Here is a 56,392-nt window from a genome sequence, read left to right as displayed (position 1 = left end):
TGGTCGTGCTGTACCCGTGGGGCAAGGCGTCGCCGACGAGTGTGGTGCCGCAGGGCACGCCGGTGCAGGCGTTGATCACGGCGACCGTCACGGGGCCGTGCCTCGCGAACGGCCAGGTGCAGGTCGGGGCCGACACCGACCCCGACCAGAAGCCGTGCCTCACCGTCGACCTGACGATGACCGACGGCCCGGGCGACGGGAAACCCCTGCAGCTCATCGTGCCGATCGAGCCGAGCACGCCGCGCTTCTCCACCGGCGACAAGGTGGTCCTCGCCTACAACGGCGGCAACGCCACCGACCCGGCGTCGTTCCAGCTCGTCGATTTCCAGCGCGGCACGCCGCTCGTGCTGCTGGCCGCGCTGTTCGCCCTCGCGGTGCTGGTGCTCGGTCGCTGGCAGGGGCTCGCGGCGCTCGTCGCGCTGGTGCTGAGCTTCGTGGTGATCGTGCTGTTCGTGCTCCCCTCGATCCTCGCCGGCGAGAACCCGCTCCTGGTCGCGATCGCGGGCGCCGGCGCGATCATGTTCGTCGCGCTGTACCTGACGCACGGGCTGTCGGCGAGAACGTCGGTGGCTGTGCTCGGCACATTGGTCAGCCTCGCGCTGATCGGGATCCTGTCGGCGATCTTCTCCGTGGGTGCCTCGCTCACCGGCCTCGACGACAGCACGTCCACGCTCATCGGCTCACTCGGCCACGGCATCGACGCGCGCGGCCTGCTGCTCGCCGGCGTCGTGATCGGCGCGCTCGGTGTGCTCGACGACGTGACGGTGACGCAGACCAGCGCCGTCTGGGAGCTGCGGCGCGCGAACCCTTCGCTGGGGTGGCGGGAACTCTATCGCTCGGGCCTGCGCATCGGCCGCGACCACGTGGGCTCGGCCGTGAACACCCTCGTGATGGCCTACGCCGGCGCCGCGCTGCCGGTGCTGCTGTACTCGTCGATCTCCGGCGTCGGGCTCGGCGCGCTGCTCGGCAGCGAGGACATCGCGTCGGAGATCATCCGCACGCTCGCGGGGTCCGTGGGCATCGTCGCGGCGGTCCCCGTGACGACGGTCCTGGCGGCGCTGATCGCGGCGCGCGAGCCGGTCGACCACCTCTTGAGCACCACGGATGGCCCCTCGGCACACCAGTAACACGAGCGAGCCCCGGCGGGAACCGGACCCGGTGGCTGCGGTACGAAGTCCGCGACCGAGGCGAGTACGTCCGTACCCGAGGAGGGGTCGTGTTCTCAGCCGTACTGGTGGGACCGCGGGTCACCATGCACCTGGTCCGGCGGTTGTTGGCGGCCTTGCCGGAAGCGGCCGAGGCCGTCCCGCGGATCGCGAGCGCGCTCGACGACGTGCGGGCGACGCTGCGCCATCTCGAGCGACTGCTCGCCTACGTCGCCGAAGAACTGCCGGACCTCGCCGACCAGGTGGAGCAGATCCGCGCTCGCGTCGACGGCATGGACGAAGTCCCGAAGGACGGCGTCACTCCAGCGTCGCGACGAAGCGGCTGACGGCCTCCATCGGGAACCGCTGGATGTAGCGCCCGGCCGGGGCGGCCGACGCGAGCCGGTACAGCGGCCGCTCGGCCACGGCGTCGCCCCGCGCTTCCGACCGCAGCTCCGCCACCAGCAGCTCGGAGAACACCAGCCCGTTGGCCTCGGTGTTGTTCAGCAGCGCGTCGGCGACCCGGCGCAGCTGCAGCGCGCCCAGCTCGCGCCCGCCCGTGCCGGCGAACACGGCGAGGTCGACCTTCACCGTCTTGCGCCGCTTGCCCGCGTTCACGAGCAGACTCACCGTGCGGGTGCCGCGCACGTCGCCGATGACGATGTCGAGCCGCTCCGCCTCGACGAGCCCGATGCGCCGGATGCCCCACGTACGCACGACCAATGTCGTGCCTTCGAGCCAGATCCGGCGCCGCAGTGTGTAAAGGACGATGTACAGCAAGGGAAGCGCCACGATCACCGCGACGATCAGCCCCACCAGCTGCCCGCCGATCAGCCCTGCGATGCCACCGAACGCCGCGGCCACGATCACCGCGCCGACGAAACCGGACCATGCGCGCCGGCGCGTGAGCTTCGCGTCCTCGGCGAACAGCGGCAGCCGTTCCGGTGCGCCCTTGACGCCGTCCTGCTCGGTCATGCCCGTCACGCCTCCGCCGCCGTGAGCGCGGGGTTGGTCGCGCGTTCGCGCCCGATGGTCGTGGCGGGCCCGTGGCCCGGCAGCACGACGGTGTCGTCGGGCAGGGTCAGCAGCTTCGTGCGCAACGATCTCTCCAGTTCGGCGCCGGAGCCGTCGGAGCGCCCGATCGACCCGGCGAACAGCGTGTCCCCCGTGAGCACCAGCCTGCCACCTTCGCTCGCCTGCACGGCGAAAGCCACCGACCCCGGCGTGTGGCCGGGCACGGCCACGACCTCGAGCGCCAGGCCCGCCTCTTCGAGCGGGCCTTCGGCCAGCGGCACCGACGGTCCCGCGAACCACTCGTGGTCGGCCGGGTGCAGGTGCAGTGGGAGATCGTGGCCGGCAGCGCCGGCGACGTGGTCGGGGTGACCGTGGGTGGCGAGCAGCGCGACCGGCGTGAGCCCGTGCTCGGCCAGCGCGGCCGCGAGCGGTGGGGCGGACTCCTGCCCGGGGTCCACCACCACGCACCCGCCGCCGGGTGCCGGGGCGAGCAGGTAGCAGTTCGCGCGCAGCGGCCCCGCGGCGAATCCGACGACGAGCACCAAACCCCTCCTGTCCCGGCGTTGGCGAAGCGGCGCCGATCACGATCGGATCGAGACTAGCGGCCCCTGTACAGAGTCCTCACAGGCTGTGCCCATACACTGCCGCTACCTCAGACGTGTGACATCGAGCCTGAACTGGAGGGCGGGTGGCGACCAACCAGCAGCGCCGTGAAGCCGCTAAGCGGAAACTCGAGCGGCAGATCGAGCGCCGGCGGGACCGGGCCAAGCGACGCAAGATCGTGGGCGCTGGAGTGGTCGGCGGTGTTGTTCTCATCGTGGCCGGGGTAGTCGTGTGGGTTGTGAACAGCGGCGGTGGCGACGACAGCACGGCGGCCGCCAGCCCGCCGCCGTCGAGTTCGGCCCCGCCGGTGCCGACCGTCGGCCAGATCCCGACGCAGCGCACCGCGCTGCCGACGCGGCCGAAGGCCCTGCCGAACCCGACCACGTGCACGTACCCGGCCGACACGAACAGCGCGCCGCCGCCGAAGAAGACCACGCCGCCGGACGGCAAGAACGTGGCGTCGCAGGGCAAGGTCGACATCACGATGAAGACCACCGCCGGCGACATCCCGATCACGCTCGACCGCGCACTCGCGCCGTGCACCGTCGAGGCCTTCGTGAGCCTGGCGAAGCAGGGTTTCTACACCGACACGATCTGCCACCGCCTCGGCGTCACCGACCTGCAGATGCTGCAGTGCGGCGACCCGAACGCCAAGGGCGACGTGACGACCGACGGCACCGGCGGCCCCGGCTTCACCATCCCGGACGAGTTCATCGACGGCGAGAAGTACGGCCGCGGCATTCTCGCCATGGCGAACACGGGCCAGCCCAACTCGGGCGGCAGCCAGTTCTTCATGGTCTACGGCACCGCCGAGCTGCCCCCGAACTACACCATCTTCGGCAGTATTTCCGACGAAGGCCTCAAGGTCCTGGACTCGATCGCCAAGACGGGCATCGGCACCGTCGGCCAGGACGGCGCGACCGGTGAGCCGAAGAAGCAGGTCAAGTTCACGGCCGTGAACGTCGCGGCCTGAGTGTTTTTCCCGTTCGAGCTGAACGGCGCCGAACCCGGCGCCGTTCAGCTCGCTCGCGTTCTGGGCGGCTACAGCCACTTCACCGCGATGCAGGTCCGCGACGGCCGGGTCCGCGGCCTCGCCCTCCACCTCACGCGGCTGGCCACGAGCACCCGGCTGCTGTTCGACAGCGAACTCGACCTCGACCGGGTCCGCGGCTACGTCCGCAAGCTCGTCGCCGGGCGGGGCGCGCTGTCGGTGCGCGTGCTCATCTCTTCCCGCTCCAACGAAGAAGATCCGGTCATGGAGCCCGAAATCCTCGTGCGCACCGGTCCCCCGCGTGAGCACGTCGCCGACCCGATCCGGCTGAGGTCCGTGCGGTACCAGCGCGACCTGCCCGAGGTGAAGCACACCGGCACGTTCGGCCTGATCCACCACTCGCGCCAGGCCGTGCTCGCGGGCTACGACGACGCGGTGTTCATCGACCACAGTGGACACCTCAGCGAAGCGTCCGTCTGGAACCTCGGGTTCCTCGAAGGCGACACCGTGGTGTGGCCCGAAGCAGCGGTGCTGCCGGGCATCACCTACCTCCTGCTGAAGAAACGGCTGGCCGTCGCCGGGGTCGCGCAGGTGACCCGCCGGGTCCGCCCCCACGAGCTGCCCGGCTTCGACGCCGGGTTCCTCACCAACTCCGAGACCGTGGGCCGGCCGGTCGCGTCCGTCGACGGTGTGGTGCTGCGCAACGACCCCGCGGCCGCACGGCTGCTCACCGAGGCGTACGAAAGCACGCCGTGGGACGAGATCTGAGTGTCCGTCACCGGTGCGTGAACTTCGGCGGCCGGCGGTTCAGGAACGCGTCGACGCCCTCCGCGTAGTCCTCGCCGTGCAGTGCGGCCAGGCGGATGGCGTCCACTTCGTCGTCCGGGTGTTGCTGCCCGCCGGCGATCTTCTCGATGATGCGGTTCATTCCGCGAATCGAGGCCTGCGAGCGGGAGCAGAGGGTGCCCACGAAGGCCGCGGTGGCTGCGGCGAGGCCTTCCCCCGAGTGGAGGTCGTTGACGAGGCCGATCTCGCGGGCGCGCACGGCGTCGACGAGCTCGCCCGACAGCAGGAGGTACTTGGCGTTCGCGGGGCCGACCAGGGAGACCAGCAGGCGCGTCGAGTCGAAGTGGAAGACGATGCCCAGCTTGGCGGGCGTGATGCCGAAGCGCGCGTCTTCTGAGGCGAAGCGGAAGTCGCACGCCACGGACAGCTGGCAACCGCCGCCGATGCAGTTGCCCTGGATCATGGCGACCGACGGTTTGCGCATCGAGGTCAGGGCGGCCACGGCGCCGTCGACGGCCTTGTCGTAGGTGGCCGCGCCGTCGGCGGTGGAGCGCAGATCGCGGAACTCGCTGATGTCGGCGCCGGCTGAGAAGTGCTTGCCCGCGCCCGTGAGCACGAGGACCTTGAGCGCCGGGTCGTCCTCGACCTCGGCCACGACGTCCGGGATCGCCGACCACATGCCGTAGGTGATGGCGTTCATCTTCTCCGGCCGGGCGAACGTCAGGCGCGCGACTTCGCCGTCGCGCGTGAACTCGAATCCGTCGGTCATGCCAGCACCCTAGCGGGATCGCCCTGCGCGAAACCCGCGTCTGTGACCAGCTCCCCGCGCTAGCGGGACGCCCATGGGGATGATCGAGGTCGACGGCGTGCGGTTCGGCTACGACGAGGCCGGCCAAGGCCCGCCCGTGGTGCTCCTGCACGCCGGGCTCGCCGATCGGCGCATGTGGGACCACCAGTTCGCGGCCTTGGCCGAGCACCATCGCGTGATCCGCTACGACCGCCGCGGCCACGGCGACTCGCAGGCGGCCGAAGGCACCGTTTCCCACCACCGTGACCTGCTCGCGGTCATGTCCGCGCTCGGCATCGACCGGGCCGCGCTCGCCGGCTCGTCGATGGGCGGCGCCTACGCGCTCGACGCCGCACTGGCCGCGCCCGACCGCGTCACCCGTCTCGTGCTCATCGGCGCCGGACTGTCCGGGCACGAGTGGCCCGAACCGATCGCCTCGGAAAGCCGCGAGGCCATGCTCGCCGCTGTACCGCTGGAGAAGCTCGCGCGCTACCTGGCCCACACCGCCGAACGCATCGACGAGGAGGACGTCCGGGCGATCGCCGACGCCAACGTCCGCTACCTCGTCGTTGGTCCACATCGGACACGAACAGACGTCGACCAGGACTTCTACGCCCGAGCCCTCGAACTGTGCGAGAGCGTCCACCGCCGCGAGTGGAGTAATCCTAAGTGGACGGAGGACATCCCCGACACCCGCCACCGCCTCGGCGAAATCACCGCACCCACGCTGGTGATCATCGGCCGGGAAGACGGCTCGGGACTGCTCGAACTCGCCGACAAGTTCGAGCGGGAAATCCCCGGGGCGACCCGGTTCGACCTGCCCGGCACCGGCCACCTGCCCCCGATGGAGCGCCCCGCCGAAGTGACCGAGGCGCTCCGCTCGTGGTTTCGGGGTCAGGAAGCCGACGTGACCCGGTAGACGTCGTACACGCCCTCGACGCCCCGCACCACCTTCAGCACGTGGCCGAGGTGCTTCGGGTCGCCCATCTCGAACGAGAACCGGCTCACGGCCACGCGGTCACGCGAGGTCGTGACCGACGCCGAGAGGATGTTGACCTTCTCGTCGGCCAGCACCTTGGTGACGTCGGACAGCAGCCGGTGCCGGTCGAGCGCCTCGACCTGGATGGCCACCAGGAACACCGACGAGGACGACGGCGCCCACTCCACCTCGACCAGCCGCTCGGGCTGGGTGCGCAGGTCGTCGGCGTTGGTGCAGTCCGTGCGGTGCACGCTCACCCCGCCGCCGCGCGTGACGAACCCGAGGATCTCGTCGCCCGGCACCGGGGTGCAGCAACGCGCGAGCTTCGCCCACACGTCGCTGGCGCCCTTCACGATCACGCCGACGTCGTTGGACCCGCGTCGCCGCGTGACCGTGGACGGGGTGGCCCGCTCGGCGAGCTCCTCCTCCGCCTCGTCGACACCGCCGATGAGCGCCACCAGCCGCTGCACCACGTGCTTCGCGCTGGTGTGGCCCTCCCCCACGGCCGCGTACAGCGAGGAGATGTCGCCGTGGCGCAGCTCCTTGGCCACCGAGCCCATGGACTCCGCCGAGACGAGCCGCTGGATGGGCAGCCCGACCTTGCGGATCTCCTTGGTGATGGCCTCCTTGCCCGCGTCGATCGCCTCGTCGCGGCGCTCCTTCGCGAACCACTGGCGGATCTTCGCGCGCGCCTTCGGCGAACCGGCGAACTGCAGCCAGTCGCGGCTCGGGCCGGCGTTCTCCGCCTTCGAAGTGAAGATCTCGACGTTCTCGCCGTTCTCCAGCTTGCGCTCGAGAGCCACGAGACGGCCGTTCACGCGGGCGCCGATGCAGCGGTGGCCCACCTCGGTGTGCACGGCGTAGGCGAAGTCGACCGGGGTCGAGTCCGCCGGCAGGGTGATCACGTCGCCCTTGGGCGTGAACACGAAGATCTCGCGTGCGGCCAGCTCGTAGCGCAGCGACTCGAGGAAGTCACCCGGGTCCGCGGCCTCACGCTGCCAGTCGAGCAGCTGGCGCATCCACGCGATCTCGTCGACGTCCATCGAGTTGCCGCTGTGGGTGCCCTTGGTTTCCTTGTACCGCCAGTGTGCCGCGATGCCGTACTCGGCCGTGCGGTGCATCTCGTAGGTGCGGATCTGCACTTCCAGCGGCTTGCCGTCCGGGCCGATCACGGTGGTGTGCAGCGACTGGTACACGCCGAACCGCGGCTGGGCGATGTAGTCCTTGAACCGGCCGGGCACGGGCTGCCACAGCGCGTGGACGACACCCATGGCGGCGTAGCAGTCGCGCACGTCCTCCACGAGGATCCGCACGCCCACCAGATCGTGGATGTCGTCGAGGTCGCGCCCGCGCACGATCATCTTCTGGTGGATCGAGTAGTAGTGCTTCGGCCTGCCCTCGACCTTGGCGGTGATCCGCGACGACACGAGGTTGCTCGTGAGGTCGGCGATCACCTTGCGCAGGTACGTGTCACGCGAGGGCGCGCGGTCGGCGACCAGGCGCACGATCTCGTCGTACTTCTTCGGCTGCAGGATCGCGAACGCGAGGTCTTCGAGCTCCCACTTCACCGTCGCCATGCCGAGGCGGTGGGCCAGCGGGGCGAGCACCTCCAGCGTCTCGCGGGCCTTGCGAGCCTGCTTCTCCGGCGGGAGGAAGCGCATGGTGCGCATGTTGTGCAGCCGGTCGGCCAGCTTGATCACGAGCACCCGCGGGTCCTTCGCCATGGCGATGACCATCTTGCGGATCGTCTCGGCCTCGGCCGACATGCCGAGCTTCACCTTGTCCAGCTTGGTGACGCCGTCGACGAGCTCGCCGACCTTGTCGCCGAAGTCGGCCTTCAGCTGGTCGAGCGAGAAGCCCGTGTCCTCCACGGTGTCGTGCAGCAGCGCCGCCACCAGCGTGGTGGTGTCCATGCCCAGCTCGGCGAGGATCGTGGCCACGGCGAGGGGGTGCGTGATGTACGGGTCACCGGACTTGCGCCGCTGGTCGCGGTGCAGCTCCTCCGCGACGTCGTAGGCACGTTGCAGCAGCGCGAGGTCCGCATTGGGGTGCAGCTCGCGGTGGATGACGGCGAGCGGCTCGAGCACCTGCTTCACGGGCGCGGCCCGCTGGGCCGTGATGCGGCGGGCCAGACGGGCCCGCACCCGGCGGGTCGCCGACGGGTTGGGCGCGGCCCCGTTTGCCTTCGGCGGCGGCACCGACTGCGCACCGCGCGCACCGGAGCCATCCTTCGCGGGCACCGGCTTGGCGGGCACCCCGGCGTCGAGCTCTTGGCTCACCCGCACCTCCTGCTGCTCGTGCGGCCTTCGAACCCCCAGGGTAGCCGTTCGACCGCGTGGCCTCGCCGCCTACGTCCGATCGGCAGACGGCGCGCCGCCGAACACCGGCGGAGCCACGTTTTCTTCAACGCCGCGCGAGCGCCCCGGCTTCCCGGCCGTTCGTGCTGGTGACGCGGGGTCAGACGACCTGCAGCGCCTCGACCCGGCGACCCGCCAGCACGCCACGACCGCCCAGCGCCGCGAGCTCCAGCACCACCGACACGCCGTCGACCACGGCACCGACGTCTTCGAGCAGCTTGGCCGTCGCGGCGACCGTCCCGCCGGTGGCGAGTACGTCGTCGATCACGCCGACTCGCCGGCCGGGGTGCACGACGTCGGCCGGCAGCTCGACGCTCGCCGTGCCGTACTCGAGGGCGTAGTCGACCCGGCCGGCCACCGACGGCAGCTTGCCGGGCTTGCGGATGAGCACCACGCCGAGGCCGCGGGCGTACCCGACGGCCGCGGCGAGCAGGAACCCGCGGGCCTCGACGCCGGCCAGCAGCTCGACCCCGGGGCCGAGCGTGCCGGCCAATGCGTCGACGACCGTGGCGAACCCGGGGCCGTCCGCGAAGAGCGGGCTCAGATCGCGGAACAGCACGCCGGGCTCGGGAAAGTCCGGCACCTCGGCGATCAGGCCGAGGGCCTTTTCCAGCTCCATCCGGGTCAGCGCTTCCGCTTCCCCGACGACACGCCGCCACCGGTGCGGCGCGGCTTGTTCTGCGGGCGCGCCTTCGGGGTGCGGGCCGGAACGCCGGCCGCCGCGGCCATCGCCTTCTCCTTGCGAAGCTCGGCGGCCAGGGCGTCATCGTCCGCCGCGTCGAAGTTCTCGCCCTCGGCGTCGCGAGCGGCGGCCTTGGCTCGGCGGACCGCGACGCGCTGCGCCTGCTGCTGGTACTTCGGTTCCCGCATCTTGAAGTCGACCAGCAGCGGTGTCGCGAGCGCGACCGACGACAGCACGCCGACCAGGGTGCCCGTGAGCTGCACGAGTGCCAGGTCCTGCAGCGTGCCCGAGCCGAGCAGGATGTACCCGACGACGAGGAGGCCGAGGATCGGCAGCAGGGCGATGAACGCCGTGTTGAACGACCGCATCAGCGTCTGGTTCAGCGCCAGGTTGGCCGCCTCGGCGTACGTGCGGCGGGTGAGGCCGAGCAGGCCGCGCGTGTTCTCGCGGACCTTGTCGAACACCACCACCGTGTCGTACAGCGAGAACCCGAGGATCGTCAGCAGGCCGATCACCGTCGCCGGCGTGACCTCGAAGCCGACGAGCGAGTACACGCCCGCCGTGACCACGATGTCGTGGATCAGCGAGATCAGTGCCGCCGCGGCCATTCGCGTGTCGAAGTAGATCGCCAGGAAGATCACCACGGCGACGAGGAAGACCGCGAGCGCGATCAGCGCCTGGCGCGAGATCTCCCCGCCCCACGACGCGCTCACCGCGCTGTCGCTGATGGCCTGCACGCTCGGCTGGTTGTTGGCCCCGATGGGCGCCCAGTCGGTGAACAGCTGCTGCTTCACCTTGGCCACCTGGTCGGCCGGCAACGCCTCCGAGCGGATCTGGAGGGTCGCCGCGTTGCCGGTGCCGACGCGCTGCGTCTCGGACGGCTGCTCACCCAGCGCCTTGGTGAACGACTGCGCCACCTGCGAAGTGGTGATCTCGCCGCGCGCGCCGTGCGCGGGCAGCTGGATCTGCGTGCCGCCCTCGAATTCGATGCCGATGTTGAAGCCGCGGATGAACATCGAAAGGATGCAGACGAGCACCAGCGCCGCGAAGAAGATGTACCAGCGCTTGCGCGCGCCGACGATGTCGAACGCGCCCGTGCCGACGTAGAGCCGGTGGAAGACGCTTTCCTTCTTGCCGGACGGGGTGGCCTTGCCGGCGCCCGCCTCGGCGTCCGTGCCCAGGTCTTCGACGCCCACGTCAGGCCTCCTTCACGTTCGTGCGACCGACGGCGGGACGGGACGACCTGCGTTCCGAGGCCAGGCGCTGGACGGCACCGAGGCCGAGGTTGCGGGGGTTGGACAGGAACGCCGACTTCGACGTGGACACCATCGCCACCAGCGGGTGCGTGACGAGGTAGACCACCACGAGGTCGAGCACCGTCGACATGCCGAGGGTGAACGCGAAGCCCTGCACGTCGCCGACCGCGATCACGTACAGGATCGCCGCGGCGAGGAAGCTCACGGCGTCGGACGCCAGGATCGTGCGCCGGGCACGGGCCCAGCCGCGCGGCACCGCCGAGCGGAACGTGCGCCCTTCGCGGATCTCGTCCTTGAGCCGTTCGAAGTAGATGACGAACGAGTCCGCCGTGATGCCGATGGCGATGATCAGGCCGGCGATGCCGGCGAGGTCGAGCGTGTACCCGATCCACCGGCCGAGCAGCACGAGCACCGCATAGACCAGCAGGCCGGACAAGGCCAGCGACAGGATCGTGAGGATGCCGAGCAGGCGGTAGTAGATCAGGCAGTAGATGAAGACCACGATCAAGCCGATCGCGCCGGCGAGCAGGCCCGCCTGCAGCGATGCGGAGCCGAGCGTCGCCGACACGGTGGTGGCGTCGGACGAGTCGAACGACAGCGGCAGCGAGCCGTACTTCAGGACGTCGGCGAGGTTCTTCGCGTCGGCCTGCGTGAACTGGCCGGTGATCTGCGTGTTGCCGCCGAGGATGGCCGACTGGATGGTCGGCGCGGACACGACCTGCGTGTCGAGCACGAACGCGGCCTGCGAGCCGACGTTGGCGGAGGTGAAGTCACCCCAGGTCTTGCTGCCCGTGCCGTTGAAGGTCAGGTCGACGACCCACTGGCCACGCTGCTGGTCGTAGCCCGAGGACGCGGTGGAGATCTCGGTGCCGGGCAGGAACTGGGGGCCCAGCACGTACTTCGTGGCGTCCTTGTCACCGCACGCGACCAGCGGCTTGTCCGAGAGGTCGTTGCCCTCGAGCGGGTCGGCGACGTTCGGGGCGCAGGTGAGCGAGGCCAGAGCGGCCTGCTGCGCGGCCTGCGCCTTCGCCTGGTCGTCCGAGGCCAGGTCCGGGTTCTGCCGGATCGCCTGCGCCTGCTGGATCGGCGTCATCGCCTGGCCACCGGCCGCCGGCGTGTTCGAGGCCGGCGGAGCCGACGGCGTGGTGCTCGGCGGCTGCTGGGCCGGGGCACCGGCCGCGCCACCGCCGCCGTTCGGCGTGCTCGAGGGCGCGCCCGTGGCGGACGGCGGGGCCGAGGGCGCACCGGAGGACGGCGGCGTGGAGGGGGTGCCCGAAGCCGGCGGGGCCGCCGGGTTGCCCGAGGCAGGCGGCGCGGCCGGGGTGTTCGGCTGCGAGGTGATCACCTTGCGGAAGCCGAGCTTCGCGGTCTGGCCGAGGGACTTCGCCTGGTCACCCTGCGCGCCCGGAACGGTGATGACGACGTTGTTGCCGTCGAGCACGACCTCCGTGCCGGCGACACCGATGCCGTTCACGCGGGTTTCGATGATCTGTCGCGCCTGGTTCAGCGAGTCTCGCGTGGGCTGGCCGCCGTCCGGCGTCCGCGCGGTGAGCGTGACCCGGGTGCCGCCCTGCAGATCGATGCCGAGCTTCGGCGTGGGCTTGCCGCCGCCGGTGAAGAACACCAGGGCGTAGAGCACGACCACGATCAAGGCGAAGAAGGCGAGATAGCGTCCCGGGCGGAGATGCCCGGCCGATGGTGCCACGGTGCTTCGGTCTCCTCGGACTGGGTGGACCCCAACTGGTTCGGTGAGCGAGCCGGGAAGGTGCTCCCGGCACGCTGCTGGGCATGACTATGGCGGCGGACACGCACGCAGCACCGAGACAGTACTCGGTGCTGCGTGAGCCCTGCGTTCGCCCGTACCGACTTTCGTCGGCTACGCGCGTGTCACTGCCCGGGGAAGAAGCAGGTCACTTCTTGCCGTGCTCCAGCGGGGGCGCGATCTGCGCACCGGACTTCTCGCCCGCGTCCTCGATGGACTCGTGGGCGGGCGCCGCGGCGGTGGTCGAAGCGACGCCGCCGACGGTGTCGTCGGAGTCCGTCTCCACCTCGGTCTCGTCGGTCTCGACGGCCGGCTGCACCTTCTCGCGGACCGCGATGCGCAGCCACGTGGTGACGACGCCCGGGGCGATTTCGATGTCGATCGTGTCGTCACCGGAAGCGTCGGCGACGGTGCCGTAGAGGCCCGAGGTGGTCATCACGCGGTCACCGGGAGCGATGCTCTTCTGCAGGTCCTGCTGGGCTGCCTGCTGCTTCTTCTGCTTGCGGGTACCGAGGACGAGCGGCACGGCCACCACGACCAGCAGCAGCAACGGCAGCAGTAAGTTGTTCATGACTCTCCATTCGACGGACGTCGCGTCGTCGGTGCTTACGTCCGGTTTTGACGGATGTGCTGTCTTCGAGTGTGCCAGGTGCTCACGAAATCGCCAGCACCCACCGTCCGTTGCGCTCCCGCCGGCCGGTGTCCGACGTCCCCGTCAGCCCTGGTCGAACAACGTGGGACCGCCCTGGTCCGGCCGCCCTGCCTCAGGTGGCGCCACCAAGCCGAGGTGCTCCCACGCGGCCGCGGTCGCGACCCGGCCACGCGGAGTGCGGGCGAGCATACCCGCGCGGACCAGGTAGGGCTCGCACACCTCTTCCACCGTGGTCGCCTCCTCACCCACGGCGACGGCGAGTGTGGAGATGCCGACCGGTCCCCCGCCGAACGAGCGGGTCAGCGCGCTGAGCACGGCCCGGTCCAGCCGGTCGAGGCCCAGTTCGTCCACGTCGTAGACCTTGAGCGCCGCCCGGGCGACGTCCCTGGTCACGATGCCGTCGGCGCGGACCTCGGCGTAGTCGCGGACGCGGCGCAGCAGGCGGTTCGCGATCCGGGGCGTGCCGCGGGAGCGGCGGGCGATCTCCGAGCAGCCTTCCCGGTCGATGGGGATGTCGAGGATCGTCGCGGCGCGGCGCACGACGAGTTCCAGTTCGGCATCGGAGTAGAACTCCATCTGCCCGGTGAAACCGAAGCGGTCGCGCAGCGGTCCGGTGAGCGAGCCGGAGCGTGTGGTGGCCCCGACCAGCGTGAACGGCGCGATCTCGAGCGGAATGCTCGTCGCGCCCGGCCCCTTGCCGACCACGACGTCGACGCGGAAGTCCTCCATCGCGAGGTACAGCATCTCCTCGGCGGGGCGGGCGATGCGGTGGATCTCGTCGATGAACAGCACGTCGCCGGGCGCGAGGTTGGACAGCATCGCGGCCAGGTCGCCCGCGCGTTCCAGCGCCGGGCCGGACGTGATGCGGATGGCCGCGCCGAGCTCGGCGGCCACGATCATCGCCATGCTCGTCTTGCCGAGGCCCGGAGGGCCGGACAGCAGCACGTGGTCGGGCGGCACGCCGCGGCGCCGGGCGCTCTCCAGCACCAGCTCCAGCTGTTCGCGCACGCGCGGCTGGCCCACGAACTCGTCGAGCTTGCGCGGCCGCAGGGTCGTCTCGACCTCGCGTTCGCCGTTCTGCGAGAGCGCGGAGAGCGTCTCATCGGAGTCGCTGTCCGCTTCGAACTCGGTCACCTCGTGGTCCATCGGTTACCGCTTGCGCCCGAGGGTGGCCAGCGCCGAGCGCAGCACCGTCGCGGTGGTGTGCCCGTCGCCCTCGGCCAGCACGCGGTCCACCGCCTGCTCGGCCTGCTTGGCCGGGAAACCCAGTCCTGCCAACGCTTCCACGACTTCGGCGCGCAGCGCACCGGGTGCGGACACGGCCGGCACCTCGCCGGTGCCGCCGAGCGCGGTGACCTTGTCGCGCAGCTCGAGGCTGAGCCGTTCGGCGCCCTTGCGGCCGATGCCGGGCACCTGCGTGAGGACCGTGATGTTGCCTTCGACGAGCGCGGCGCGCAGCTTGTCGGGCTCCAGCACGGCGAGTGTGGCGAGCGCGAGCCGCGGGCCGATGCCCGACACGGTCTGCAGCAGGCCGAACAGCTCGCGCGCATCTTCGTCGGCGAACCCGAACAGGGTCAGCGAGTCCTCGCGCACGACCAGCGCGGTGTGCAGCCGCACCTGCTCGCCGCGGCGCAGCGTCGCAAGCGTCGCCGGGGTGGCTTGCACGGCGAAGCCCACGCCGCCGACCTCGACCACGACGTGGTCCAGGCCGACGGACAGCACTTCACCGCGTACGGAGGAGATCATCGGGGTGCTCCAGTGTCGTCCAGCTTGCTCGGGGTGCGGCGGACCGCGCGTCGCACCGGGGTGCGGGTGGCGGCGCCCGCCTGTTTCGCGGCGGCCGCCAGCTTGGCCTTGTGCGCGCGGGCCAGCTCGGCCGCGCGCGCCTCGGCCTCGGCGAGGCGAACGCGCATCGGCTCGCGCCAGAGGTGGCAGATGGCCAGCGCCAGCGCGTCGGCCGCGTCGGCGGGATGCGGTTTCACCTCGAGGTTGAGCAGACGCATCACCATACCGGTGACCTGCGCCTTGTCCGCGCGGCCGGACCCGGTGACCGCGGCCTTGACCTCGCTCGGGGTGTGGAACACGACCGGCAGCCCGCGCCGGGCCGCGGCCAGCGCGACGACGCCGCCCGCCTGCGCAGTGCCCATGGCCGTGCGGACGTTGTGCTGTGCGAACACGCGCTCGACGGCGATCGCCTCGGGCCGGTAGCGGTCCAGCCAGACCTCGACCTCGTCGGCGATGCCGAGGAGCCGGTGGGCGAGATCGTCCTCCGCCGGGGTGCGCACGACGCCGACGGCCACCGCGCGGACGACCCGGCCCTTGCCACCGTCGACCACGCCGAGACCGCACCTGGTCAGACCGGGGTCGACCCCGAGCACCCGCACACCTTCTCCTTCGCCCGCGCGAACATCCGTTCGAGGTGCAGGCTACTGGGCGGGGGCGCGGCAGGATGGTCGCCATGCCGCAGCCACCGGAATTCATCCGCCACCTGGGTCTGTCGCCGCTGCCCGTCGAAGGCGGCCGCTTCGCGCAGAGCTGGCGCTCCGAGGAGGGGTCCGCGATCTACTACCTGCTGGTGGCGCCGCAGACCTCCGCGCCGCACCGCCTGGATCGCGTCGAAGTCTTCGTGCACCACGCCGGGGCGCCGGCGCGGATGCTCCTCCTGCACCCGGACGGCACGATCACGCGGCCGGTGCTGGGCACCGACGTCGCCGCGGGCGAACGGCCGCAGGTCGTGGTGCCCGCCGGGACGTGGCAGGCGACGGTACCGCTGGGCGAGTGGTCCTTGCTCGGCACCGTGGTGGTGCCGCCCTACACCGACGACTGCGTGGAGTTCGCCGACGTCGAGACGCTCGCCGCGCGGTTTCCCGCCGCGGCGGCGGATCTCAGGGCACTGCCGCGGTGATCAACGGCCGTCGGTGATCAGGGCCCGTCGACGCCCGGGGTCCAGCTCTCCGGCACTCCGCTTTCGGTGAGCACCGGCTGCCACTCGGCGAAGCCTTCGGGAGCCGTGTCCTGCCAGGGGAAGTGCCCGTCGGCGGTGGCGACGAGGACCTGCAGCGCCGGGAAGTCGCCGTCGGGGTAGACGAGGAACGCCGAGCCGAAGTACTCCGGGTAGTGGCCCTTGGCGACGCGTTCGAAAACGACGGCGCTGCCCTGGAAGAAATCGTCGTAGCGCTTGCCGACCTCGAAGATCTCGCCGTTGGCCGCGCGGTCGACGTATGCGTCGAGCAGGATCGGGCCCAGGTCGCCGGGGAGGCCGACGACCACGGCCTCCGGCACGTTGTGCAGCGCCCACGCGCAGGCGGTGAAGCAGAAGCCGGCACCCTGATCGTCCTGCGGGACGGCGATGACCGCGTTGCCCCGTTCCTTGGCCTGGGACTCGATCCAGTCGATCAGGCGCTGCTCTTCGGCGGTGAGGGCTGAGGTCGTCACGGCGGCCATTGTGCCGCACCCGCGCGGCTGAGCCCAGTACCGACAGCCGCGAATTTCCGCGCACAGCAAGGAATCCGACTACGCTCCGCTGATCACCACGGCAACGGCCCCGGCCGGACGCGGGTTCTCCCGCACTCGACCGGGGCCGTTCGCCGGCACACTCCACTCTCGGTGTGCCGCCGAATTCCCTGCCATGGCGGGAGACACCCGCCATGGCCGACGTCAGCCGACCGAAGCCATGACCTTGCCGGACACACGGAATTCGACACAGTGCATAGACGTTCCGCGCCGCACCAACGTCGTCAGTCGACGAACGCCATGGCCTCGCCGGACACACGGAACCCGACACAGTGCATAGACGTTCCGCGCCGCAACAACGTCATCAGCCGACCGAAACCATGGCCTCGCCGGACACACGGAACCCGACACAGTGCATAGACGTTCCGCGCCGCACCAGCATCATCAGTCGACGGACGCCATGACCTCGTCGGACACACGGAACCCGACACAGTGCATAGACGTTCCGCGCCGCACCAGCATCATCAGTCGACGGACGCCATGACCTCGTCGGACACGTCGAAGTTCGCATAGACGTTCTGCACGTCGTCGCAGTCCTCGAGCGCGTCGATCAGCTTGAAGACCTTCTTCGCGCCGTCGACGTCCAGCGGCACCGAAACCGTCGGGAGGAACGTGAGCTCCGCCGACTCGTACTCGAACCCGGCCTCCTGCAGTGCCTTGCGCACCGGCACCAGGTCGCCGCCCTCGGAGACGATCTCGAAGCTCTCGTCGAGGTCGTTGACCTCTTCGGCGCCCGCGTCGAGCACGGCCATGAGCACGTCGTCCTCGGTCGCCTCGCCCTTGGGCATGATCACGACGCCCTTGCGGTTGAACATGTAGGCGACGGAGCCCGGGTCGGCCAGCGAGCCGTTGTTGCGCGTGAGCGCGGTCCGGACCTCCATGGCGGCTCGGTTCTTGTTGTCGGTGAGGCACTCGATCAGCACCGCGACGCCGTTGGGCCCGTAGCCCTCGTACGTGATGTTCTGCCAGTCGGCGCCACCGGCCTCTTCACCGGCGCCGCGCTTGCGCGCGCGCTCGATGTTGTCCTGCGGGACCGAGTTCTTCTTCGCCTTCTGGATGGCGTCGTAGAGGGTGGGGTTGCCGTCGGGGTCCCCACCTCCGGTGCCGGTCCGGGCGGCCACCTCGATGTTCTTGATCAGCCGGGCGAAGAGCTTGCCACGCTTCGCGTCGAGGTTGGCCTTCTTGTGCTTCGTCGTGGCCCACTTGGAGTGGCCGCTCATCTTTCCTCCATTTGTTCCGCGTGCCCCCGACTCGCGTCGCGCGCACGCCGCAATCCCTGCTCAGGCTTCTCGCACGAGCTCGACGAACAACCGGTGCACCCGCTCGTCCCCGGTGATCTCCGGGTGGAACGCCGTGGCCAGCACCGACCCCTGCCGGACCGCGACGATCCTAGCCTCGGGCTCGCCGGCCGCGGGGTCTTCGGGCACTGAGTCTCCGGACACGAGCGCCGCCGGGACGGTGGCCAGCACCTCGACCCCCGCCCCCGCCTTCTCGACCCACGGGGCCCGGATGAAGACCGCGTGCACGGGTCCGCCTTCGACACCCGCGAAGTCGAGGTCCACCTCGAACGAGTCGACTTGCCGACCGAACGCGTTGCGCCGGACGACCACGTCGAGCCCGCCGAGCTGCTGCTGGTCCGGGCGTCCGTCGAGCGCCTGGCGCGCCAGGAGGATCAGCCCGGCGCACGAGCCGAAGGCGGGCATCCCGTCCGCGATCCGCGCCCGCAGCGGCTCGAGCAGCTCGAAGCTCTCCAGCAGCCGCGACATGGTGGTGGACTCCCCGCCGGGGAGCACGAGGCCGTCCACTTGGGACAGTTCCGCCTCACGGCGCACAGGCACGGCGTGCGCGCCCGCGCGCTCCAGCATCGCGACGTGCTCACGCACGGCGCCCTGCAAGGCGAGCACACCGACCGTCGGCCGTGCTCCCGAAGCTGTCGCCACCCGACCTCCCGAAAGACGTTCTGCTCAGCTTAGGGGGACACCCCGCGGGCCTTCCGGCCAGGTCAGCGGGCGGCCGGCCGGCTGTCACCCACCCGAGGGACCGCGCCGGCCACCTGACCCGGCGCCGGCAAGTGGCCTTCCCGAAACGTCGCCGAGTGGCACCCTCGAGGGGGATCTTGCCGAAGCTCACGACGCCCGCGGGCCGGACAACGACGGGAATCCGCGTGGTCGTCCCCCACCGGTACCGCCAGGATACCCCGCCGGTCCCGGTGCAGGTCAGCGTCGATCCGGCGGCACGTGACGCGGCCGACACCGCCCCGCGACGGCCGGAACCGCAGGTGGCGGCCACCCGAAAAGTGGACTGCCGAGATAGCCGGGCACTGGCCTGGTTCACCGGTCCACCGCGCCCCTACGCTCGGAACCGCAGGAGTTCCGTCCCCGAGAAAGGCCCCGAGGTGTCCGAGCAGCAGACCACCCCCGAACCCCAGTCCGTCACCGGCACCGCCAAGGTCAAGCGCGGCATGGCGGAGATGCTCAAGGGCGGCGTGATCATGGACGTGGTCACCGCCGAGCAGGCGAAGATCGCCGAGGACGCCGGCGCGGTCGCGGTGATGGCGCTCGAACGCGTGCCCGCGGACATCCGCGCCCAGGGCGGCGTCGCGCGCATGAGCGACCCGGACCTGATCGACGGCATCATCGAGGCCGTCTCGATCCCCGTCATGGCGAAGGCCCGCATCGGCCACTTCGTCGAGGCGCAGGTGCTGCAGTCGCTCGGCGTCGACTACATCGACGAGTCGGAGGTGCTCACGCCCGCCGACTACGCCAACCACATCGACAAGTGGGCCTTCACCGTCCCCTTCGTCTGCGGCGCGACCAACCTGGGCGAGGCGCTGCGCCGGATCACCGAGGGCGCGGCCATGATCCGCTCCAAGGGCGAGGCCGGTACCGGCGACGTCTCCAACGCCACGACGCACATGCGCCAGATCCGCGCCGAGATCCGCAAGCTGTCCTCCCTGCCCGAGGACGAGCTGTTCGTCGCGGCCAAGGAACTGCAGGCGCCGTACGAGCTGGTGAAGGAGGTCGCCCAGAACGGCAAACTGCCGGTCGTGCTGTTCACCGCGGGCGGCATCGCGACCCCGGCCGACGCGGCGATGATGATGCAGCTCGGCGCCGAAGGCGTGTTCGTCGGTTCGGGCATCTTCAAGTCCGGCAACCCCGCGCAGCGCGCCGAGGCCATCGTCAAGGCGACGACCTTCTACGACGACCCCGACGTGCTGGCCAAGGTCTCACGCGGCCTGGGCGAGGCGATGGTGGGCATCAACGTCGAGGAGCTGCCGGAGCCGCACCGCCTCGCCGAGCGCGGCTGGTAAGCCCGGGGATCTCACCACCGATTTTTCACGAGTACTCGGAGATCTCCACCCCGAACGTGCCGCGCTCCAGCGCCTCGAAGATGTGCGGCACGTCCCCGGGGTAGCAGATGTAGTCGCCGGGCAGCAGCTCGACCGGGTCGTCGCGCACGCCGACGCGGGCCCGTCCGGCGCAGATCACGATGTGCTCGACCACGCCGTTCATGTGCGGGTCCGACCTGCGCGGAGTGCCCGGCTCCGCGCGGATCACGTACATGTCCCGGCGCGCCGAGGGCGGGCACGCGGACAACAGCGTGCACGCGTAGTCGGCGTGCTCGGCGAACACCGTCGGCCCCTTGCCCGCGCGGATCACGCGGACCTGGGGCCGTTCGGGTTCCACGAGCCGGGAGAACGGCACGTCGAGCGCCACGCCGAGCGCCCACAGCGTCTCCACGCTCGGGTTGCCCGAGCCGGATTCCAGCTGCGAGAGCGTCGACTTCGCCAGGCCGGCGCGGCGCGCGACCTCGGTGAGCGACAGGCCCGCGCGGGTGCGCTCGCGCCGCAGCGACGCGGCGATGATCTCCAGCGGCGCACCGCTGGTCTCCTGCGACATCTGTGTTCGCTCCATCAGTCTTTTCGTTCGCCTTGACGAACACCGGGTCCTGTGTTCAGCATAAGGCACTATGCGTTCGATTTGGCGAACACTCGACCGGGAGCTGACCCGGGACGTCGCACTCGTCTGCGTGGCCGACGGCCTCGTGGGCGTCTCCTACGGCGCCATCGCGGTGAGCTCGGGCTTCCCGCTGTGGGCGCCGATGCTGCTGTCGGTGCTGGTCTTCGCGGGTGCTTCGCAGTTCATGCTGGTGGGCATCATCGCCGGCGGCGGCAACCCGCTGGCCGCGGTGGTCGCGGGCCTGCTGGTGAACGCGCGGCACCTACCTTTCGGCTTCGCGATCGGCGACGTCTTCGGCTCGAAGTGGGCCGCCCGCGTCGCCGGCAGCCACCTGATGATCGACGAGTCGGTGGCTTTCGCCCTGGGCCAGCGTGATTCCGGGCGTCGCCGCGCCGCCTACTGGGCGTGCGGCGCCGGCCTGTTCATCGCGTGGAACGCCGGCTGCGTCGCGGGCGCCTTCGCCGGCACCGCGATCAGCGACACCGCCGCGTTCGGTCTGGACGCCGCGTTCCCGGCGGTGCTGCTGGCCCTCGTGCTGCCGTCGTTGCGCGAACGCGCCACCCGGCTGCCCGTCACCGTGGGCGTGGTGGTCGCCCTGGTGGCGACCCCGTTCCTGCCCGCGGGCCTCCCGGTGTTGTTGGCGCTGGCCGGCGTGCTCGTCGGCGTGGCGGCCAAGGAACCGAAAACGCAGGAAGGAGCCCGCTGATGGACGGCGTCGAACTCCTGATCGCCACGGTGGTCCTCGCGGCGGGCACATTCGCCTTCCGCTTCGCCGGGCCGGTGCTGCGCACGCGCGTGCACCTCTCCGCTCGCGCCGAGCGGCTCATGGCGCTGTCGGCCGTCGTCCTGCTCGCCGCGCTGGTCGCGACGAGCGCGCTGACGGAAGGGCACACTTTCGCCGGGATCGCCCGGCCGGCCGGGGTGCTGGTCGGCGGTGTGCTGGCGTGGCGCAAGGCCCCGTTCGTGGCCGTGGTCGTGGCCGCCGCGGCGACGGCGGCACTGCTGCGGCTGGTCGGGGTGCCCTGAGCGCCTCAGTCGTCGGCCGCGGTCACCATGGCGTCGGCGGCGACCGTGCGGCAGTGGACGCCGTCGGGGGCCGCCGCGACCAAGCCCGCGGCGCGCAGGAGCTGAAGGTGCTTCGCGACGACGCCCTGCTTCAGGCCCGTGCGGCGCGCCAGCTCGTCGACGCCGGCCGGCGTCGTCAGTGAAGTGAGGAGCGTGCTGCGGCTGCGCCCGAGCACCCCGCGCAGGGCGGCCGACGACGAGGTACCGCCGGTTTCCCACAGGCCGGCGACGCCGCGGGCCGGGTAGCGCAGCACGGGCTGGCGACCCGCGTGGGTCCGCGAGATCACGCGCGGCCAGACGAACACCGACGGCGCGAGCACGAGCCCGTGGCCGTGCGGCGCGCCGGTGGCGGGCACGTGCCGCTGCGCGACGATCAGCGCGCCCTCGGCCCAGTGGACGGCGGGCGCCAGATCGTGGAACAGGTCCTCCGGCGCGCCGGCGGCGAGCAGGCGCGAGCGGTGCAGCACGTCGCCTTCCAGCAGGGCCCGCATGCGCGGCCACGCGGGCGCCAGCGCCACCGCCCAATACCGCTCCATCAGTCCCGCGAGCCGGTCGAGCCCCGTCTCCGGGTGGCGATGCAGGCGGGTCAGCGCGGCCGAGCGCGGCGGGTCCATCGCCTCCAGCTCGCGCCGCACCGCGCGCGGGACGACGTCGCGCAGGTCCGCGAGTTCGTCGGCTAGCTGCGGCACGGGCGAAGCCGGAGTGGGCGTGAGGAAACGCGGCACCGAACGGCCGGCGACGAGATCGGCGAGCGGCGTGACGTCGATCCCCGCGTCGGCCAGCGCGCCCGACGCCTTGCGCACCCACGGCAAGTGGAGCGCGTGTTCCCCCGGCCGGGCCAGCACCCGGACGCTCGCCACGATTTCCCACAACGGGGAGAACGCGAGCCGCGTTCGCGCCAATTCGTCCGCCGACCACGCCAGCTCCAGCACGTTCCTCCTCCTCGAAAACGGGAATCGGAGAATTGTCAAACAATCCGTTGTGGACAGTCAGGCCGGGGTTACCCCTTGGGGGAAGGCGAACACGCGGTCCGGATCGTAGCGACGGGCGAGGGCACGCAGCCGGGGCAGGTTCCCGCCGTAATACGCCTGACCCCAGTCCGGCATTTCCGGATCGAGGTAGTTGCCGTAACCGGTTGTGCCGAATTCCGGCCCGAGCCGGTCGCGAATTCGCCCGATCGCGCGCCTCGCCGCGGTTTCGGTCGCGTGCTCCAGCCCGTGGGTGAACTGGAAGCTCGCGAGCGCCCGGCGGTGCGGGAAAGCCGAGTCGCCGCGCACGATCGCGCCGCCGCCACCGTCCACGAGGTGTAAGACTCCGGATCCTCACTCAGCAGCGCGACGACCGCGGCCGGATCCCGCGCCGGGCGCATCAGCATCCGTGACGTCGCCACGTACGCCGCGGTCCCGATCTTGCCGGTGCCGCACGCCGGACCCGCGAGGTCCGTGCAGCCGGCGAAGTACCGCATCGCGCCGAGAAAATCGGTCTCCGGCTCCTCACGCTTCACCGGTGCCGCACCCACCCGGCGGACGAAGTCGTCCAGGATCGCCTTCAGCCGGCTGCGAGGCCCCACGAAGCAGCCGCCGAAGTTCGCCGCCGTGGCGCCGAGCCCGAGGTCGGACCAGAGCTCGTCGGGCATCCGCGGCTGCCAGTCCTGCCACTCGGCGAACAGCGTCGCGGCCGTCTCGGGCGGGAACTGCAGGCTGAACGACGTGAGGTCCGGCGCCTCGGCGGTCCGGAAGGTGAACGACGTGACGATGACGAAGCTACCGCCCCCGCCGCCGCGCAACGCCCAGAACAGGTCTGCGTGCTGGTGCGCGGACACCGTGCGCGCCACCCCGTCGGCCGTCACGACCCGCGCCGACTCGAGTTGGTCGCAGGTGAGCCCGAGCTTGCGGCCGAGCACACCGACACCCCCGCCGAGCGTCAGCCCCACGACGCCGACGGTCGGGCACATGCCGGCCGCCAGCGCCCGGCCCGCCGACCCGAGCGCCTGGTACACGGGCCCCAGTCGAGCGCCCGCACCCACCACGGCCCGGCCGTGGTCGAGGACGCGGATCCCGTCGAGCCGCCCCACGTCCACCACCAGGCCGCCGTCCACAGTGGAGTACCCGACGTAGCTGTGCCCGCCCGAGCGCGCGGCCACCGGGATGTCGTGCTGCGAGGCGAAGTCCACACACGCCTGCACGTCCGCTTCACTCACGCAGCCGGCGATCGCCGCCGGGTGGTGGTCGTACAGCGTGAAATAGCCGTGGCGAGCCGCCTCGTACCCCGCGTCGCCGGGCACCAGCAACGCCCCCGAAAGCCGCAGCCGAAGGGCCGCCCACCGGCCCGGCGCCGTGTCCGGAGCGGCGGCCCCCCAGGCCCGCCGCCACCGGTACCGCCGCCCCGGACACCCACAGGAACGTGCGCCGGTTGATCGTCATCCCGCTCCCCTCGCCCGGCCCGAGGCCGGATCCCGCCGAGGAGCAAACGCGTGGTCCCCCCGGCCCTGCCTTGCCCTGCCCAGGGTAGCGGGTGTGTGATCGAGGACACATCGCGTACACCAGCCGTTCGCCGAGGAGTTGCCATGGCCGACAAACAGAGCAGGAGTACCGACACCGGGGCCGCCGTCGCTGTGGCCGACCCCGCCCAGGTGCGCAACGTCGTGCTGGTGGGGCCCTCGGGATCCGGGAAGACCACCCTCACCGAGGCCTTGCTCGCCGCGTCGGGCACCGTCCCGCGAGCCGGCTCGGTCGTCGAGGGCACCACGGTGTGCGACCACGACCCGGCCGCCGTGCGCCAGCAGCGGTCCGTCGGACTGTCGGTGGCGCCGGTGCTGCACCAGGGCCACAAGATCAACCTGATCGACACTCCGGGATACGCCGATTTCGTCGGGGAGCTGCGCGCGGGGCTGCGTGCCGCCGACGCCGCGCTGTTCGTGGTGTGCGCGGCCGAAGGCGTCGACGCCGCGACGGTCGCCGTGTGGGAGGAGTGCGCGTCGGTCGGGATGCCCCGGGCCGTGATCGTCTCGCGTCTGGACCACCACCGCGCCGACGCGCTCGCGGAGATCGCCGCCTGCCAGGCGGCGTTCGGCGCGGGCGTGCTGCCGCTGTACCTGCCGGCTCGCGACGGGCTGGTCGGCCTCATCACCCAGCGCTACTTCGACTACTCCGCCGGCTACCCGCCGCGGATCGGCGAGCCCGACCCGGCCGACCTCGCCGGGCTTGAAGACGCCCGCAACGAGCTCATCGAGGGCATCATCGCCGAGAGCGAGGACGAGACCCTCATGGAGCGCTACCTCGGCGGCGAGGAGATCTCCGAGGACACGCTCATCGCCGACCTCGAGACGGCCGTGGCGCGCGGGTCGTTCCACCCCGTCATCCCCGTGTGCGCCACGAGCGGCCTCGGGCTCGCGGAAGTGCTCGACGGGATCGTGCGCGCGTTCCCGTCCCCGCTGGAGCACACCCTGCCGGGCGTCACGACCCCCGACGGCGGCCCGCACGGCGACCTCACGGCCGACCCCGCGGGACCGCTCGCCGCGGAGGTCGTGCGCACGGCGGTCGACTCCTACGTCGGCCGCGTGTCGCTCGTCCGGGTGTTCTCGGGGACGCTGCGACCGGAGAACGCGGTGCACGTCTCCGGCCACGGCCTCGCCGAACGCGGGCACGAGGACCACGACGCCGACGAACGCGTGGCGCATCTGTACTCGCCACTCGGCTCCGCGCTGCGCGAAGTCCCCTACTGCGTGGCGGGCGATCTGTGCGCGCTGACCAAGGTCGGCTCGGCGGAAACGGGCGACACCGTTTCGTCGCCGGACGACCCGCTGGTGATGAAACCCTGGCGCATGCCCGAGCCGCTCCTGCCGGTCGCCATCATCGCGAAGACCCGCAGCGACGAGGACACGCTCTCGCGCAACCTGTCGCGCCTCGTGGCCGGCGACCCGACGCTACGGCTCGACCGCAACGCCGAGACCGGCCAGCTCGTGCTCTGGTGCATGGGCGAGGCGCACGCCGACGTTGTCCTGTCACGGCTGCGCGCCGGCGGCGCCGACGTGGACACCGAACCGGTGCGCATCAGCCTGCGCGCCACGTTCGGCAAACCCGCCCGCGGCCACGGCCGCCACGTCAAGCAGTCCGGCGGTCACGGCCAGTTCGCCGTGTGCGACATCGAAGTGGAACCTTTGCCGCGCGGCAGCGGTTTCGAGTTCGTGGACAAGGTCGTCGGCGGCTCGGTGCCGCACCAGTTCATCCCGAGCGTCGAGAAGGGCGTGCGCGCGCAGCTCAAGCGCGGGCTCGTGGACGGGCACCCGGTCGTCGACGTGCGCGTGACGCTCGTCGACGGCAAGGCCCACAGCGTCGACTCGTCGGACGCGGCGTTCCAGACCGCCGGGGCGCTCGCTCTGCGGGAAGCCGCGGCCGCCAGCCGGATCACGTTGCTGGAACCCCTGGACACCGTCGCCGTCACGCTCCCGGACGAGCACCTGGGCACCGTCCTCGGTGACCTGTCGTCCCGGCGCGGGCGGGTCCTCGGCACCGAGTCGGGCGAGGGCGGCAGGACGGTCATCAACGCCGAGGTGCCCGCCGCGGAACTCCTGCGGTACGCGATCGATCTGCGCTCGCTGACGTCGGGCACCGCCACTTTCACCCGCGTCCACGCCCGGTTCGAACCGCTGCCGGAAGGGGCGGCGGTGCCTACGTGAGCACGGTGCCTGTTTGAACACGGAGGTTCAGAACTCGAAACCACCCGGCTTGTCGTTGCGGTCGGCGAGGAGGCCGGCCAGCACGGCGATGGCGATCTCGGCCGGCTTGCGCGAGCCGATGTTCAGCCCCACCGGGCGGTGCACCCGCGCGATGTCCGGGGCCGGCACGCCGAGCGCCGTCAGCGCCGACACGTGCGGCCCTTTGTGGCGCGGGTTGCCCAGCACGCCGACCCAGCGGGCATCCTGCGCGAGCGCGTCGCGCAATACCGGGCCCAGCTCGGCGCGGTGGTGGTCCGTCACCACGACGTCCGCGGTCTTGTCGAGGGCCGGCATCGCGGTGCGGATGTAGCACGCGGACTCCACGTCGGTGGCGCGCGCGGCGTCCGGCTCGAACAGCACGGTGTGGTAGCCCAGGTCGGCGGCGTAGCTCAGCAAGTACCGGGCCACCGGTGACGCGAACACCGCGACCAGGGTCCGCGCGTCGGGGTTCGCTTCGGGAGCGCCGTGGGCGACGGCGCAGGCATCCGATTCGGCGGTCATGCGCCTCAGTCTGCCACCGTCACCCGGAAATCCGGTCACACCTCGGGTTCGGCGAACTCGAAGTACTCCGGCAGCGGCGCCGTCCCGGCGAGCTTGAAGTACCGCACTTTCCGCCGGCGCCGCAGGGCGAGGGTGTCGCGCACGGCATCGTTGTGCACGCGGCGGGCGATGACCACCCGGTGCTCGGCGTCGGTGAGCTCCTCGGCCAGCGCCGGTGGCAGCGCCGTGCGGTCGATGGCGCCGAGGCGCAGGGTCAGCTCGTTCTCGTCGGCCTCGCGTTCGGCGCGGGACGCGCGCTCGGCCCGCTCGGCGGCGGCGTGCAGGCCGGGGCCGGTGCCGTCCAGCAGCGCCGCCACCGCTCGGGCGACCACCGCCCGCCGCGCCAGCGCCGCGTCGAGCGCGGCCCAGCCGGCGTCCATGCGCACGTGGAGGCGGTCGAGGCGGTTGGCCGTCGCCACGAGGAAAAGCCCGCCCAGCACCACGATCGCGGCCAGCACTGGGATCAGCCACGCGAGCCACGTCACCGCACGAACTCCCGCTCCGCCGCGACGACCAACCTCGGATCGGCGGCGATCGCGGTCTCGTACACGCGCAGGACCTGGGTGACGACGACCGACCAGTCGTACGCCGTCACGCGCTCCCCTGCCGCAGCGGCGAGCGACGCGCGCCGCGCCGGGTCGCCGAGCAGCTCGCGCAACCCTTCGGCGAGCGCGCCCGCGTCGCCGGTCGCCGCGAGCTGCCCGGCCTTGCCGTCGTCGAGCACGCGGCGGAACGAGTCGAGCCCGCTGGCCAGTACGGGCGTGCCCGAGGCCATGGCCTCGGTGAGGATCATGCCGAAGCTCTCGCCGCCGGTGTTCGGCGCGCAGTACACGTCGACGCTGCGCAGCGCGCGCGCCTTCGTGGCGTCGTCGACCTGGCCGAGCAGCTCGACGTGGGGCCACAGCTCGGGGCCGGCCATGCGCCGCAGCTGCTCCGGATCGCCGCGCCCGACCACGAGCAGCCGCAGGTCCTCGAACTCCGGCAGCAGGCGGCGCGACGCCTCCAGCAGCACGTCCATGCCCTTGCGGGGTTCGGTGAACCGGCCGACGAACCCGACCGTGCCGCCCGCGCGCGGGTAGCCGTCGAGCGGCGTGGCGCGGGCGAAGAACTCGGCGTCGACGCCGTTGGGGATCTCCACCGCGTCGCCGCCGGCGTGCTCCACCTGCACCCGGCGGGCCAGCGCCGACACCGCGATGCGCGCAGTGATCTTCTCCAGCAGAGGCCGCAGCACAGGCTGGAACGCCGCCAGTGTGCGCGAACGCGTGGTCGCGGTGTGGAAAGTGGCGACGATCGGCCCGTCGGCCACCTTCAGGGCAAGCAGCGACAGGCTGGGCGCAGCCGGTTCGTGCAGGTGCAGCACGTCGAACCCGTTGTCCCGGATCCAGCGCCGCACCCGCGCGTAGGAGACCGGCCCGAACTGCAGCCGCGCGACCGAGCCGTTGTACGGGATGCCGAGCGCCTTGCCCGCGGGGTGCACGAAGTCCGGCAGCACGGCGTCCTCGTCGGCCGGCGCCAGCACGGACACCTGGTGCCCGCGCGCGATGAGCGCCCGCGCGAGGTCGATCACGTGTCCCTGCACCCCGCCCGGCACGTCGAACGAGTAGGGGCACACGATCCCGATCTTCAGCCCGCCCGCCACCGCGCTCAGCCCACTTCTTCGAGGCTGGCGCGCTCGGCGGCCTCGAGGTCGGCGAGCCAGATCTTCTGCAGCATGTGCCAGTCGGCGGGGTGCGCCGCGATGTCGCCGGCGAACACGTCGGCCAGCGCCTGGGTGGCGGCGGGCACTTCGGCGCGGGCGGTCACCCGGATGCGCGGGTGCACCCGGACCTGCCAGCCGTCCTCACTGAACCACGAGCCGACGGGCAACAGCGCGGCCCCGGTCGTGGCGGCGAGCCGCGCCGGGCCGGCGGGCATGCGGGTGTGCTCGCCGAAGAACCGCACGGGAACCCCGCTCATGGTGAGGTCACGGTCGCCGACGAGGCACACGACCTTGTTCTCGCGCAGGCGTTTCAGTAGCAGGCGCATCGCCGCGCTGTCACCGGTGAGCGGCACGATCTCGAACCCGAGCGACTCGCGGTAGGCCACGAACCGGTTGAACAGCGACTCGGGCTTCAGGCGCTCGACGACCGTGGTGAACCCGCTGAGCCGGTCGGCCAGCCACACCCCGATCGCGTCCCAGTTCCCGCTGTGCGGCAGCGCGATCACCGCGCCGTTGCCCTCGGCGAGGGCGGCGTCGATGTTCTCGACACCCGTGATCGCGGCGCCGACCTTGGAGATCACCTCGGTTCGGTCCATCGACGGGAGCCGGAACGTCTCGTACCAGTACCGCGCGTACGACCGCATGGCCCGGCGGACGAGCTCGTCGAGTTCCGTCTCGTCGGCCTGCGGCACGACCCGCGCGAGGTTGGCGCGCAGCTGGCGCACGCCGCCGCCGCCGCGGCGGGTGGCGAGGTCGGCGCCCAGCGTGAACACCGCCGTCCCCATGAGCTCGGGCATCCGGCGGGCGAGCTGCCAGCCCGCCGTGTAGCCGAACTCGCCGAGCCGCTGGGACAGCGCGCTCACGGCTGCGCCCCACCTGTCTGCACGTCGCCGGTCGTGGCCTGCTCGGCCTTAGCGGCGGCGGCTTGCTCGGTTTGCGCGGCTTGCTCGGTCTGCGCGGCTTGTTCGGCCGGCTTGGCCCGCTCGGTCTGCACGGCCGGCTTGACTTGCTCGGTCTGCACAGCCGGCTTGGCCTGCTCGGCCACGGCTCGTGCGGCCTTCGCGACGGCGGCACCGCGCTGCAGCAGCGTGATCACCGACAGCACGGCGAGCAGCCAGAGCGTGATCTCCACCGTGTAAGGCACACCCAGGCCGTGCAGGCCGGTGCCGACGAGCGCGATGATCAGCCGCTCGGCCCGCTCGACGAGGCCGCCGTCGGCTTCCAGGCCCGAGGCGTCGGCGCGGGCCTTCACGTAGGAGATGACCTGGGCGAGCACCAGGCAGATCAGGGCGGCCGCGGCCGCGCGGTTGTTGTGGTCGACCACGAAGCACCACCACGCGATGGCGGCGAACAGCGCGCCGTCGACCAGGCGGTCGCACGTCGCGTCGAGGACGGCTCCGAACGGGGTGCCGTAACCGCGCGCCCTGGCCATGGCACCGTCGAGGAGGTCCAGCATGGCGAATCCCCACACGGTGAAGGTTCCCCACAGCAGGAGCCCCTGCGGGAAGAAGACCAGCGCGCACGCCACGGCACCCGCGGTGCCGATCACGGTCATCGCGTTCGGAGTCAGTCCGGCACGGACCAGCGTCCGACCGATCGGATCGGTGACGCGGGAGACTGAGGCACGGGCGAAAATGTTGAGCATCTCGTCGTCTGGTGCACCTGGCTCGGGGGTGGGTGGGCCACGAAAGCCTATCGACCCGCCGGCACGGGGCCGACGTCCCGCCCCGCGACCCGCCGGGCGATCAGCCTGATTTCGGCAGTTCGACGACCGGCGCCACGAATTCGCCCGCCTCCTCGGCCGCGATCGCGGCCGCGCACTGGGGCCGCAGGCCGCCGAGGATCGCCGAGCTGATCTCGCCCAGCTGCTCAGCCTGCTTCGGCGTCAGCCGGTCGAAGAGGCTCTCGCGCACGGCCTCGACGTGGCCGGGGGCGGCGGTCTCGAGCGCCGCGAACCCGGCGTCGGTGAGCACCGCCCACGCGCCGCGCTTGTCGGTGGGGCACGACTCGCGCCGCACCCAGCCCTTGCCCTCCAGGCGCGCCACGGCGTGCGAGAGCCGGCTGCGCGAGGAGCCGCGAGCTTCGGCGAGCTCGCTCATCCGCAGCCGGCGCCCGTCGGCCTCCGACAGCGCGACCAGGACCTCGTAGTAGGTGTGCGGCATGCCCGAGTCGTGTTGCAGCTGGCCTTCGAGGTGCGCCTGCAACAGCGCGGCGGCCTGGGAGAAGTCGCGCCAGACGCGTTGCTCGTCGTCGGAAAGCCAGCGAGGTTCGGACATACCTCCATGTTACCCCTGATTGAGGGCTCAATTACCGCGTCGGTACACTCCCGCGCCGCGTGGTCTTCACCACGCGTCCGCCAGGAGTTTCCTCGTCTCGCCGAGCAGCTGCGGCAGCACCTTGGTGTGCCCGATCACCGGCATGAAGTTGGCGTCGCCGCCCCAGCGCGGCACCAGGTGCTGGTGCAGGTGCGCCGCGATGCCCGCGCCGGCGATCACGCCCTGGTTCATCCCGATGTTGAACCCGTGCGCCGCCGAGACCGCCCGCACGACGCGCATGGCGTGCTGAGTGAACTCGGCCAGCTCGCGCGTCTCGGCCTCGGTCAGGTCGGTGTAGTCGGCCACGTGGCGGTACGGCACCACCATGAGGTGACCAGGGTTGTACGGGTACAGGTTCAGCACCGCGTACACCGTCTCGCCGCGCGCCAGGATCAGCGCGGTCTCGTCGTCGAGGCCCGGGATGCGGCAGAACGGGCAGCCGTCGGACTCGTCGTCGTCCGGCTTCTCCTGCCCTTTGATGTAGGCCATCCGGTGCGGGGTCCACAGCCGCTGCAACGCGTCCGGGACCCCCACTCCGTCCTGCTCGACGATCTCGGGACCGTCCGCGTCGCTCACCGCAGGATCTTCTCCACGGCCTCCGCGCTCGGCGAGGCGTTCTCCCGGCCGGCCACCCACTCGGCGATGGCGTCGACGGCGGTGGCCACGGACACGCCGTTGATCTGGCCGCCGTCGCGGAAGCGGAACGACACCGCGCCCGCCTCGGCGTCCTTCGCGCCCGCCAGGAGCAGGAACGGCACCTTCTGCGTGGTGTGGGTGCGGATCTTCTTCTGCATGCGGTCGTCGCTCGCGTCGACCTCGGCCCGGATCCCCTTGGCGCGCAACGCCTTCTGCACGCCGTCGAGGAACTCCACCTGGTCGGCGGTGATCGGGATGCCCACGACCTGCACCGGCGAGAGCCACGCGGGGAACGCGCCGGCGTAGTGCTCGGTCAGCACACCGAAGAACCGCTCGATCGAACCGAACAGCGCGCGGTGGATCATCACCGGGCGCTGGCGCGAACCGTCGGACGCGGTGTACTCGAGGTTGAAGCGCTTGTTCTGGTTGAAGTCCAGCTGGATCGTGGACATCTGCCAGGTGCGGCCGATGGCGTCCCTCGCCTGCACGGAGATCTTCGGGCCGTAGAACGCGGCGCCACCCGGGTCGGGCACGAGCTCGAGACCGGAGTCGATCGCGGCCTGGCGAAGCGTCTCCGTGGCCTCCTCCCACTCCCAGTCCTCGCCGATGAACTTCTCGGAGTCACCGCGGGTGGACAGCTCGAGGTAGAAGTCCGACAGCCCGTAGTCGGCCAGCAGATCGAGCACGAACTTCAGCAGCGAGCGCAGCTCGCCCGGCATCTGCTCCTTGGTGCAGTAGATGTGCGAGTCGTCCATCGTCAGACCGCGCACGCGGGTGAGGCCGTGGACCACACCGGACTTTTCGTAGCGGTACACCGTGCCGAACTCGAACAGCCGCAGCGGCAGCTCCCGGTACGACCGCCCGCGCGAGCGGTAGACCAGGTTGTGCATCGGGCAGTTCATGGCCTTGAGGTAGTAGTCCTCGTCGTCGAACTTCACCGGCGGGAACATCGTGTCGGCGTAGTAGGGCAGGTGACCGGAGGTGTGGAACAGCTCGCCCTTGGAGATGTGCGGCGTGTTCACGAACTCGTAGCCGGCCTCCTCGTGGCGGTGGCGCGAGTAGTTCTCCAGCTCGCGGCGGATGATGCCGCCCTTCGGGTGGAACACCGGCAGGCCGGAGCCGATCTCCTCCGGGAAGGAGAACAGGTCGAGCTCGGCGCCGAGGCGGCGGTGGTCGCGGCGCTCGGCCTCGGCGATGCGCTCGAGGTAGGCGTCCTGCGCCTCGCCCGACTCCCACGCCGTGCCGTAGATCCGCTGCAGCTGCGGGTTCTTCTCGCTGCCGCGCCAGTAGGCGGCGGCCACGCGGGTCAGCTTGAACGCGGGGATGAACTTGGTGGTGGGCACGTGCGGACCGCGGCACAGGTCGCTCCACACGCGTTCCTTGGTGCGCGGGTCGAGGTTGTCGTAGATGGTCAGCTCGCCACCACCGACCTCCATGACCTCGTCGGTGTCCACTTCGGACTTGAGGTCGACCAGCTCGAGCTTGAACGGCTCGTTCGCCAGCTCCTTCTTCGCCTCGTCGACGGACTCGAACACGCGGCGGGAGAACTGCTGGGCACCCTTCACGATCTGCTTCATGCGCTTCTCGAGTGCCTGCAGGTCTTCCGGGGTGAAGGGCTTGTCGACGGCGAAGTCGTAGTAGAAGCCGTCCTTGACCGGCGGCCCGATACCGAGCTTCGCGTCGGGGAACTCCTGCTGCACGGCCTGCGCCAGCACGTGGGCGGCCGAGTGGCGGATCACGCTGCGGCCGTCCTCGGTGTTCGCCGCGACGGGCTCCACCTCGGCGTCGGCCTCCGGCGCCCACGCGAGATCGCGCAGCCTGCCCTCGGCGTCGCGCACGACGACGATCGTGTCCGGGCCCTTGGTCGGCAGCCCGGCCTCGCGGACCGCGGCTCCCGCCGTAGTGCCCGCCGGGACCACCACGCGCTCGGCGGGGACGGCGGCGGCTGACGGCGGATGCGACACGATCGGCTCCTTCTGGGACAAATGACGAGGATGACTCCGGTTGATGCTAGTCGTCGGCCCGCGGCCGCCTCACGCGTGTCGGCGCTAACCGCGGCGGTGTCCCCGGGCGCGTCTTCCCGCACCACGGAAGCGGCCGCCGACCGGGTGGTCGGCGGCCGCGGGACGACCTTCGCGGCGCGGCTCAGTAGGCGCCCTGGCCGGCGACGACGGCTCGGAAGGTCTTCCACAGGATCACCAGGTCCAGCGCCAGCGACCAGTCCTCGACGTAGCGCAGGTCCAGGCGGATGCTCTCGGCCCACGTGAGGTCGCTGCGGCCGCTGACCTGCCACAGCCCGGTGAGGCCGGGCTTCACGAGCAGCCGGCGGCGCGCGTCGGGCGCGTACTGCCGCGTCTCCTCGGGCAGCGGTGGCCGCGGACCGACGAGCGACATGCGCCCGGAGAGCACGTTGAACAGCTGAGGCAGCTCGTCGAGCGAGTAGCGACGCAGCAGCCCGCCGACCCGGGTCACGCGCGGGTCGCGCTTCATCTTGAACAACGGCCCGGCGCCCTCGTTGGCCTCTTCGAGGTTCTGGCGGATCTGGTCGGCGTTCGGGACCATGGTGCGGAACTTCAGCATCGTGAAGTTCTCGCCGTCCTTGCCGACGCGGCGCTGCTTGTAGATCACCGGGCCGCGGTCGCCGAGCTTCACGGCCAGCGCGATCGTCAGCAGCAGCGGGGAGAACAGCGTCAGCAGGAACGCCGCGCCACAGCGGTCGACGGCCTCCTTCACGAGCCGCCGACCACCGGTGAACCGTGGTGCCGTGACCCGCAACAGCGGCATGCCGAGCACACCGGAGACGTTCAGCCGCGGGCCCGCGACCTCCATCAGCACCGGCGCCACGACCAGCTCCGCGGCGGTGCCCTCGAGGTCCCACGCGAGGCGCTGCAACCGCTTCGGCGTCCAGTACTGGTCCGCGGTGATGGCGACCACGCGGTAGCCGCCCCGGCGCACGTGCCGGGAGAGCTCTTCGAGCCGGCCGATCACGGGCACGCCGTCGATCTCGCCGCTGCCGGAGTCGGCACCCCCGCCGTCGACCGTGCAGACCGCTTCGACGCGCCAGCCGACGTGGGCCTCGGTCTTGGTGCGGGCGATGAGGTCGGCCACCGTCCCGGGGCTGCCGGCGGCCATCACCGGCAGCAGGCACAGGCCGCGGCGGCGCTTGCGGTGCAGGAGCTGGCGCAGCAGGTACCGCTGGGGGAAGGCGAAAAGCGCGATCACGGGCACCACGATGAACACCCACGGCTGCACGTCGAGCGCGCGGAAGAGCAGGCCGCCGAGGGCCACCAGCACGGCGGCGGCGACGAGGCCGCGGCCCAGCGTGCGGTACTCCTCGGGCCCTTCGCCGAGCACGCGCGGGCTCCACGCGCGGCTGACCGGCAGCGCGCACAGCACCGCCAGGGCCGTGCCGAACGCGTGCATGTCCTGCGGGGCCACGCGGTCGATCACGAACGCACTGACGCCGATCACCACGAACGACGCGACGATGTCACTGGCGATGACCCAGGCGCGGTAACGCCTCTCCCACGAAGCGGGATGCGATTTGGCCGTGGTCGATTCGACGGGCGCCGACTGGGTGGCGTTCGAGGGCTGCGCGGCCGTCGCGGTCGTCCCGGTTCTCGCGCCGGCGGCTGCGGGGATCGCCTTCATCGCCTGGAGGTCGATGTGCGTCGGCGGTTCACTGACCGTGGATGCAGGCCGCACCGACTCTTCCATCAGACCTCCCAGGAGCGTGGTTCGAAGGTCTCCGCCGGCACGCTGTGTGAACAAGTTTGATCTCGGAGCGTGATCATGACTCGTACTCGATTCAGCCACCAAAGGAGCGACACACGCCAAGGTATCGGCGGTTATCCGGGACTTGTTACAACGATTTCCAGCCACATCCTGCAGCTCCTTCACGAAAATGAATGGCTTGAAGATAACGGGATGATGACGATGAGTAACGAGTAGCAACCCATCAATGACTACGGGATGTAGTCAATGTTGCACCACTCTTCGCGGCGAGGCGAGCGGGTTCCGGCCACCAAGACTCTCCACTGTGGACGCTCCAGCCCGGACGCGTCCACAGTGGATTTTCCCGGAATCTCCGCGGATCGAACGGCGCCGGGGGTGACATTCTGCTTCACGGTGTCACGGCGTCGGATTTTCGTCACACGCCAGCACCCGGCCGCACCCCATACTCCCCCGGGTGCGCGCGACGGCGCGTCGATCACGCCGTGCTCCCAGTGCGGGATCGCCCCGTTCACCCGTCTTGCCCAGCCAGGCCCGCCGGGTGCACGGGCCGTGGGGACGCCTCGGCAGTGCGGCACATTCACCGGAACGGCCGCGCCCCGGACGAAAACCTTCGAACGTGGGCGGACCGCGCGGCCGATTCGCGGCCGGGCGCCGGCGAACTGCGTGCGGCCGCTCGGGTGACCCGAACCCCGACGTGATCGAGAAAGTGCTCGGGATCACATGCTCGACGTCTGCCCGACCCCGCGTGCGACAAAAACGCCGCGAGACGTACGGCGAAGGTCATTTGTCCGCGTGCTACCTGCAAATTGCAGCTCCGGCAGTTGCGCCGAGACCGTTGTGGAGCTGTGATCGGTCGGGCCGGACCGGGGCCTCCCGGCCGCCGGGCCGAGTCGGGCCATCGCGCGGCGCTGACCTGCGAAGATTCTTACGCGGAAATCACTCGAGGCCCCGGATCGTGGGATCCGGGGCCTCGATGCGGTGGGCGATACTGGGATCGAACCAGTGACCTCTTCGGTGTGAACGAAGCGCTCTCCCCCTGAGCTAATCGCCCGCTCGTGGAGTGAACACAACTCTACAACACGACTTTCGAGGGCCTGCAAACGGGTGGTTGACGATGACCACCCTGCGTCTACCAGCGAATACGGAGCGAACAACGCCGAGCTAGCCGGGGTTGTGCCGCGGTGGGGCCGCTCGCGCCCGGCTTGGACATCCGTGCGACGGTGCTATCGCGCGGCGGTCGAACCGCGCAGTATGTACGTGCGGCTGCCCAGCGGGCGCCCGCGGAAGGCTGCGCGGCGCGGGCGACGAAGGACGGAACGGTACTGCCGACCACGGACGGGTGATCTCCGGCGAACCCGCGACGGAATCGGCTTTCCGGAGCGTCTCATCGTCGTCCTCGGTCGTCCGGGCCGGGAAGGGAGACGAAGGGTAGGACGATGCGCAACGATCACGTGACGCTCCGCTCGACGGCGGTCTTCGACCTGCTGGCGCCGCGGACCCCGGCGGTTCCGGTCAAGGTTGAACTGCGCTACGACACTCGCGACCCCTACGCGGTCGTCGCCGCCTTCCGCACCGGCCGCGCGGGCTGGGTCGAGTGGGTCTACGCCCGCGACCTCCTCGCCGACGGCCTCCTCGCCGACGCCGGCGACGGCGACGTGCGGATCCGCCCCTCTGTCGAAGACCCCGAGTCCGTGCTCATCGAACTCAACTCACCCTCCGGCCACGCCATGTTCGAGGCCTCCGCCCAGGAGCTCGCCGACTTCCTCGACCGCACGTACGACGTGGTGCTCCCCGGCAACGAACACCTGTGGGTCGACGTCGATGACGCGCTGACCCACCTCATCCCCAACGATCTCGCCTGATCACAGCCCCGCGTCCGGGAGATGACCCCCCGGTGACGGGGCGGTTCTCGGGGTTCGATATGGTTCTCCCACACCACGGCGACGGGGTGCCTGGCCACTGGTTCGGCACTCGGGAATCGCGGAGAGTGCGGACGTAGCGCAGCTGGTAGCGCATCACCTTGCCAAGGTGAGGGTCGCGGGTTCGAATCCCGTCGTCCGCTCGAAAGGCTCTTCGAGGCCTTGCACGGTGGAGTGGCCGAGAGGCGAGGCAACGGCCTGCAAAGCCGTGTACACGGGTTCGAATCCCGTCTCCACCTCGCGCGATTAGCTCAGCGGGAGAGCGCTTCCCTGACACGGAAGAGGTCACTGGTTCAATCCCAGTATCGCGCACCAGCTGAAACGCAGGCCAGAAGCCCTGTCCCTCCCCGGAGGGGCGGGGCTTCAGTCGTCAGACGGCGATGATCCGGCGATGGCCCTAGACCCGGGCCCGATCGCCCGCCGAGACCGCAGATGCGGAAACCACGACACCAGCTTCGCCCGCTCCCCCGGATACAACGAAGCCAGCGACCGCAGCCAACGCTCCTCCAGTGCATCCAGGATCTCGTTCACCATCGCTGGGGCCACATGGTCATAGACCCGCGCGATTCCCTTCATCTTCTGACCCAGCCGCGCCCGCCGCGCAACCTCGGGGATCCCATCCTCGGTCAGCCACGTGCTGTGCGTGTGCCGGCCCTCGTGAAAAGTGAATGTCGGCAGAATCGGCGGCCGCCGCTCCCCCGCCCCAGCATCGTCCAGCTCGACCCCGTCCCACGCCGGACGCCAAAACCGGATCCGGAAGTTCGAACGCCGCCACGGATGCCCCTCCGGCGTGCTGAGCACGAACGGATCACGGTGGCTGTCCATCAGCTCCTTGTAGAGCACAGCGATCCCCGACGGCAGCGCCACGAACCGCGTCCCCGCAGGCGTCTTGGTCCGCCCCTTCTTCGGCCGGGTAGTGCCACGCCTCGTCGGCGGGCGCGTGCGGCCGGCCGGATGACGATCATTACTCGTCCTGCCACCCTTGTAGACCTTCCCACCGACTTCCTTCAGCGGTGTCCGGATCTCAATCCCACGCTTCTCAGCGTCATACTCGTGCCGCTGCTGCCCAACAAGTTCACCCCATCGAGCACCGGTGTAGAAGTCCATCAGACACAACATGAACCCCGACTTCCCCAGACCCATCTCATAAAGCCGCATGGCAGCCCGCAGCGCCTGGGCCGGACTGGCGACCAGCCGCTCGGTGTCGAACTCGCCACTGGTCACGCGGACACCGCTGCACGGGTTGGCCGGGATCATCCGCGCACGCACAGCGCCGTTGAGGATGGTCGAGAACAACGCGAAGTACGACGACACCGACGACTCCGCGTAGTCCTCGTGCAACTCCGAGAGCCACCGCTCGATCTCAACATAACCGTTGAAGATCGCGATCAACGGCCACGCCTGCCACTGCGGGAGCAGCTGGTTGTCGAGGAACGACCGGTACTTCGCGGCCGTGTTCAGCTCCAGCCGAGGAGACACAGCGTTCAGCCACGCCTCGGCGAAGTCGGCAAACCGGGTTTCGCCATCGCGCGGATCCAGCCACAGGTTCCGCCGGATCAGCGCCTCCTGCTCCACGCCCCAGTCCTCGGCAGCCTTCTTCGTGGGAAACCTTGACCTGTTCCCCCACGTCCCATCGGGACGCTTGTACCGGGCACGCCACTCACCCGTGCCGGGCGCTTTCTGGCCGAAGGCCATCTCAACTTCCTTTCTCTATTACTCCGACCCGCTTCATGCGGCGCGGAAGTCCTGCGCAAGGCCCTCCAGCGGCACCCGCCGTCGCGCCGGCTTCACCTCGGCTGCGCCCAGCCGCACGATCTCGGCCACATCCCCGCGGGTGAACCGGTAGTGCTTGCCGAACCGGTGATGCGGCAGAACACCGGCGGCAGCCTGGTCCTTCAACGTCCTCGGCGACAGCTGCAGCAACTCCCCCACGTCTTCCGCCGTGAGCAACGCATCCGGGTCCGCCGGCGGATCTGGCGCGGCAGCACGCACCGCCGCCGCAACCTCTCTGATCGCGGCAGCGACTGCGGCGCAACCATGGGCGCGGTCTCGACTACTTTCGATTTCCGTCACACACTCCAACGCAATTTTGAGTCGCAGCTCACAGCCCCTTCAGGGGAAGTGTTCGCCGCAACACACAACTATCCATGCCGACGATCCAACAAGCCGTCAATAGCACCTCGGAAGAAAATAGAGAACCTCGTCCTGACAGATGCCGGCCGCGTGAACGTAATTCCGGTACGCTACTATTCAACGAACCGACACATCACCGGACAACTCAACGAAGGGCGACACAGATGGCCAAGAAAATCACGATCGAGATCTCCGACGACACCGACGGATCCCCAGCCGACCAGACCATCCCCTTTGGACTTGACGGCGTGTCCTACGAGGTTGACCTCTCCCACGCTAACGCCGGCGTGCTGCGGGCAACGGTGCAGCCGTACGTGACGGTCGCTCGCCGCACCGGAGGCCGTCGAGTCAAGCTCGCAGTCGGCCAGTCGACCGATGACACAAGCAAGGCACCTCAACCCGTCGCCGATCACTCGACAACTCACGATATTCGCTCATGGGCCCAGAACAATGGCCACGAGGTAGCTGACCGCGGGCGGATCGCACGCTCGGTCGTCGACGCATACCACGCATCACACAAGACCAGCAGCTCGAGGACCTCGTTAAAAACTCGAACCCGGTCAGAGAAAGAGCAACAATCCACGCGCAGCGAATAACAGTCAACAAACAGGGCGGCGCACACTTGATTGAAATCGAATCGATCTTCAGCTTCCCAGAACGCTTTCCACACCCCGCCGCCCCCGCGGCCATGGGTCGACCAGGGATGGGACGCCTACCGATCCGAGGAAGAACTCGCGTGCCCGAGCTGCTCGCGGCGCGCGGCCCGATCTACGAGGACCCCTAGCGGCGTGCCGGACAGCGCAACACGCCGTGCGCGAGCACGGCGACGACATCGACAGCTACCTGGCGCCGCGGGCGGCCGAGCTCAACGCGGACGATCCGCAGCTGCGTGGCCACGGCCTGCTGGGCCCGATCATCCCCGGGCACAACCGTGATCATCACGGGTACGCCTACACCGTCGCATGGGCGGCGACCCGGCTGGTCGTCGGAGCGGGGCGCAGTGTGTGGGGAGAGTTCGGCGACCATCGCCCCGAGATGCCGGCGACGATCACCGCGGGTCTGCTGGACGCCACAGACGTGGAGGCGTTCACCGACAAACTGTTCACGCCCCCGATCTCGCTCCGGCGGACCTCGGCCTGGGTCGGCCCCCTGTACCGGGTCGGGTCGAACGGGAACCACCGCCTGCACACCGCGCGGATGCTGAACCTGCCGTGGCTGGCCGCGGCCGTCCACTTCCAGGCCACCGCGCCGGCCTGGAACATGTCGGGCCTGGTGTTGGCGGATTCTGACGCCGAGGAGCGCGAGCGCGGCGGGTCGTTCGACAAATGCCTCGCCGAGCGTCTCGCCGTGGTCGAGGGCCTGCTTCGCCGCGGCGTCGTCGACGGAATTCTCACCGGCAAAGGTCGAGCATTGCCGGTGCTGCACTGCAGCCGACTTCCGGCGACGTGGCTGCTGCGCGCGCCCGCACACGCGGCGCGGGTCAACGCTGTGTACGAATCCCGCTATCCCGGTGCGCTGCAATAGCTGGGCATCCCACGCGAGATCGGAACCGACGCGACCGCGTGGCTACGGTGGCTTACCGCGCGGTAGCGGGATCCGTGGACCGGTAGAGCGCGCGGCCCTCGTCGTGCACGATCTCGTGAGTCACCTGCAGCGGGTCCTGCAGGAACGGCAGGGCAACGTCCCGCAGCTCGCGCCCGCCTGGCACCTGGGAGCCGAGCTGCCACAGCCGCAGCCCGATGCGGTAGCGGCCGGTGCGTTCGAGCGCGCCCCAGCCGACCAGTTCCGCGAGCAGCCGGTCCGCGGTCACGCGGGCGCGAACCCGATCGCCCGCGTGATCTCACCGTGCGTCTGCTCGGGGCGGCCGTCGAGGAACGAGTCCAGGATCGCGAACGCGTCTGATCACCGTGCGCTCGGGTTCGGCAGCGTTGCCGGCGATCGCGCGCCTCCCTGACCTCGGGGACACCGAGTCGTCCATCATCCGCCCGTGGACCGGCCGAGGCAACCGCGCCGACGAAAACCCGGCCGGCGAGGACGCGCCAACCCCGGCACACCCTGATCCGAGAGACGGGGACCGCCCGGGGTGGCCTCCGATCGATGCCCGGTTAACCTGGCGGTTGTCACTTCGTGTTGCTCACGGCCCATCGACACATCTCGGCGGGGTCAGGCAAGTCGAGAAGGAGGAGGGACTCGTGACCAACCCATTGGTGGCCGCACCGGTGAGTTCAACGACCGCGTTCACCGGGATCCAGCTGCTGGAAGACGCGCAGTCGGTGAAGACCGGAATCGAGAGCGGCGACTGGGCCTCAGCGGTCCTGGGAGCCGCGGGAACGGCGATGGACGCGCTCGCGGTCGTGGCGGATCCCTTCGGCGCGATCCTGTCCTCGGGCGTGAGCTGGCTGATGGAGCACGTCGGGCCGCTCAAGGAGGCGCTGGACAAGCTCGCCGGCGACCCGGACCAGATCACCGCGAAAGCACAGACCTGGCAGAACATCTCCCAGGAACTCGCCGCCATTGGCGAGGACCTGACCTCGCTGGTTCAGACCGACCTCCAAGGCTGGTCCGGTTCCGCCGCGGACGCCTACCGCCAACGGGCCTCCGACCTGGCCGCGGTGCTCGGCGCCGCGAGCGAGGCTGGGGCCGGCGCGGGAACCGGAGTGCAGACCGCCGGTGAGGTCGTCGCCGCGGTGCGCTCGCTCGTTCGAGACACCATCGCCAAGGTGGTGTCCCACATGATCTCGTGGGCGCTGCAGGTGGTCTTCACGCTGGGCGTCGGTCTGACCTGGGTCGTGCCGCAGGTGGTCAACCTGGTCGCGAGGACCGCCACGCAGATCGCCGGTCTCGTCAAACGCCTCGTCAGCGCGCTCAAGACGCTGTCCGGGCTGCTGGGCAGGGCGAGCAAGGTCTTCGACGGCGTGTCGGACGCGCTGAAGAAGGTCAAGACCGGCAAGGTCTCGCCCCCGACCGCTCCGGGCAAGCTGCCACCCGGGGTCAACAGCTTCATCAAGCTCGGTGGCGGCGCACCCGGGGCGAGCAGGGCCGGTGGCCCCGCCGGCCACGCCGGTGGCGGCACCACCGCGAGCCACGCAGGTGGCGGTGGCGGCTCGCGGTCGCTCGACGACGACCTGCCCATCGCTCCCGATCCGCCGCCTCAGTCCGCGTACGGCAACCACCCGGCCATCCCGCAGTCCGCTCACGATCACGTGATCTTCGGCAACCTCAAGCCACCGAGGAAGCCGAACAAACCGTGGGGGTTCACCGGGGGCCACGTCCTGCACGATGACCTCCCGGCGGGCACCACCGCACACAACTCGGCGGCGGCCGGCGCCAACCCCAGCTGGCATGGAGCGGGGGTCACCGGGGTCAAACCACCGCCACCGGGGCTCGCGTCGGTTCCCGGGCCGGGGCCGTTCGGCTCGGTCCCTGCACCCAACGGGGTGTACCACTTGAGCAACCCGACGATGCCGCCCCCGCCAGGCCATATCGGTGACGCCGGGAAACCGGGCAGCACGATGTTCCCGCAGGGCATGAATCCGGGGCTGGTGCAGAACGTCGGAAACCAGGCGTGGAATGGTGGCGCGACCCACGGGCCGATGAACCCGGTCACCGGCCCGAACGGTGTGAAGCTGGATTCGCACGGCAACCCGCAAAGCTATACGTGGCAGGGTCACGGGCAGATCCCGTACACGCCCATCTGGGACGAGCGTCCCGACGGCACCTTCGGCCCCAACCACGGCAGTGGAGCCGGGAACCACCCGAACGCGGGTAGCACCATCCACGTATCGGGTTACGCGAACCCGGATTACTCCGCACCGGCACCCCCCGGCATCGCAGCACCTCCGGGTGGCACCGCCCCAGCGGTGATCAAGCCGGCAACCTACTACCCGGACGGCAGGAATTGACCACACCACAGCCCGACAGCCGCAGGGCGATCCGGAACCCCTGTGACCTTGACCACGGAAGCGGCGTATGACCAGCGCGATCACCTCCCCCTTCGACATCGGGGAATCGGTGTCGCTCGCGTTCGACGACCAGCGCCGGCTGCGGATCATGGTGCCGCGCGAACTGCTTCCGGTCGCTGCCTGGCTGTACACCGACGCCCAGCCCAACATCGCCGTGCTCGACCAGCTCGGTGCCACCCTGCAGCGGTGTCGCAGCGAGGAGCGGTCGCTGATCGGCAACGGCTGCCAGGTCGACTTCGTCAACGACATCGTGGTGCTGGAAAGCCGGTACGGCCGGTGGCCACGCAAGATCGTGCCGCAGTCGGTGTTCTGGCCCGTGCTGAACGGGCTGCGGTCGTTCCTCGTCGCGGCGGCCGCGGATCCGGCCCTGGCCCGGCCCGCGGACTATCCGCTGGCGGTCCCGCGCATCTTCGAGGAACGGCCGGATGGCGGGCAAAAGCCGTACTTCGTCGACTACACCTACTTTCCGCCGGAGTGGTCGGGCGAGGAGGTGCGTGCGGCGGGCAACGGCGCTTGGCAGTCACCCACCGCGGTCCGGGACCTGGAGACCGGCGTGTGGTCCGGGATGTGGCGGGGACTCGAGCTGGCCGGGTACTTCGATCCCGCAACCGGCGAGGTGCTGACCTTCTTCCCGGTCATCGCGCCGTAGCCGAAGCCACAGTACAATGCGGGTGCGCCGGCCCGGAGGTCGGCGCACCCGCTCATTCGGTGTCCGCTGCGGGCTGAACCGCAAAGGCGGTCTTGCAGCGCACCCCGTACCCGGCCTTCGTCAGGAGCGACAGCACGGTGCCGAGGATCAGCGGCTGCTGCAGGATCAGCTGCACCACCCGCGGCAGCACCTTCATCGTCGCGGGCGGCACGAACAGCCCGCCGATCGCGGTGGTAAAGGGGAAGCCGCGAGCGGTACGGGAGCGTCGGTCGTCGCCGTAGCAGCCATCACGCCCCCGCCGCCGCCGTGGAAGCGCCAGCTCGAGGACCTGGCCCGCGGACGTCGCCGGCGCGTTCTGCAGCCGGACGCGGTGCTCGGCGGAGACCAGGGGCCGCGGGGGCTCGCCTGTCGAACGGCCATCTTCTCCACCACCACGGTCATCTTCTCCACGGCGCTCGTGACGGTGACCCCGCCCGGAACGCCTTAGCGCGGATCGTCGCCGCGCGCGGACCCGGCGGCGGCGGTGGATGTGCATCGACCCGACGAGGTCGACTTCAGCGTCGGTGTGGTCATCGCGTAAGGACGGCCCGGCCCACCGTCCTAGCCCACCCCACCTCGCCCGCAAATTCGTCCTCGCCAAGCTCGCCGCACTGCAGGCCTCCAACGCGGGTCGCGGGGAAAAACGCGCTAGAAAAGCGCGGGGTTAACCTCCACGATGACGGAGACACCATCAAATAGGCCGCGTTTAATGCATAAAAGTCATTATGCATGAATAGATTTCGGGTGCTTGACTTTGTCAGACACCCGCATTCTACTCTGCAGGAGCACTTTGCTTGGAATCGATGTCAAATGAACCGATTGCCAAGGTTCTTGCATGCACCCCTTCGGAATTTTTCTGCCATTTCTATACCATTCGGGATTGTCGCGTAACACGCGAGCCCAGCTATATTCACAGCGAGTGGGCGCTACGGTGCTGTCTGCGGCACCTCATTGCCCTGCGCGCATCGGTTCTGACGGTCGATACCGACCTTGATGCTTCCGGGTCCTTCCACGCTTACATGGTCCCGGCAATTATCTCCATGCAGGGCAAGTCTGGCCGCCATACCACAGACAGCAAACGCGACCGCAAAGATCAGTACTGCCAAAGCCCACCAGATGATCGCAGGGCCGCTTGCGCGGCCCGGCAACTACCTGGTTTCCGAAACGCGTCGGGAGCCGGCTGCAAACATGGTTACCATGATCCTCCGGTGACCCCGTGTCGAGGGCGGACCGATTCCGCCTGTCGTCGTACCGTACTTCACGGTGTCGCATGAATGGCCGATAACGAGATCATTTCAAGTAGACCTCTGCGTATTGCATCAGATGAATCGGCGGTTCTCCTCCAGTGCCGAGCGGCGTTGCCCCCGAGGCTGGTACTAGAGCCGCCGTCTACCAGGCAATATGCGGTAGGCGAGGCGGTTATGTGAGCCATCGCCGAGGTCTTGACGTCTGCTGTTGAGCGACCTTCTGCCACCCGGCAACTGCACCCCGGATGACCCCCGACCTGACGGTCATGTCGCCGGGGCTCTGCAGGTCTAGCCGCTTCATCCGCAGATCGGCCCGCGGTCAGGAGCTCTTCGGGGGCGGCAGCGATGTAGGGGGCTGTGATCTGCGCCTCCGCTTCCTCGTCGTCGATCAATCAGCCCAGCGGTGCCACTGAGAGTCCATGTGGGCCGGAAGTCAGCCGTGGTCGCCGACGGGACGCTGGAGGAACTGGTGGACATCGCCGACGAGATGGCGCATTTGCTCGCCGGCCTCCAGGAGGACGGTCGCCGAGGCTGTCCAGTTGCCATCCTCATGCCGCCACGGTGTGGTGGTCCAGGTCAGGCCCACGTGTCCCCGAGAGCTGAAGACCGCGTCGATTCGCAGGTCGCCGTCCATGCTCGCCCAGGCGCGGGTTCCGTCCCAGCCGGTGAAGTCCCTGGCCAGGCCGTCGAGGAACGGGGCGAGGTCGCTGCCGCCCATGACCATCAACGGCACACCGCGCACCGTGGCCAGCAGCCCAGGAGCCCCGATCTGGGCGCAGGCCTTGATCGAGCCGTCGCCCCAGGGATCAGCGCGGTTCCACAGCCGCGCCCAAGTCCCATAGCCTGGGGTGCCCAGGGACACCGCTAAGCTCTCGTCTTCATCAGGGCCGTGCTCGCATTCCACTGCCGCATGGTATTCGCGCCTTCTGTCATTACGCGCGGCGTTTGTTCTACGGGGGTGGACGTGGGCACGACCTGCAGGTCCGGGTGCGCCGCGGCGGTGGCGGCGCTCCTGGTGCTGGCGGCCGGCTAGCGTAGGCGGCCCGGCCGGCAGGGCGTCAGCTGACCCACTCGAACAGCTGTGAGGCGTTCTCGAGGGTCAGCGAGCCCAGATTGCCCTTGCCGCCCGGGTTGTAGGTGACGTTGGAGCCACCGTAGTTGCTGTTGAAGTAGACCTTCACCACGTGGGCGGTGGTGTTGTTCCACGCCGAGCGGGCGTTGTTCTTCACGCATTGCCCCTGCCCGGCGCCGGGGCTTTTGAAGTCGTAGCAGCTCGGCTGGGTGCTGCCGTAGTTCGCGATCGACCCGTCGAAGTCCGATACCGAGCCGGTCGCGTCGGCGCCGTAATACAGGCAGAACTCGCCGAGCTCGCACACGCCGTTGCGCGCCGTCGGTGCCGCGCTGGCGGCGGGCGCCGCGGTCGCCAGCAGTGCGGCGGTCGCGCCGACCGCCAAGGCTGTCTGAGCCACGCGCTTCTTGATGTCCCTCAACTGGTCCCCCTCGATCGTCTCCCCCGGTGTCCCGGGCAGTTCGTTTCGCCCGGGCTTCGCCGCAGTTACGGCATCGCCGTCGCCGATTCTGCTGCACGGCGATCGGCTCGTTCAACCCTCTCCCCCTGAACGGTCTAGTACGGCAGCAATTGTCCGTAATGGACCGACTAGTGATACGGCGGTCCGAGGTCAGACGGGCAGGAACACTCGGGTACTGCCGGCAGCCACGGCGGTACAACCGTGCCACCACAACAAAAACCTGGCCCACCCTCGTAACTAGCTGAACCAAACTACCAGCTCGTACGGTCGCGGGCCATCTTCAGGGTAGAAGCTGCCAAGCTGCTCAACCATCGCGAGCTGCGAGACTGGGACAATCGGTGCGAGCTACTTCTCGAGGATGCCTTCGTCCGAGGAGACACCTCCATGTGTCTGCTGAACGATCAGGGTCTGATTCACGCGCTGCCTGATCGGCGGCCCTGCTCATGATGGGTTCGAACTCGATGGGGGCCAACCTGCCGAGTCGCTCCTGTCGTGGGCGACGGTGACGGGACCGATCGTCACCCTGTTCCGCCGGACGCCAACCACGCCGCCGGCAGTGGAGAGGCACGCGGCGACGGGTGCCTCTGGCGACGAAAGGTCGGAACTTCCATCGCCTGTGCGGCCACCTGACCTCCTGTCGCGGCCGACGCGGAGCACGCGGCCGCGGCCCGCCGCGCTGTCGCAATGCGGCGCCACCGTGCCGCTACGGGCGAAGCCTGGCCCGGTCCTCACCCGGATCACGGCGTGGCGGCGGGGGCGCGCAGCGGCCGAAACCCGGTGCGGGCGTACTCGGCCTCGACCGGGAACTCGTCGGTGCCGTACGGGTTTACGTGCGCCATCAGCGCCGGGGAGACGTGCGCGAGCAGGTCCCGATCGATCCGGCCGCGGCGCCCGCCCGGGTGCTCGAGCGCGAGTTCGAGGTAGGCGGTGTTCCAGGTGATGATCGCGTTGACCACCAGCGACAGGCACAGCGCCTGCTCGGTCTGCTGCTCGAGGTGGCGGCGCCGCACCGAGCCTTGCGTGGGCAAGAACAGGTCGCGGCGCAGCGAGTGCAGGCTCTCGCCTTTGTTGAGCTGGCGGGTGATCCGGCGCCGGTAGGCCTCGTCGGCGAGGTAGCGCAGCACATGGATGGTGTGCTGCAGTCCGCCGAACTCGGTGAGGGCCTGCGCGATCGCCGAGCGCCGGGAGGAGGCGTGCAGCTTGCCCACACCAGCGACGCGGTGGCGTGCCCGTACTTCAGCAAGGCCGCGAACCGGAGCATCTCGTCCCACTGCGACCGGATCAGCCCGAAGTCGACGGCGCCGGTCAAAAGCTTCGCCGCGTTCGGGAAGGCGGCGGCCAGGTCCTTGCGGGCACCGAGCCGATGCAGCATGATCCCGCCCAGGTCGCGGATGCGCGGGGACAGGATGAAACCGGTCCGCGAACAGGCTGAACACGGTCAGGGCCTGACCGGCGGTGTCGGTGGCGTGCTCCGTGATCGGCAGGTCGGTGTCGTTGCCGAGCAGTTCGTCCAGGACGTAGACGGCTTCGCGGTCGGTGACCGGGATGACCTTCGTAGCGTAGGTGGAGTGCTGGTCGGAGACGTGGGTGTAGGCCGAGACGCCCTCGTCCACGAAGTACCGCGACAGCGCGCGGGCGGTGAGGCTTTTGCCGCGCATGGGAAACCGCTGCCCGTCCGAGGAGGACATCGTGCCGCCGACCCCCACCGAGGACAGCGGCAGCGTGTGGTTGTGGTTGACCACGGCGGCGTTCGCCGCGCGCAGGGTGTCCTCCCGCAGGTACCACTCGGTGGTCCAGGCCAGGGTGTCGTAGGAGATGCCCGAGGCCTCGGCCATCGTGGGTGCTCCAGGCCGGCGAGCGCGAGAAGGTTGTCGCGCACTCCACCTGGTGGTAACGGCGCGGCAGGTGGGTTTGCCGGTGGCGCCGGGCCATCCGGACGAATCGTCGACGGAGGCCGCGCGATGCCACTGACCCGGGGCAACGACGACGGCGCGGTCAGATCCAGCCTCGTCGTGCCGCCTCAACCCCTGCCTGGAACTTCGTCGTCGCCCCGAGCTGCGCCATCACTGTCGCTATGCGGCGTGTCGCGGTGCGCGGGCTGACGCCGAGCTGCCGCGCCACCGCATGGTCTTTCAGGCCTGCCTTGAGCATGTGCAGCACCACCAGGTCGCCCTCGGTCGGCCCGCCCTCCGGACGCCGGTTCTGCTCCACGAGGGGTCTGGCCCGTGCCCAGAACGCCTCGAACAGCTCGATCAGGGCGTCCAGCAGTCCCGAGGGGTGCACCACGGCGAGGCTGTCGTACATCCCACCGACCAGCGGCACCAACGCCACCCTGCGGTCCATGATCCGCAGCTTGAACGGCAGGCTCGGCAGCATTCTGGAGTACTCCCCCAGCTCCGCCAGGCACATCACGGTCTCGAACCGGCCGGGCCGATGCATCGACTCGGGGCAGTACACAGACCGGACATCCACTCCCCGCTCCAGCATGGCCCGCGTCGCGAGCATCTCCGTCTCGTTCGAGTCCGGCTGCCCGTCGGCGTTTTCGAGGTAGGGAGGTTTGTCCAGCACCCACAGCGAGGTGCTGATCGAGCGGGTCAGCTCATCCACCCGGCGGTTGACCGCCGACCGGCCGGACAGCACTTCCACCAAGCTGCTCGGATCACTGCGCAACCGGCCCACCCGGTGCAGCTCGGCCAGATCGTCCACGACACCGCGAACCTGCGCGAAAGCCGCCTCCGTCGCGGCGCGGCGCCGGTTGAGCAGGGCCATCAGCGCCGACTGCGGCCCGACGGGGCGGTAGTGGCCATGGTCCACGCGCACCAGGAGCCCCAGCGCCTCCAGCCTTGCCACCGCGTGCCTGACGCGGGAGGACGGCGCATCGACACTGCCCGCGAGTTGCGTAATCGTGTCATCCGGTTGTGACAGAAATGTTCGGTACACCTGCTCGTCGAACTCGCTGATTCCCAGAGCGGCCAGCATCCGCGCTCCCCTCGTTGTCCTGGCGGTGGCGGAACCAGCCACCTGGCGAAATCAGCCACGATCTTCCTCTGGACAACTCACCGGCACAAGACGTTCACTTGTCCTCTGCTCTTGCGAAACTCTTGCACCCCAACGAATTCGCCCCAGTCCACGGCTGGGCGAGAGCTCGGTGGTGCCCAGAAAAAGGAGTGCAGTGCGTCTGCTCAACAGACTCCTCACCGCGGCGCTCGCGTCGGCGGCGGCGGGCGGTCTGGCCGTCATCCCCTCGGCGGCTTCGACCCCAACCCCGCTCACCTCGATGGCAAGTCCGGCCGCCCACGGCATGAAGTCGTGCCAAATCACCCTGCCTGGCGGGATTCCCGTCACGGTCACCGACACCGGCGGTCAGGTATCGACCCAGCTCGTCGGACGTGCCGCCGACAACGGCGTGCTCAGCTTCGATTCAGGGGGCCACGAGGTCATCCTGCCGATGAGCGTGATGCGCAACCCGGCCGGCGTCGACCTCGCCGCCTACGACACCACCCTGCTCGCGCAGCGGACCTGCGGGTACTCCCCGCCCGCCGCCGCCCGGCCGAATCCTGCCCCGGATTACCAACTCGCCCGGCTGACGCTGCGGCCCCTGGACCGCGACGGACGTCCCGCAACGGGCTGGGTGGTGCTGGCCAACGTGGACGCCACCGGCTCGGCCCGCGTCGCGGTCTGGACCGACGGCCCGCAGGGCGGCAGCATCGCCGTGCCCGAGGGACACTACGCCGCGCTCTTCGTGGACTCCGACTACTCGGACCCGAAGAACAAGAACGTGTCGTTCGTGGTCGACCCGGACTTCACCGTCACCGACGGCACCATCCGGACGTTGGACGCGCGCACCGCCACGGAGAAGATCCCCACCCCGGCTACGCCACGCCCCGCGATACTGCAGTCCACCGCGGTCAACTTCGCGCGCGGCTACGGAGACGGTGACGGCCCCGGCTACGCCGACTGGGCAAACTTCCTCGACCTCGGCTCCGACCCGGTGAACATGAAGATCAACCCCGTGGGACGGGTGGCGCATGGGAACCTCACGGTGAACCCGGCGTTCGAGTTCTCCGCACCGGCCGGCTCGCCCGAAGCGTACAGCTACCACATCACCGAACCGTTCGACCACGTGCCGGCCGCCTTCCCGACGACGGTCGACCCGGCCACCCTGGCGACCGTCGAACGCGGCTACGGTGCTCCGGGCACACCCGGACTGGCCGTGACCGCCACCTCGGGCGAGCCCGCCTGGGAGGCCCGCACCCGGTTCTTCGCTGTCCGCGGTGTCGATATGGTCCAGACCGGCGCCCGCCAGACGGAGTACTTCAGCACCGGGCCGGATTTGGTGTGGATGACCATCCTCGACGATCCGGGCTGGGCCGACCAGCTTGTCACTTCCCGGACCACGTATCTGCCCGGCAGCCACCAGAGCGAAGACTTCCACACCGGGGCCCAGCACCCGTCGGTCCCGCTCGAATCGGCCGGCACCCCGGTCGCCTGCGGCGCCTGCTCAAACGACAACAGCCTGCTGCTCAACATCGTGCCGCTCGGGGACAACACACCCGGCCACGCGGCGGACAGCGCGGCCGTGGCCGCCCCCGACTCGCAGACGTACACAACATCACTGACCCGCAACGGGCAACTGCTCGCCACCGGCGAAGTCTCCCCGACGGCGATCGACATCGCGGTGCCGAGGGGCAGCGCCACCTACCAGCTCCGCACCACGAACCGCCGGAGCATCGCCGCGCTGCCGCTGTCGACGACCGCCCAGACCACCTGGACGTTCACCGCGAACCCCGGACACGGTGGCCGGCTCCCGGCAGGGTGGATGTGCTCCGACGCCACGACGAACTGCACGACGATGCCGTTGCTGTTCGCGAACTACACCGCCGACGCCGACCTGCTCAACCAGCTCCCCCCAGGACAGCACAACATCACCTTGACCGTGACCGACCAACAGCACTGGATTGCGCCCACCGTGGCCGGTGCGAGCGTGTCGGTCTCCTACGACGACGGCAAGAGCTGGCAGCCCTTGCCCGTGACCGGCGGCGCCGGCAGCTTCCACGCGCCCGTCACCGTTCCCGCGGACACCAAGGGTGGCTACCTGTCTCTGCGGATCTCAGCCTGGGACCGCGCCGGCAACCGCATCGACCAGACCGTCACCCGCGCCTACGGGGTGCGCTGACCATGAGAATCGGAGTCACCATGGGAAGATCCGTCCTCCGGCGGATGCTCGGCGCCGCCGCGGTTGTGGTCGCGGTGGCGGGCGGGCTCACTACCGGTTCGGCCCTGGCCGGCACACCGGACGTCACCGCCCCGGCCGCCGCGCCCGATTCGGCTGCCGCCGTCGACGCATGCGCCGTCACCACCGCCCCGAACCGGGTCAGGTGCCAGGCCAAGGTCCGCCCGGGAAGTAGCCGCAAGGCAGCCGCGCTGGACACGCCCAACGGCTCTGCCGCACTGCCCGAGGGGTATGGCCCGGCCGACCTGCAGTCGGCCTACAGCCTCAGCGAGGCGATCGACGCGGGCGCCGGCGGAGACAAAACGGTCGCGATCGTCGACGCCTTCGACGACCCCACGGCCGAGGCGGACCTCGCCGTTTACCGCTCGACCTACGGCCTGCCCCCGTGCACCACGGCCAACGGGTGCTTCCGCAAGGTCAACGAATGGGGGGAGTCGGCTCCGCTGCCCCCGGTCGACGGCGGCTGGTCGGTCGAGGTGAGCCTCGACCTGGACGCGGTATCGGCCGCCTGTCCGGCCTGCCACATCCTGCTGGTGGAAGCAGCGGAAGCCTCGGTCAACCACACCGCGACCGCGGAGGACACGGCGGTGGCCCTGGGCGCCGACGCGGTGTCCAACAGCTACACCGTCCCTGAGAGCGGCTCGGTTCTGGGATACGCGTCGTCCTACAACCATCCCGGGGTCGCGATCACGGCGGCTACCGGAGACGCCGGCTACCAGCTGGTCGCGCCGTTCCCCGCCGACCTGACCTCGGTGACCGCCGTCGGGGGCACAACGCTCACCAGGACACCGGGCCGGCGCGGCTGGAGCGAAACCGCCTGGGCGGCCAACGGTGAGAGCGGCGCGGGGTCCGGCTGCTCAGCGTTGATCGACAAGCCGTCCTGGCAGCACGACCGGGCCTGTCCCGGCCGCACCATCGGCGACGTGTCGGCGGCTGCCGATCCCGCCACCGGATACGCGGTCTACGACACCACACCGAACCCGATCGGCGTGCCGTCCGGCTGGATGCTGATCGGCGGCACCAGCGCGGCGACGCCGTTGATCGCCGGGATCTACGCGCTGGCCGGTCACACCGAGTCCGTGCGCGACGCGTCCGGCCGGTACGCCCGGGCCGGCGAGTTCCACGATGTGGTAGGCGGCAACACCAGTATGCCGGGCACGTTCGCCGATTGCCCTGTCACGAGCTCTATGTGCACGGCGCTGCCGGGCTACGACGCCCCGACCGGCGTCGGCACGCCGAACGGCATCAGCGGGTTCTGACCACGGCCCGGCGGGCGACGACTCCCAGGATGGCCTCCCGGGGGTCGCTGCCCGCCGGTTCGAACGTTCCTGGCAGGGTGAATTGGTTCGTTCTGGGACAACGATGTGTCCAATCCAGGCAGTGTGTGCGGGCTGTCCGGGTGTTCGACGGCGTCGCTGGCCAGCTCGACGACGGCATGCTGCACGCGCCGCCGTCACCGCGCAGCGCGCGGCCGAAATGGCCCAGGCCGCCGCCCAACGCTCCGGCCAGCTCGAAAACGACGTGGTGGCGCTCAGCACCGAGCTCGAGTCCGCGCGCGCCGCGCTCGAACACGAGCGGCACCGCGGCGAAGCCCAGACCGAGCCGGCCAACCAGGCCGTGGCCGCGGCCGCCGAGGCCGGCCGGCACCTGCGCGCCCAGCGCATCGACAAGCTGCGGACCGACCGCGACCGGCGGGTTGAGCAGCTGCGCGAGATCCACCAGCAGGCCCTCGTCGCGGCCCGGGCCGACGATGAGCAGCGCCACGAGGCGGACGCGGTGCGGCCGCGGCGGCGCTGGAGGCGGTCCGCGCCGCCGCCGCGCGGGAGCTGGCCTCGCTGCACCAGCGCATCGGCGGGCTCGAACACCAGCTGGGCGACGTCACCGCCGCCCGCGCCACGGATACCGCGCGCTGGCGTGACGCCGAGCAGCTCCGCGACGCGCGGCCATCGAACCCCGCGTCAGCCTGCTCGACGCCCTGCGCGAGCACCTGTGGCTCACGGGCTCCAAGAAGGGGTGCGACCAGGGCACCTGTGGCGCGTGCACTGTCTGGGTCGACGGCCGCCGCGTGCTGGGCTGCCTGACGCTGGCCGTTACGTGCGAGGGCCGGGAGATCACGACGATCGAGGGCATCGCGCGCGACGGTGAGCTGCACCCGATGCAGCAGGCGTTCATCGATCGCGACGCGTTCCAGTGCGGGTACTGCACGGCCGGGCAGATCATGTCGGCGATCAAGCTCATCGAAGAGGGCAACGCCGAGGACGACGAGTCCATGGCCGAGCACATGAGCGGCAACATCTGCCGCTGCGCCGCGTACCCGAACATCCGGGCCGCCATTCGCGACGTCCGCGACCGCCGTCAGGAGGCCTGACGTGCGCCCATTGTCCTATGCTCGCGTCTTCGACGTCCGCAGTGCCGTCGAGACCGTGGCCGCTCACGAGAACTGCGCGTTCCTCGCGGGCGGCACCACGGAGGTCGACCTCGTCCGGCTCGGCGTCCACGGCCCGGACCTGCTCGTCGACATCGACGCGCTGCCGCTCGGCGAGATCGAGGAACTGCCTGGCGGGGCTTGCGGCTCGGCGCGCTCGCGCGCATGACCGACGTCGCCCGCCACCCGCTGGTGGCAGAGCGCTACGTCGCGGCGTCTCAGGCGTTGCTGCTCGGCGCTTCCGAGCAGTTGCGCAACATGGCGTCGATGGGCGGAAACCTGTGCCAGCGCACGCGCTGCACGTATTTCCGCGACAACCTCTCGCCGTGCAACAAGCGTGAACCGGGCTCCGGTTGCTCAGCGCTCGAGGGCGTGCACCGCGGGCACGAGCGAGCACTGCATCGCGACGCACCCCTCCGACGTGGCGGTGGCGCTGGTCGCGTTCGACGCCGTGGTCCGGACCACCGGCCCGGACGGTTCGGGCACCATCCCGATCGACGAGTTCTACCTCGAACCCGGCGACCAGCCGCACGTCGAGCACCCGCTCGCGCACGGCGAGCTGATCGAGGCGATCGACCTGCCCGCGTTGCCGATCGCGCGCGACTCCGTGTATTTGAAGTTCCGCGACCGCGAGTCGTATGAGTTCGCGTTCGTCTCCGTCGCTGCCGCGATCGAGGTCGAGGAGGGGGTGGTACGCGACGTGCGCCTCGCTCTCGGTGGCGTGGCGACCCGCCCGTGGCGGGCGCGGCGAGCCGATGAGGTGCTGCGCGGCGCGCCCGCAGCCCGCTCGTCGCCGCTCAGGCCTTCACTCTCACCACGGTTGATCTTGTCCTGCTTGACCCAGTTCGCCACAGTTCCAGCATGAATCCCCAGAGGTCGCAGCCAGAAGCTGATGGGGGCGCGGTCGTGCCGAACGCGGCCGTCCTGTCAATGACAAGAACGAGCTGCCCGCCCTGACCCGGGCAGCGCAGGAAGCCTTAGGACTTCGAACGGCTTGAACAAGACTGCCGCGACCGTCGGCGCACCCAACAGCCCCCGCAGTGAAGACCGGAGCCGGATTCCGATGAGCTGCGATCTCGGCGTCGCCGATCTCACCCACCACCCATCACGACGGAGTTGATCAAGATCATGAGCCATGTCAGGCCCATGTTGCTCGTGCTCGGCGCCATGGCGCTGCTCGCCTTCACCGCGTGCACCTCCGGTACGAACGGCACCATCGCCGTCCCCGCGCCGACCCCGGCGATCCTGTCCACGACTGCCGCGCCGCCTCAGCGGGCCGCGACGCTGCCCGGCGCGTTCGTGCTCACCGTCACCGTCACCGGCACCGGCATCGGCGGCGGCGGCGGCGGCGGACAAGCCAGCACCATCGACTGGGGCATCGGCGAGAGCCAGCACACCGACAACGTCCCGCTCCCCTGGACTGTCGTCGTCAACCCGAAGCCCGGCAGCCACAGCAGCCCGGCCCTCCAAGCCAGCCTCGTTCCTGGTGCCGTCGGCACGATCCGCTGCACCGTCACCCGCGACGGCCAGGAGCTGGCCACCGACACAGGCACAATCAGCGTGCTGTGCGCGCCGCAGTACCTGGTCAACCAGTGACGGGCGAGGATCTGGCCCCGGTTGGCCTGGCGCGCGGGACTGGTGATCGCCCCGCTGCTGGCGGTGTCGCTGGCGTCGATCGTCCTGGTCCCGCTCACCCGCCTGGAACCATTGTGGCGGCTGCTGGCTGCGGTCTGGATCTGCTGGGTCTGCGCGGGCGGCCTCATTGGCGCCGCCCGTCCCGATCAGTCGGCAACACCGCGGCTCAGCCGGGTGGCCATCGGCGAGTCCTCGCCGGTGAAGGTCAGGTGCTCCTTAACGAACTCCACCACCCCAACCGGACACCATGTCGCCGCATTTCGCCAGTGCTGACGAGTTCGGCCGTCGACTACCACGATCTCCGCGTGCACTCGGACAGCTCGGCGGGCACGTCGTGATTCCGGTGAGGTGGCGGTCCGCACGGCGGGAGCTCACCGTCGCTGTTACCGCGGTGGTGAGCTCCCGGGTCCTCGTGGTGGTTCACACCT

At 70.2% G+C, this 56,392-nt stretch carries 55 protein-coding genes, 4 tRNA genes and 4 pseudogenes (1 of these 63 cut by a window edge); 26 read left to right on the top strand and 37 right to left on the bottom strand.

All coding sequences use genetic code 11. The features are described 5' to 3' along the window. On the top strand, window positions 1–1,127 hold the 3' portion of the coding sequence (locus AB0F91_RS33405; protein ID WP_360604191.1) for a YibE/F family protein. The gene continues 463 nt to the left of window position 1, outside the view; the window shows 1,127 of its 1,590 coding nt (coding positions 464–1,590); its start codon lies beyond the left edge, outside the window; it ends in the stop codon at window positions 1,125–1,127. 89 nt (window positions 1,128–1,216) lie between these two features. Continuing rightward, window positions 1,217–1,492 (top strand): hypothetical protein, encoded by a 276-nt coding sequence (locus tag AB0F91_RS33400; RefSeq protein WP_360604039.1) that lies wholly within the window; start codon window positions 1,217–1,219, stop codon window positions 1,490–1,492. Here the strand turns inward: AB0F91_RS33400 and AB0F91_RS33395 are convergent. Next, the gene (locus tag AB0F91_RS33395; protein ID WP_360604037.1) at window positions 1,464–2,120 is read right to left on the bottom strand and encodes a hypothetical protein; all 657 of its coding nucleotides are present in this window, start codon (window positions 2,118–2,120) and stop codon (window positions 1,464–1,466) included. The genes AB0F91_RS33400 and AB0F91_RS33395 overlap by 29 nt on opposite strands. 5 nt (window positions 2,121–2,125) lie before the next feature. Further along, window positions 2,126–2,701: an MBL fold metallo-hydrolase gene (locus AB0F91_RS33390; protein ID WP_360604035.1), complete on the bottom strand. Its 576-nt coding sequence runs from the start codon at window positions 2,699–2,701 to the stop codon at window positions 2,126–2,128. A 146-nt stretch (window positions 2,702–2,847) separates the two neighbouring features. On the opposite strand from AB0F91_RS33390, the gene AB0F91_RS33385 reads away from it, so the two are divergent. Together AB0F91_RS33385 and AB0F91_RS33380 are read left to right on the top strand one after the other, a co-directional pair. Then, the gene (locus AB0F91_RS33385) at window positions 2,848–3,735 is read left to right on the top strand and encodes a peptidylprolyl isomerase (RefSeq protein WP_360604033.1); all 888 of its coding nucleotides are present in this window, start codon (window positions 2,848–2,850) and stop codon (window positions 3,733–3,735) included. Next, entirely contained in the window at window positions 3,736–4,521 is a 786-nt protein-coding gene (locus AB0F91_RS33380) for an aminotransferase class IV (RefSeq protein ID WP_360604031.1), read from the top strand. Between the two features lie 7 nt (window positions 4,522–4,528). On the opposite strand, the gene AB0F91_RS33375 is transcribed toward AB0F91_RS33380, so the two are convergent. After that, a complete protein-coding gene (locus AB0F91_RS33375) occupies window positions 4,529–5,308 on the bottom strand; it encodes an enoyl-CoA hydratase-related protein (RefSeq protein WP_360604029.1) in 780 nt (259 codons plus the stop codon). Between the two features lie 73 nt (window positions 5,309–5,381). Here AB0F91_RS33375 and AB0F91_RS33370 point away from each other — a divergent pair, with 73 nt between their 5' ends. Then, window positions 5,382–6,245, top strand: coding sequence for an alpha/beta fold hydrolase (locus tag AB0F91_RS33370; protein WP_360604028.1), 864 nt, complete (start codon window positions 5,382–5,384; stop codon window positions 6,243–6,245). Here AB0F91_RS33370 and AB0F91_RS33365 read toward each other — a convergent pair. The 8 genes from AB0F91_RS33365 to ruvC all read right to left on the bottom strand — a co-directional run bounded on the left by AB0F91_RS33365 (window position 6,221) and on the right by ruvC (window position 15,398). Beyond that, window positions 6,221–8,584 carry a bifunctional (p)ppGpp synthetase/guanosine-3',5'-bis(diphosphate) 3'-pyrophosphohydrolase gene (locus tag AB0F91_RS33365; protein WP_360604026.1) on the bottom strand — a complete coding sequence of 788 codons (2,364 nt, stop codon included), beginning with the start codon at window positions 8,582–8,584 and terminating at the stop codon, window positions 6,221–6,223. The genes AB0F91_RS33370 and AB0F91_RS33365 overlap by 25 nt on opposite strands. A 178-nt stretch (window positions 8,585–8,762) precedes the next feature. Continuing rightward, window positions 8,763–9,281, bottom strand: a complete 519-nt coding sequence (locus AB0F91_RS33360; RefSeq protein WP_360604024.1) for an adenine phosphoribosyltransferase — start codon at window positions 9,279–9,281, stop codon at window positions 8,763–8,765. A gap of 5 nt (window positions 9,282–9,286) precedes the next feature. Continuing rightward, complete coding sequence (secF, locus tag AB0F91_RS33355) at window positions 9,287–10,540, bottom strand: protein translocase subunit SecF (RefSeq protein ID WP_360604022.1); 1,254 nt, start codon at window positions 10,538–10,540, stop codon at window positions 9,287–9,289. 1 nt (window position 10,541) lies between these two features. Beyond that, window positions 10,542–12,305, bottom strand: a complete 1,764-nt coding sequence (gene secD / locus AB0F91_RS33350; RefSeq protein WP_360604020.1) for a protein translocase subunit SecD — start codon at window positions 12,303–12,305, stop codon at window positions 10,542–10,544. Window positions 12,306–12,510: 205 nt separating this feature from the next. After that, entirely contained in the window at window positions 12,511–12,933 is a 423-nt protein-coding gene (yajC, locus tag AB0F91_RS33345) for a preprotein translocase subunit YajC (protein WP_360604018.1), read from the bottom strand. Window positions 12,934–13,077: 144 nt separating this feature from the next. Beyond that, on the bottom strand, window positions 13,078–14,160 hold the full coding sequence (ruvB, locus tag AB0F91_RS33340; protein WP_360604015.1) for a Holliday junction branch migration DNA helicase RuvB: 1,083 nt from the start codon (window positions 14,158–14,160) through the stop codon (window positions 13,078–13,080). Between the two features lie 3 nt (window positions 14,161–14,163). Next, the gene (ruvA, locus tag AB0F91_RS33335; protein WP_360604013.1) at window positions 14,164–14,760 is read right to left on the bottom strand and encodes a Holliday junction branch migration protein RuvA; all 597 of its coding nucleotides are present in this window, start codon (window positions 14,758–14,760) and stop codon (window positions 14,164–14,166) included. After that, window positions 14,757–15,398 carry a crossover junction endodeoxyribonuclease RuvC gene (ruvC, locus tag AB0F91_RS33330; RefSeq protein ID WP_360604011.1) on the bottom strand — a complete coding sequence of 214 codons (642 nt, stop codon included), beginning with the start codon at window positions 15,396–15,398 and terminating at the stop codon, window positions 14,757–14,759. The genes ruvA and ruvC overlap by 4 nt, the downstream gene beginning before the upstream one ends. 74 nt (window positions 15,399–15,472) lie before the next feature. On the opposite strand from ruvC, the gene AB0F91_RS33325 reads away from it, so the two are divergent. Further along, a complete protein-coding gene (locus AB0F91_RS33325) occupies window positions 15,473–15,919 on the top strand; it encodes a cupin domain-containing protein (RefSeq protein ID WP_360604009.1) in 447 nt (148 codons plus the stop codon). 17 nt (window positions 15,920–15,936) lie between these two features. Here the strand turns inward: AB0F91_RS33325 and AB0F91_RS33320 are convergent, their stop codons facing one another. From AB0F91_RS33320 to pdxT, 3 genes are all read right to left on the bottom strand, one after another. Then, a complete protein-coding gene (locus tag AB0F91_RS33320; RefSeq protein WP_360604007.1) occupies window positions 15,937–16,458 on the bottom strand; it encodes a DUF4262 domain-containing protein in 522 nt (173 codons plus the stop codon). A 533-nt stretch (window positions 16,459–16,991) separates the two neighbouring features. After that, a complete protein-coding gene (locus AB0F91_RS33315) occupies window positions 16,992–17,747 on the bottom strand; it encodes a YebC/PmpR family DNA-binding transcriptional regulator (protein ID WP_360604005.1) in 756 nt (251 codons plus the stop codon). Window positions 17,748–17,807: 60 nt separating this feature from the next. Further along, on the bottom strand, window positions 17,808–18,467 hold the full coding sequence (pdxT, locus tag AB0F91_RS33310; protein WP_360604003.1) for a pyridoxal 5'-phosphate synthase glutaminase subunit PdxT: 660 nt from the start codon (window positions 18,465–18,467) through the stop codon (window positions 17,808–17,810). Window positions 18,468–18,922: 455 nt separating this feature from the next. On the opposite strand from pdxT, the gene pdxS reads away from it, so the two are divergent. Continuing rightward, on the top strand, window positions 18,923–19,837 hold the full coding sequence (pdxS, locus tag AB0F91_RS33305) for a pyridoxal 5'-phosphate synthase lyase subunit PdxS (RefSeq protein ID WP_360604001.1): 915 nt from the start codon (window positions 18,923–18,925) through the stop codon (window positions 19,835–19,837). A gap of 25 nt (window positions 19,838–19,862) precedes the next feature. Here pdxS and AB0F91_RS33300 read toward each other — a convergent pair whose 3' ends face one another. After that, a complete protein-coding gene (locus tag AB0F91_RS33300) occupies window positions 19,863–20,426 on the bottom strand; it encodes an XRE family transcriptional regulator (RefSeq protein WP_360604189.1) in 564 nt (187 codons plus the stop codon). Between the two features lie 70 nt (window positions 20,427–20,496). On the opposite strand from AB0F91_RS33300, the gene AB0F91_RS33295 reads away from it, so the two are divergent. Both AB0F91_RS33295 and AB0F91_RS33290 read left to right on the top strand, forming a co-directional pair. Then, window positions 20,497–21,192 (top strand): AzlC family ABC transporter permease, encoded by a 696-nt coding sequence (locus tag AB0F91_RS33295; protein ID WP_360603999.1) that lies wholly within the window; start codon window positions 20,497–20,499, stop codon window positions 21,190–21,192. Next, entirely contained in the window at window positions 21,192–21,512 is a 321-nt protein-coding gene (locus tag AB0F91_RS33290; RefSeq protein WP_360603997.1) for an AzlD domain-containing protein, read from the top strand. The genes AB0F91_RS33295 and AB0F91_RS33290 overlap by 1 nt, the downstream gene beginning before the upstream one ends. A gap of 5 nt (window positions 21,513–21,517) precedes the next feature. Here AB0F91_RS33290 and AB0F91_RS33285 read toward each other — a convergent pair whose 3' ends face one another. The 3 genes and pseudogenes from AB0F91_RS33285 to AB0F91_RS33275 all read right to left on the bottom strand — a co-directional run. Further along, window positions 21,518–22,483 (bottom strand): DUF5937 family protein, encoded by a 966-nt coding sequence (locus AB0F91_RS33285; protein WP_360603995.1) that lies wholly within the window; start codon window positions 22,481–22,483, stop codon window positions 21,518–21,520. Between the two features lie 57 nt (window positions 22,484–22,540). After that, entirely contained in the window at window positions 22,541–22,657 is a 117-nt protein-coding gene (locus AB0F91_RS33280; RefSeq protein ID WP_360603993.1) for a BBE domain-containing protein, read from the bottom strand. Between the two features lie 773 nt (window positions 22,658–23,430). Further along, a pseudogene (locus AB0F91_RS33275) lies at window positions 23,431–23,724 on the bottom strand (FAD-binding protein); the annotation flags it as partial. A 393-nt stretch (window positions 23,725–24,117) separates the two neighbouring features. Here AB0F91_RS33275 and AB0F91_RS33270 point away from each other — a divergent pair. Beyond that, window positions 24,118–26,229 (top strand): elongation factor G-like protein EF-G2, encoded by a 2,112-nt coding sequence (locus tag AB0F91_RS33270; RefSeq protein WP_360603991.1) that lies wholly within the window; start codon window positions 24,118–24,120, stop codon window positions 26,227–26,229. Window positions 26,230–26,256: 27 nt separating this feature from the next. Here the strand turns inward: AB0F91_RS33270 and AB0F91_RS33265 are convergent, their stop codons facing one another. The 10 genes and pseudogenes from AB0F91_RS33265 to AB0F91_RS33220 form a co-directional block, all read right to left on the bottom strand. Next, entirely contained in the window at window positions 26,257–26,769 is a 513-nt protein-coding gene (locus AB0F91_RS33265) for an XdhC family protein (RefSeq protein WP_360603989.1), read from the bottom strand. Window positions 26,770–26,804: 35 nt separating this feature from the next. Continuing rightward, window positions 26,805–27,293 carry an NUDIX hydrolase gene (locus AB0F91_RS33260; protein ID WP_360603987.1) on the bottom strand — a complete coding sequence of 163 codons (489 nt, stop codon included), beginning with the start codon at window positions 27,291–27,293 and terminating at the stop codon, window positions 26,805–26,807. After that, entirely contained in the window at window positions 27,290–28,435 is a 1,146-nt protein-coding gene (locus tag AB0F91_RS33255; RefSeq protein WP_360604187.1) for a glycosyltransferase family 4 protein, read from the bottom strand. Before AB0F91_RS33255 ends, AB0F91_RS33260 begins: the two co-directional genes overlap by 4 nt. A 17-nt stretch (window positions 28,436–28,452) precedes the next feature. Beyond that, a complete protein-coding gene (locus AB0F91_RS33250) occupies window positions 28,453–29,370 on the bottom strand; it encodes a phosphatidylinositol mannoside acyltransferase (RefSeq protein ID WP_360603985.1) in 918 nt (305 codons plus the stop codon). A gap of 182 nt (window positions 29,371–29,552) precedes the next feature. Further along, a pseudogene (pgsA, locus tag AB0F91_RS33245) lies at window positions 29,553–30,152 on the bottom strand (phosphatidylinositol phosphate synthase); the annotation flags it as partial. Window positions 30,153–30,252: 100 nt separating this feature from the next. Continuing rightward, window positions 30,253–30,783 (bottom strand): MarR family transcriptional regulator, encoded by a 531-nt coding sequence (locus AB0F91_RS33240; protein ID WP_360603983.1) that lies wholly within the window; start codon window positions 30,781–30,783, stop codon window positions 30,253–30,255. A gap of 66 nt (window positions 30,784–30,849) precedes the next feature. Next, entirely contained in the window at window positions 30,850–31,398 is a 549-nt protein-coding gene (locus tag AB0F91_RS33235) for an HIT domain-containing protein (protein ID WP_360603981.1), read from the bottom strand. Then, window positions 31,395–33,422: a threonine--tRNA ligase gene (thrS, locus tag AB0F91_RS33230; RefSeq protein ID WP_360603979.1), complete on the bottom strand. Its 2,028-nt coding sequence runs from the start codon at window positions 33,420–33,422 to the stop codon at window positions 31,395–31,397. The genes AB0F91_RS33235 and thrS overlap by 4 nt, the downstream gene beginning before the upstream one ends. 181 nt (window positions 33,423–33,603) lie before the next feature. Continuing rightward, on the bottom strand, window positions 33,604–35,175 hold the full coding sequence (locus AB0F91_RS33225; RefSeq protein WP_360603977.1) for a sugar transferase: 1,572 nt from the start codon (window positions 35,173–35,175) through the stop codon (window positions 33,604–33,606). Window positions 35,176–36,172: 997 nt separating this feature from the next. After that, a tRNA-Val gene (locus AB0F91_RS33220) sits at window positions 36,173–36,244 on the bottom strand. Between the two features lie 385 nt (window positions 36,245–36,629). On the opposite strand from AB0F91_RS33220, the gene AB0F91_RS33215 reads away from it, so the two are divergent. The 4 genes from AB0F91_RS33215 to AB0F91_RS33200 all read left to right on the top strand — a co-directional run bounded on the left by AB0F91_RS33215 (window position 36,630) and on the right by AB0F91_RS33200 (window position 37,427). Next, on the top strand, window positions 36,630–37,055 hold the full coding sequence (locus AB0F91_RS33215) for an SsgA family sporulation/cell division regulator (protein WP_005159130.1): 426 nt from the start codon (window positions 36,630–36,632) through the stop codon (window positions 37,053–37,055). A gap of 127 nt (window positions 37,056–37,182) precedes the next feature. Continuing rightward, window positions 37,183–37,255: transfer RNA gene (locus AB0F91_RS33210), tRNA-Gly, on the top strand. Window positions 37,256–37,280: 25 nt separating this feature from the next. Next, window positions 37,281–37,351: transfer RNA gene (locus tag AB0F91_RS33205), tRNA-Cys, on the top strand. A 1-nt stretch (window position 37,352) separates the two neighbouring features. Continuing rightward, window positions 37,353–37,427: transfer RNA gene (locus tag AB0F91_RS33200), tRNA-Val, on the top strand. A gap of 48 nt (window positions 37,428–37,475) precedes the next feature. Here the strand turns inward: AB0F91_RS33200 and AB0F91_RS33195 are convergent. Together AB0F91_RS33195 and AB0F91_RS33190 are read right to left on the bottom strand one after the other, a co-directional pair. Further along, window positions 37,476–38,687, bottom strand: a complete 1,212-nt coding sequence (locus tag AB0F91_RS33195; RefSeq protein ID WP_360604185.1) for an integrase — start codon at window positions 38,685–38,687, stop codon at window positions 37,476–37,478. Window positions 38,688–38,840: 153 nt separating this feature from the next. Beyond that, window positions 38,841–39,185 carry a helix-turn-helix domain-containing protein gene (locus AB0F91_RS33190; RefSeq protein WP_360603975.1) on the bottom strand — a complete coding sequence of 115 codons (345 nt, stop codon included), beginning with the start codon at window positions 39,183–39,185 and terminating at the stop codon, window positions 38,841–38,843. A 224-nt stretch (window positions 39,186–39,409) separates the two neighbouring features. On the opposite strand from AB0F91_RS33190, the gene AB0F91_RS33185 reads away from it, so the two are divergent. Beyond that, a complete protein-coding gene (locus AB0F91_RS33185; protein WP_360603973.1) occupies window positions 39,410–39,841 on the top strand; it encodes an Lsr2 family protein in 432 nt (143 codons plus the stop codon). Between the two features lie 214 nt (window positions 39,842–40,055). Beyond that, entirely contained in the window at window positions 40,056–40,769 is a 714-nt protein-coding gene (locus AB0F91_RS33180) for a hypothetical protein (RefSeq protein ID WP_360603971.1), read from the top strand. A gap of 52 nt (window positions 40,770–40,821) precedes the next feature. Here the strand turns inward: AB0F91_RS33180 and AB0F91_RS33175 are convergent, their stop codons facing one another. After that, complete coding sequence (locus tag AB0F91_RS33175; RefSeq protein WP_360603969.1) at window positions 40,822–41,055, bottom strand: hypothetical protein; 234 nt, start codon at window positions 41,053–41,055, stop codon at window positions 40,822–40,824. A gap of 382 nt (window positions 41,056–41,437) precedes the next feature. Here AB0F91_RS33175 and AB0F91_RS33170 point away from each other — a divergent pair, with 382 nt between their 5' ends. Together AB0F91_RS33170 and AB0F91_RS33165 are read left to right on the top strand one after the other, a co-directional pair. Beyond that, on the top strand, window positions 41,438–43,147 hold the full coding sequence (locus AB0F91_RS33170) for a WXG100 family type VII secretion target (protein ID WP_360603967.1): 1,710 nt from the start codon (window positions 41,438–41,440) through the stop codon (window positions 43,145–43,147). Window positions 43,148–43,214: 67 nt separating this feature from the next. Beyond that, entirely contained in the window at window positions 43,215–43,856 is a 642-nt protein-coding gene (locus AB0F91_RS33165) for an EndoU domain-containing protein (RefSeq protein WP_360603965.1), read from the top strand. Between the two features lie 52 nt (window positions 43,857–43,908). Here AB0F91_RS33165 and AB0F91_RS33160 read toward each other — a convergent pair whose 3' ends face one another. The 5 genes and pseudogenes from AB0F91_RS33160 to AB0F91_RS33140 all read right to left on the bottom strand — a co-directional run bounded on the left by AB0F91_RS33160 (window position 43,909) and on the right by AB0F91_RS33140 (window position 49,650). After that, window positions 43,909–44,034: a hypothetical protein gene (locus tag AB0F91_RS33160; protein ID WP_360603963.1), complete on the bottom strand. Its 126-nt coding sequence runs from the start codon at window positions 44,032–44,034 to the stop codon at window positions 43,909–43,911. 1,541 nt (window positions 44,035–45,575) lie between these two features. After that, window positions 45,576–46,046 carry a DUF6228 family protein gene (locus tag AB0F91_RS33155; RefSeq protein WP_360603961.1) on the bottom strand — a complete coding sequence of 157 codons (471 nt, stop codon included), beginning with the start codon at window positions 46,044–46,046 and terminating at the stop codon, window positions 45,576–45,578. 154 nt (window positions 46,047–46,200) lie between these two features. Beyond that, entirely contained in the window at window positions 46,201–46,611 is a 411-nt protein-coding gene (locus AB0F91_RS33150) for a peptidase inhibitor family I36 protein (RefSeq protein WP_360603960.1), read from the bottom strand. A 797-nt stretch (window positions 46,612–47,408) separates the two neighbouring features. Further along, window positions 47,409–48,506: pseudogene (locus tag AB0F91_RS33145) on the bottom strand (transposase). Between the two features lie 160 nt (window positions 48,507–48,666). Further along, complete coding sequence (locus tag AB0F91_RS33140; protein WP_360603958.1) at window positions 48,667–49,650, bottom strand: hypothetical protein; 984 nt, start codon at window positions 49,648–49,650, stop codon at window positions 48,667–48,669. Window positions 49,651–49,843: 193 nt separating this feature from the next. Between AB0F91_RS33140 and AB0F91_RS33135 the strand changes: the two genes are divergently transcribed. Continuing rightward, the gene (locus AB0F91_RS33135; protein WP_360603956.1) at window positions 49,844–51,847 is read left to right on the top strand and encodes a hypothetical protein; all 2,004 of its coding nucleotides are present in this window, start codon (window positions 49,844–49,846) and stop codon (window positions 51,845–51,847) included. Window positions 51,848–51,867: 20 nt separating this feature from the next. Then, complete coding sequence (locus AB0F91_RS33130; RefSeq protein ID WP_360603954.1) at window positions 51,868–53,163, top strand: peptidase S8; 1,296 nt, start codon at window positions 51,868–51,870, stop codon at window positions 53,161–53,163. On the opposite strand, the gene AB0F91_RS33125 is transcribed toward AB0F91_RS33130, so the two are convergent. Then, window positions 53,150–53,668, bottom strand: coding sequence for a hypothetical protein (locus tag AB0F91_RS33125; RefSeq protein WP_360603952.1), 519 nt, complete (start codon window positions 53,666–53,668; stop codon window positions 53,150–53,152). The two genes, AB0F91_RS33130 and AB0F91_RS33125, sit on opposite strands and share 14 nt — an antisense overlap. Window positions 53,669–53,849: 181 nt before the next feature. Here AB0F91_RS33125 and AB0F91_RS33120 point away from each other — a divergent pair, with 181 nt between their 5' ends. From AB0F91_RS33120 to AB0F91_RS33095, 6 genes and pseudogenes are all read left to right on the top strand, one after another. Beyond that, window positions 53,850–54,272 (top strand): (2Fe-2S)-binding protein, encoded by a 423-nt coding sequence (locus AB0F91_RS33120; protein WP_360604183.1) that lies wholly within the window; start codon window positions 53,850–53,852, stop codon window positions 54,270–54,272. Between the two features lie 10 nt (window positions 54,273–54,282). Then, window positions 54,283–54,498 (top strand): hypothetical protein, encoded by a 216-nt coding sequence (locus tag AB0F91_RS33115; protein ID WP_360603950.1) that lies wholly within the window; start codon window positions 54,283–54,285, stop codon window positions 54,496–54,498. Then, a pseudogene (locus AB0F91_RS33110) lies at window positions 54,495–54,563 on the top strand (hypothetical protein); the annotation flags it as partial. The gene AB0F91_RS33115 and the pseudogene AB0F91_RS33110, both read left to right, overlap by 4 nt. A gap of 103 nt (window positions 54,564–54,666) precedes the next feature. Then, complete coding sequence (locus AB0F91_RS33105; RefSeq protein ID WP_360603948.1) at window positions 54,667–55,194, top strand: FAD binding domain-containing protein; 528 nt, start codon at window positions 54,667–54,669, stop codon at window positions 55,192–55,194. 263 nt (window positions 55,195–55,457) lie between these two features. Beyond that, entirely contained in the window at window positions 55,458–55,925 is a 468-nt protein-coding gene (locus AB0F91_RS33100) for a hypothetical protein (protein ID WP_360603946.1), read from the top strand. Window positions 55,926–55,946: 21 nt separating this feature from the next. Further along, complete coding sequence (locus AB0F91_RS33095; RefSeq protein ID WP_360603944.1) at window positions 55,947–56,237, top strand: hypothetical protein; 291 nt, start codon at window positions 55,947–55,949, stop codon at window positions 56,235–56,237. Window positions 56,238–56,392 lie beyond the last annotated feature (155 nt).

The organism is Amycolatopsis sp. NPDC023774, from assembly GCF_040639695.1.
Lineage (GTDB): Bacteria > Actinomycetota > Actinomycetes > Mycobacteriales > Pseudonocardiaceae > Amycolatopsis.
This window is presented reverse-complemented; position numbering and strand designations above follow the sequence as displayed.

Bases quoted from the DNA above. Each gene is read 5' to 3' on its own strand.
- AB0F91_RS33395 (WP_360604037.1), bottom strand. From the start codon at position 2,120: ATGACCGAGCAGGACGGCGTCAAGGGCGCACCGGAACGGCTGCCGCTG.
- AB0F91_RS33375 (WP_360604029.1), bottom strand. From the start codon at position 5,308: ATGACCGACGGATTCGAGTTCACGCGCGACGGCGAAGTCGCGCGCCTG.
- AB0F91_RS33370 (WP_360604028.1), top strand. From the start codon at position 5,382: ATGGGGATGATCGAGGTCGACGGCGTGCGGTTCGGCTACGACGAGGCC.
- AB0F91_RS33360 (WP_360604024.1), bottom strand. From the start codon at position 9,281: ATGGAGCTGGAAAAGGCCCTCGGCCTGATCGCCGAGGTGCCGGACTTT.
- yajC (WP_360604018.1), bottom strand. From the start codon at position 12,933: ATGAACAACTTACTGCTGCCGTTGCTGCTGCTGGTCGTGGTGGCCGTG.
- ruvB (WP_360604015.1), bottom strand. From the start codon at position 14,160: ATGGACCACGAGGTGACCGAGTTCGAAGCGGACAGCGACTCCGATGAG.
- ruvA (WP_360604013.1), bottom strand. From the start codon at position 14,760: ATGATCTCCTCCGTACGCGGTGAAGTGCTGTCCGTCGGCCTGGACCAC.
- AB0F91_RS33325 (WP_360604009.1), top strand. From the start codon at position 15,473: ATGCCGCAGCCACCGGAATTCATCCGCCACCTGGGTCTGTCGCCGCTG.
- AB0F91_RS33320 (WP_360604007.1), bottom strand. From the start codon at position 16,458: ATGGCCGCCGTGACGACCTCAGCCCTCACCGCCGAAGAGCAGCGCCTG.
- AB0F91_RS33315 (WP_360604005.1), bottom strand. From the start codon at position 17,747: ATGAGCGGCCACTCCAAGTGGGCCACGACGAAGCACAAGAAGGCCAAC.
- AB0F91_RS33300 (WP_360604189.1), bottom strand. From the start codon at position 20,426: ATGTCGCAGGAGACCAGCGGTGCGCCGCTGGAGATCATCGCCGCGTCG.
- AB0F91_RS33295 (WP_360603999.1), top strand. From the start codon at position 20,497: ATGCGTTCGATTTGGCGAACACTCGACCGGGAGCTGACCCGGGACGTC.
- AB0F91_RS33290 (WP_360603997.1), top strand. From the start codon at position 21,192: ATGGACGGCGTCGAACTCCTGATCGCCACGGTGGTCCTCGCGGCGGGC.
- AB0F91_RS33280 (WP_360603993.1), bottom strand. From the start codon at position 22,657: ATGCCGGACTGGGGTCAGGCGTATTACGGCGGGAACCTGCCCCGGCTG.
- AB0F91_RS33270 (WP_360603991.1), top strand. From the start codon at position 24,118: ATGGCCGACAAACAGAGCAGGAGTACCGACACCGGGGCCGCCGTCGCT.
- AB0F91_RS33265 (WP_360603989.1), bottom strand. From the start codon at position 26,769: ATGACCGCCGAATCGGATGCCTGCGCCGTCGCCCACGGCGCTCCCGAA.
- AB0F91_RS33240 (WP_360603983.1), bottom strand. From the start codon at position 30,783: ATGTCCGAACCTCGCTGGCTTTCCGACGACGAGCAACGCGTCTGGCGC.
- AB0F91_RS33225 (WP_360603977.1), bottom strand. From the start codon at position 35,175: ATGGAAGAGTCGGTGCGGCCTGCATCCACGGTCAGTGAACCGCCGACG.
- AB0F91_RS33215 (WP_005159130.1), top strand. From the start codon at position 36,630: ATGCGCAACGATCACGTGACGCTCCGCTCGACGGCGGTCTTCGACCTG.
- AB0F91_RS33185 (WP_360603973.1), top strand. From the start codon at position 39,410: ATGGCCAAGAAAATCACGATCGAGATCTCCGACGACACCGACGGATCC.
- AB0F91_RS33165 (WP_360603965.1), top strand. From the start codon at position 43,215: ATGACCAGCGCGATCACCTCCCCCTTCGACATCGGGGAATCGGTGTCG.
- AB0F91_RS33140 (WP_360603958.1), bottom strand. From the start codon at position 49,650: ATGCTGGCCGCTCTGGGAATCAGCGAGTTCGACGAGCAGGTGTACCGA.
- AB0F91_RS33130 (WP_360603954.1), top strand. From the start codon at position 51,868: ATGGGAAGATCCGTCCTCCGGCGGATGCTCGGCGCCGCCGCGGTTGTG.
- AB0F91_RS33100 (WP_360603946.1), top strand. From the start codon at position 55,458: ATGAGCCATGTCAGGCCCATGTTGCTCGTGCTCGGCGCCATGGCGCTG.